The organism is Ruegeria sp. CDSA241, from assembly GCF_059611265.1.
On sequence record NZ_JBXWPF010000023.1, the window covers coordinates 1 to 55127 of the forward strand.

Here is a 55127-nt window from a genome sequence, read left to right on the forward strand (position 1 = left end):
CAGCCCGCAAAATCAACCAACTTCCCACCCAACTCAACATGCAAACCATGCAAAGGCGTGCGCCTAATATCCGTCATAAATAAATCCTTTCCCAAGCCAGTTTTCCGAGGTCATCGAATAGCTTGCAACGATGAATTTGCAGGACAGTCTGATATCACCAAGGTTCCTGTGGACGGTCTTGCGAGTCAACAACAATACCGCCCGGCCAGATTCGGGGGTGAGCGAGAATAATTTCCAAACCGCAACGAACGGCTCTGGCCCCGGACCTAGACCTGTCCTAAGACTTGCCACGCAAGAGGGACCGACATGTCACATATCACACTGGTGCGTCACGGGCAGGCCAATACCACCGCGCGCGACGAAAAGAACTATGACAAGCTCAGCGATCTGGGACATCAGCAGGCCCGCTGGCTGGGGGCGCATCTCCAGGACACACGCAGCCATTTTCCCCGGGTCTATTGCGGCACCCTGATCCGCCACGCCGAGACCACCGCCAGCATGGGGCTCACTGATCCGATCCGCGATCCGCGGCTGAACGAGATCGAGTATTTCACCATCGCGCAGCTGTTCGAGGAACAGCACGGAGTGAAAGTGCCCACTGATCGCGAAGGTTTTGTCGAGCATCTGCCCCGCACCTTTGCCGCCTGGGCCGATGGCGCCATCAAAAACACACCGGAAACCTTCGAGGAATTCGAAACCCGGGTGCGCGACGCGCTGACCGATATCGGAACCGAAGGCGGCCCTGCCATCGTTGTGACCTCGGGCGGGTTGATTTCGATGGTTGTCCGGCAGGCGATGGGGCTGGATATCCCGGCCATGGCGCGGGTGGCTCTTGCCATCATGAACACGTCAATGCACCGTTTATACCCGATAGGTACACAGCTCAGCCCGGTTCTGTTCAATGCCGTTCCGCATCTGGAAGCACCAGACCGGCAGTTTGCACAGACCCACCTGTAACCCCAAACCAGAGGCTTTGTGATGCAACTTTACTATGCCCCTCGCACGATTTCGGTCGCCGTTGCGATTGCACTGGAAGAGGCCGGGCTGGACTATGAGGCGATCCAACTGGACTTTGCCAGTGGAGAGCAAACCAAATCCGCCTACAAGCAGATCAACCCAAAAGGCCGGGTTCCGGCGCTGGTGGTTGACGGTGGGATTTTGACCGAAACCGGGGCACTTTTGGAGTTCATCGCAGCAATGGCTCCGAAGGCCGGGCTGGTGCCTGCGGACCCGATCATGGCCGCCCGGATGCGCGAGGTGATGTATTACCTTGCCTCGACCATGCATGTGAACCACGCCCATAAGCTGCGCGGCGCGCGGTGGGCCGACAAGAAATCCAGCTGGAAGGATATGACGGCAAAAGTCGCGCAGACCATGGCAGCGTCCTGCGACTATATCTGTTCGAACGGTCTGCGTGGACCGTTTGTGCTGGGCGAGGCGTTCTCGCTTGCCGATGCCTATTTGTATGTGGTTTGCAGTTGGTTGGAAGGCGACGGCGTCGACATCGCAGCCTACCCCAAGATCGTCGCCTTTCGTGAGGCGGCAGAAGCGCGCGCTTCGCTGAAAGCCGTACGTGCCGCCGGAATGCTCTGATAAAGGGGACAAAATATGACGCATCTATGGGTCCGGGCCGAACAGCGCCCGAACGAAGAACGGGTCGGGCTGACCCCTGAAGGCGCTTTGGCGCTGATCGCTGCTGGCATCCGCGTAACGGTCGAGGAAAGCCATGTTCGCGCCATCCCCATCGACGGTTACAAGGCTGCTGGCTGCGAGATCGCGCCCGAGAACTCCTGGCCAGATGCACCCAAGGACGCGATCATCTTTGGCCTCAAGGAACTGCCCGAGGATGGCACGCCCCTGCCCCACCTCCACATCATGTTCGGCCATGCCTATAAGGGTCAGCATTCCGGCCGGGCGCTGCTAGAACGGTTCAAGGCCGGGGGCGGAACGCTGTATGATCTGGAATATCTTGTCGACGAAAACGGCCGCCGAGTCGCCGCCTTTGGCTATTGGGCCGGCTATGCCGGGGCTGCGGTGACACTCAAGACTTGGGCCGCGCAGCAGCGGGGCGCGGAATGCCCTCCGGTTGGTGTCTATCCCAGCAAGGACGCGTTGAATTCCGAGCTTCTGGCTGAACTAGATGCCATCGAGGCCAATAGACCAAGGGCCATCGTCATCGGTGCTCTTGGCCGCGTGGGCACCGGCGCCAGCGACCTTTGCACGGCGATGGGTGTCAGTGTCACCAAGTGGGACATGGCCGAAACCGCCAGCGGTGGGCCGTTCCCTGAAATCCTGGACCACGACCTGTTCCTGAACTGTATCTTCGCGCGCCCAGGTACGCCGATTTTTGTCCCACATGAGGCACTGGCCGCTGACCGCAAGCTGACCGCCATCGGCGATGTCGCCTGTGACCCCGACAGCGATTATAACCCTGTTCCGGTTTATGACCGAGCAACAACTTGGGAGGCACCTGCCCTGCGCGTGGCGACCAATCCGGTTCTTGATGTAGTTGCAATCGACAATCTGCCGTCGATGCTACCGGTCGAAAGCTCGGAAGATTATGCAGCACAGCTTCTGCCTTCTCTGCTGACCCTGACCGATCTGGACAGCGGCGTCTGGGGCCGGGCCCGCGATACTTTCGACAACCATGTCTAGGAGTAGCCACGCATGGAACACCTGATCGGAGGCGCGGCTGCGGTGCTGGGCACTGTATGTTGGCTTCCTCAAACCCTAAAGACCTGGCGCTCCCGCGAGACCAAGGATCTGTCTATGCCGGCGAACCTGTTGATTCTGGCCACGCTGAGCCTGTGGCTGATTTACGGAGTGATGATTGCGGCATGGCCGCTGATATTGGGTAATGTGATCTCGATCCTGCTTGTCAGCGCGATCGTGATTGCAAAACTGAGGTTTGGCTGAACAGCCGTAAAGGAGTTTTCACATGACGATTCACTGGTGTGGCACCGGCCTGTCGGCCATTCCCGGCTTACGCCGCCTGATCGAAGGCGGGCACAAGGTCACGGTCTGGAACCGGACAATCGAAAAGGCCAAGGCCGAAGTTGGTGACCTGACCAGCGATATCCGCGTTTTTGACATCGACGCCTTGGCGGCGGTGCTGGAACAGGGCGATGTCATCGTTTCGATGTTGCCCGGCGACTGGCACGTGCCCTTGGCCGAGCTTGCAATCGCGAAACAGGCGAATTTCGTCTCATCCTCCTATATCGCCCCCGAGATGCGCGCGTTGGACGAGGCGGCCCGCGAAGCCGGGGTGGCGCTGGTCAACGAGGGCGGGCTGGACCCGGGCATCGATCACCTGATGGCTCATGCACTGATCGACGACTATCGCGCTTCGGACGCGTTCGACCCGCAGAACCACCTGAGTTTCATCTCTTATTGCGGTGGCATCCCCAAGCATCCGAACCCGTTCCGGTACAAGTTCAGCTGGTCACCGCTGGGTGTGCTCAAGGCGTTGCGTTCACCATCGAAATCAATTCGCAATTATGCTCCGCTGGACGTGGCGCGCCCATGGGATGCGATTACCAGCTATATCGCCCCCCTGCCCACACCCGAAAGCTTTGAGGTCTATCCGAACCGCGACTCGATCCCGTTCATGGCGCAGTACCATTTCGAGGATCACTGGCCGGTCAAGGAATTCGTCCGCGGTACGCTGCGTCTGAATGGCTGGGCCGATGCGTGGTCGGGTGTGTTTGCCGAAATCGAAACCCTGTCCGGCCCCGAAGGCGATGCACGCCTGAAGGAGATGTCGGACCAGTTCTGGGCCGACAACGCCTATGACGAGGGCGAGCCGGACCGTGTGGTTCTGTGTGTGGGCCTGAAGGCGGAAAAAGACGGCGTTCCGGTCTGGCACAAAACCTATGTGATGGATGCCTGGGGTGACGACCGCGGCACGGCAATGGCGCGGCTGGTCTCGGTCCCCGTTTCACTGGCTGTCGAAGCCGTCTTGAACCGCGCTATTCCGGCAGGCGTTCATGCGGCCCCCAATGATCCGAAACTGGTGCAGGGCTGGATGGCTGAAATCGACCGGCTGGCGCAGCACCTCGCGATCATTGACCATTCCAACTGAGATGACCGTCACGCCAATCAGGTGGCGTGACGGCAATAAAACTGGTGCCTACATCAGATCATTTTCCACGTCCTCGGCCGATACCCCTAGCGCATCCAGACCATTTTCCAGATGATCTGACATGTGCGGCGTTCCGATCAGGTAATCAGCACAGGGGGTTGAGGCTTCGGCCCTTGCGGTGGCGATGGCTTCGACCAGATCCTCGGCGAAGAAGCTTTCACGCCCGATCCACATGATAGCCACCAGTTCGGCCTGTTCGTCCTCGCTCATGTGATCAATGAACGCGCGCAACTCGCCCTCGGCCCGATTCAGCTCGCGCCCCATCAGCGCAACCTGAGCAACTTTTCTTGCTGAAATTTCCAACATGACCCGACTCCTGTGTTCGCGGCTTTCGAATGAAACAACCACTAGGCAGAGCCCGAGTCTTTGATCTTGAACAAACGCGTTAGCGCAGGCGCACACGCGAAACCGGCTGATCCGGCACCGGTGCGGTTCTGAACGGGCGAAAGGTGGCTTTTTTCACCCAAAGTTTAAGTGCTTGCCAGATGATCAGCGCAAAGGTCCGCCGCGCACCAAATGGGCGGCGCAGCAGCGACCACAGGATCACCCGGTTGGTCAGCGGACGGCGTGTCCCGGTCAGGGTGGCGATCAATCCGCCCTCGGGGCGGGTATACTCGATCCAAACGCCAACACGTTCGGGGCGATAGTCGAAACGGAAGGTATAGCTGCCCTCGATCTTCTGGAAGGGCGAAACATGCAGCAGCTTGTCAGCCACCATCCTGTCTGTCACTTCGATGGGCGCAAAACCGGGCTTGTGGCACAGATAGCTGTGGCGCGTGCCATAGGTGTTGGTCACCTCGGCCACCACCGCATTAAGCACATCCTGTCCATCAAAACAGAACCAGAAGCTGACCGGGTTGAACACATGCCCCAGAACCCGAGGCTGCGTCAGCAACATCAGGCGCGCCGGTTGCGCCACCTGCAACTGATCAAACCGCGCGCGCAGCCAGGCGGCACCGTCGCCCTGGCCCGGCTCACCCCCGTGATCCTGCGACCGCCAGTTGGCAAGATTGGCCCGGTTCACCGAAAATAGCGCCGGAGTGGTCAGATCGCGTTCAGGGTTCAGAAGAATGTAGTCGACCGAATAGCGGAAGGCGTTTTCGATCGCCCCCTTGCGCCCGTGAAAGGTATGGCCCGCAACATGATCAACGGTCTGTGTCATTCGATATGGTCCGACCCGCTTGTAACCGCCCGGAGGGGCGTGGTTTTCTGAAGGTTTCTGTTACTTAGAATACGGCATCCAGCCAGGATTGGATCAAAAATATCGCTTCAGAGTGATCCGGCTTGGGACACCAACCGTATTGTGGTTATGTTTACCGAGATAGACACCGTGACCTTGGACGAGCCGGCGGCTACACCCGCCGTCCTCAAGCCTTGGCGCACAAGAAAACGCATCAAGGGTAGACAGGTGAACGGAACACAAAGCAGTTGCGACACCAGGATTGAGTGGGTGGACCATGTCAGGCGCATTCGGGATGCGCAGGATCAGGCGGCTTTTGCCGAGCTGTTCCAGCATTTTGCGCCGCGGATCAAGGCGTTCCTGATGAAGTCAGGCTCGGACGCGACCATGTCCGAGGAATGTGCGCAAGAGGTGATGGCGACCTTGTGGCACAAGGCCCATCTGTTCGATCCGACCCGGGCAACGGTGGCCACATGGGTGTTCACCATCGCACGGAACAAACGCATCGACGCCCTGCGCAAGCAACGGCGCCCCGAACCGGAAGAACTGGGCTGGGGCCCCGAGTCCGAACCTGATCAGGACGACGTGATCGTCTTGCAACAAGAAACCGCGCAGCTGCGCACTGCCTTGAAGGCGTTGCCTGACGCGCAAAGAGACTTGATCGAAAAGGCCTATTTCGGAGACCTGAGTCACCGGGAAATTGCGTCTCAGACTGGATTGCCTCTGGGAACGATCAAATCAAGAATTAGGCTGGCGCTGGATCGCCTGCGCCACGCAATGAACTGAGACAGAGACGATGAGCAAACAGATTAAGCATCACCTGACGGAAGATCTGCTGATGGCATATGCCGCCGGCAGCCTGCCCGAAGCGTTCGATCTGATGGTCGCGACCCATCTGTCGCTGTGTGACCATTGCCGCGCGCAGGCTGAAAGCTTTGATGCGGTTGGCGGACAGATACTGGACGCGCTGCCCTATCCTGCCCAAATGAACGACAGCGCGCTGGCTGCGACGATGGCGCTGATCGCCCAAGGCGTACCGACCCCCAAGCCCGTGAACAAGGGCTGCGCCGTGCTACCTGCCCCCCTGCAGGACTACGTCGGCGGCACTGTCAATGACATCCGATGGCGGCCCATCGGAATGGGCGTCAGACAAGCTATCTTGCCGACGAGCGGCGACGCTTCGGCACGTCTGCTGTTCATTCCAGCCGGAACCGCAGTTCCGGATCACAGCCATAACGGTATGGAATTGACCATGGTTCTGCAGGGTGCTTTCTCGGATGAGGTTGATCACTTTGCACGCGGCGATGTTGAGATTGCCGATGAAGATCTGCATCACACCCCGACCGCAGACATTACCGCAGATTGCATCTGTCTGGCCGTTACCGACGCGCCGCTAAAATTCACCAAGCTCATGCCCCGCTTGTTCCAGCCCTTCCTGCGTATCTGATCTCTGGGACTGACGCGATGCGCTGGCCAAATCCGGCCAATGTCGCATCGAACGGCTTATCAGATTTCGTGCCGCGCCAGCGGTACAACGCCCGGCGTGTCGTCAGGTGCGATCTCTTCGAAATCGAAATTGTCCAGTCGCTGCGCCCGGCGCCCGGCCTTTTCAGCGCTGATCTTGATTTCCGAGATATCCTTGGCCGCCTGCCCGAAATGACGGTCCAAATTGGAAACCCGATCGCCCAGGCGATCTACATCCTTGTGCAGCAGACCCAGCTCTTTGCGGATAGCACCCGCCTGTTCCCGCATCCTTGCGTCCTTCAGGATCGCGCGCATCGTGTTCAGCGTTGCCATGCAGGTGGTGGGCGAGACGATCCAAACGCGTTTGGTAAAGCTCTCCTGCACCAATTCGGGAAACTTGGCGTGCAACTCGGCATAAACCGCTTCGGAAGGTAGGAACATCAACGCGCCATCGGCGGTTTCCCCGTCCAGAATGTACTTCTCGGAGATGTCGTTGATATGCTTGCGCACAGTTGTTCGGAACATCTGCACCGCCGCTTTCAGCTCCGTATCATTGGTCGACCCGATCAGCGCCTCATACGCTTCCAACGGGAATTTGCTGTCGATCACAATGGGGCCTGGTGGGTTGGGCAGGTGGATCAGGCAATCCGCCCTACGCCCGTTCGACAAGGTCGCCTGCAGCTTGAAACTGTCCGAGGGCAATGCCTTGGAGACGATATCGTTCAACTGAATCTCTCCGAACGCACCGCGCGTCTGTTTGTTCGACAGAATATCCTGAAGCGACAGCACATCGCCCGACAGTTTGGTGATGTTATCCTGCGCCTTGTCGATGGCCGCCAAACGCTCCTGCAACTGGGTCAGTGACGTCGCCGTCTGTTTCGACGAGCCGTGAAGCGATTCCTTCATCCGCTCCTGCATCTCGGCCAGCGCACGTGCGGATTTCATCGCATTATCTGCCAGCCGATCGTTCATCTGCTGCTGCACCGAAGACAGGCGCGATTCAACCGTCTGGATCACCTGCACCTGCGCATTGGCCTGCGTGTCCGAGACATGCTGCAGCCCGCCGCGCAGCTGCTCTTGCCCCTGCCCCAACTGCTGCACATGCTGGCCCAGATGGGCCATTTGCCGTGACAGAGGCTCGGCCATCCTGGCTGACCGGTTGGCCGCTCGCAAAGACAGGAACAGCAGCAACAGGATCAATGCCACCACCCCGCCAACGATCAGAATCACGGGGTCGTTCAATGCAAATTGGGTTCCTGCAATCTCGATCATGTTGCCTCGGGTGTTCTTGTTTTATTCTTCATAGCCCGCGCACCCCGCGGGATCAACTGCGTCCGAACAATCGTTCGATATCGGCCAGTTTCAGTTCCACATAAGTTGGCCGCCCATGGTTGCACTGGCCGGAATGGGGTGTCGCCTCCATCTCGCGCAGCAGGGCGTTCATCTCTTCGGCCCGCATTCGGCGGCCCGAGCGGATCGAACCATGACAGGCGACACGGCTGAGGATCGCCTCAATCTGCGCCTGCACCATCTGGCTTTCCCCCTGATCGGACAGCTCATCCAGAATATCCAGAATCATTGCGCGGGCGTTGACCTCACCCAGAATGGCCGGGGTTTCACGCACGGCAACCGCACCTCCGCCGAAGGGCTCGAGCGTCAGGCCAAAGCGCGAAAGGTCATCTGCCACCGCCATAAGTCGCGCGCAGTCGCCTTCAGACAACTCCACGATCTCGGGGATCAGCAGCGCCTGCGCAGCCACGCCGTTCGCCGCCATCTGGGCTTTCAGCTTTTCATAGACCAACCGCTCATGCGCGGCGTGCTGATCGACGATCACCATGCCATCAGCGGTCTGGGCGATGATGTAGTTTTCATGCACCTGCCCGCGCGCGGCCCCCAAAGGCAGGTCTTCGGTCGGCGCCTCGGAAGCGGGTTCCGCGATCGGCTCAACCACGCTGCCGCTGTAATCGCGGGTCAGTTCAGCAAAGCCCGGTGCCTGCGCCTGATAGGCCATCTGGCGCGCGGCGGGTGAAGGGCGATCCATCTGGTAGACCCGCGCCGGAATGGGTTGCGGTGATTCAGGCCGCATCGCGCCGAGGGTCGCGTTCGCTACGGTTGAAGACGCCCGATGCCCGGCCTCTGCCAGCGCGTGCCGCAGAGCCGAGACAATCAGCCCGCGCGCCACGCCAGGGTCGCGGAACCGCACTTCGGATTTGGCAGGGTGCACGTTCACATCCACCAGCGTCGGATCACAGTCGATGAACAGAGCCGCCGCCGGATGCCGATCACGGCTGAGAAAGTCGAAATAGGCCGCCCGCAATGCACCGGTCAGCATCTTGTCACGCACAGGCCGTCCATTGACGAACAGGTACTGCGCCACCGCTGCACCCCGAGAATAGGTCGGCAGAGCGGCATAGCCATACAGCCGGATACCCTCACGCGTGGCGTCAATTTGCAACGCGTTCTCGGCAAACTCGCGCCCGATCACGCGGGCCAGTCGGGCATGCAACGCGTCAAACAGATCACCATTCTCACGGTCAGCCCGGAAGGTCACGCGCCCCTCGCCGCCGCCCGAGACATCGCGCAGGGTAAAGGTGACCGAGGGCTCGGCCATGGCCAGACGTTTGACCGTATCGGCGATGGCCTGCGTCTCGGCGCGGTCGGTACGCATGAATTTCAAACGCGCAGGCGTGGCAAAGAACAGATCGCGCAACTCGACCACGGTACCCGCGCGCAGAGCCGCGGGTTTCACCGCGGACATTGTGCCACCAGCGACCTGAATCTGCGCCGCATCCGCCCCCGGAACACGACTGGTTATGGTCAAACGCCCGACCGCGCCCAGCGACGGCAACGCCTCACCGCGAAAGCCGAAAGTATGAATGTTCAGCAGATCCGACCCGTCGATTTTCGAGGTTGCGTGGCGGGACAAAGCCAACGGCAAGTCCGCCGCCGCAATACCACAGCCGTCATCGGTGACGCGAATCAGCGTCTTGCCCCCATCGGCGATCTCTATCGCAACCCGCGTGGCACCTGCATCAATGGCGTTCTCGATCAATTCCTTGACCGCAGAGGCCGGTCGCTCGACCACTTCGCCGGCTGCGATCCGGTTGATTGCAGCATCGTCCAACTGCCGAATTACCGGTCGAAACTCGTTGATATTGGGGTTTGCCTGCTCCATACCCCTAGACCTAGCACATGCGCACACGATTCTGCCACTGCTATGGTATTCAGATTTTGTGCAAGAGGGGGGCGTTCGGACAATCGCGCCGTGTCGGCCCGCAAGGCGACGACCTTGATCACGATTGCCCGAACAAGCCGGGGTGAGTGGTGGTCAGTTGCTTAACAATACAACAACCTTAGCACGATCTGCAGATTAAGGCTCATTAACTCTGGTCGTGCTGTTCGCGTTGGCAAAGTTCAGCCGAAATACGGCATCAGCCAACAGCAGGAATATGCCGGATCAAACAGTGCCTGGAGCACCCGCGCGGGTCCGGCAGGGGCCGAAAACAGCCGCAAGCGCCAGAATCACACCAGATACCGTTGCGATCATTCCGGCGGCACTCACGGCATCGCGGGCACCCAGCCATAATGGGCCATAACCCGCCAGAACATAGCCCATCACCGCCGAAACCAAGGCAAATACAACGCTCCATGCGATTTGAGATTCCAATCGGTTGGTCATCAACCGCGCCGCAGCGGGGGGGCAGATGAACATGGCAATCACGATGATCGAGCCAACCGCGTCGAAGGATGCGACGGCAGCTATCGCCGCTGTGATCACCAGCGCAAACCCCAAAGGACCGGTCCGAATACCAACCGTGCTGGCAAAACCTTCGTCAAAGGTCGAAATCTTCAATGGTCGCCAGAATATCCAGGTAAACAGGGAAACCCCCGCAAGCGTCAGCGCGATACGCGGCAATTCCGGGGGCAACCCCGCAAGCGCGGCCGGGTTCCACAGCGAGACCCATCCCGTTGCGTCCAGCCAGATCAGACTTTCGAGATTGCCATACAGCGCGTGTTCCACATCCAGATGCACGGTCGAGGTGTCCGTCTGCTCCAACAAAAGAACACCCGCCGCAAATAGGGTAGTAAAGACCACGCCCATTGCCGCACCGGGTTCGATCTGACCCAGCCTGCGGATCGCTTCGATCATCACAACGGCAACCACGGCAGCACCCGCCGCGCCCAGCATCATCGGCCAGGTCGAGATCGCGCCGGTCAGCAGAAAGGCCACCACGATGCCCGGCAACACTACATGGCTGATGGCATCCCCGATCAGCGCCTGTTTGCGCAGAACCAGAAAGTTCCCCGGAAGGGCGCAGGCGATGGCCGCAAATGTCCCGATCAGCAGCGGTGTCAGTGACAGGGGAACGAATTCTTCGCCGCTCATGTTGCTACCCCCTGCGGGCCACCGATCTGCCGGTCGATTTCGGTAATCTGGTCGCGTGTCAGCACTGTTTCGATATCGCGCAGCCCATCATACAACGCCGCTGTTGCTTCGTGGGCCTGGTCCGTGCGAACGACCTCCCACCGCTTTTCGTCGCGCAGGGCTTTGGCGGCGCGGGCCTTGCCAGCCTCGGTTGCCACGCCGTCGGGGCGGGCCAACCCGGCCCGGCGTAACAAACGCAGGGTCAGCGGCTCATAGATTTTCTGCCCTTGTGCCAACGCGAGCAAGCCCTGCCGGATATGAACCCGACGCTGGAATTGCAGGTGCCGCAACACCGCCGCCAGAACACCGCGAACCGGCGCCAACAGCAACGACAGGACAAACACGGCAAAACTGACAAGAACGATAAGCGGACCCGTCGGCAGATTGGGAGCCGCCGCCGACAGCGCCGCACCGATATAACCCGAGACGCCCCCGATCAGACCCGCCAGCAACACTACTCTTTCGGACCGCTCAGTCCAAAACCGGGCTGTCACCGGCGGAATGATCAAAAGCGCAACGATCAGGATCAACCCGACAACTTTCAGGCCAACCACTGTGACGGCCATAACCAGACCCATCATTGCAAGGTCGATGCGATGCACCGGCAGGCCCCTGGCTGCGGCAAATTCAGGATCAAAGGCAACGATCGTCATTGGACGGCGGATAATCATGACAAGCGCCAGCGTTGCCGCGCCTCCGATCGCAATGATCATCGCATCTGTCCAAAGCATTCCTGCGGTCGAGCCCAGCAGAAACCCTTCGAGCCCCGCCTGTCGGCCCACACCCATGGTCTGGATCACCGTCAGCAGCACAATGCCGAAACCAAAGAATACAGATAGGACCGCTCCGATCGCGGCATCCTCGGCCAGCCGCGTGTGCCGCGTCAGCCAGTTCATACACAAAAGGCCGATCCAAGCGGATATTGCCGACCCGACGAGCAGGCCGATCAGGTTTCTGCCGTCCCCACCGAGGGCCACAAGCACCATAAAGGCCAGACACACACCCGGCAATGTCGCATGGCTGATCGCATCGCTGACCAGTGCACGTTTGCGCAAGAACAGAAATGTGCCGGTCACCCCGGCGGAAATGCCCAGCAGGCTTGCGCCGATTGCGACAAGCGTGGCGTTATAGCCAAGCTGAAGGGTCAGAGCATCCCAATGCATGACTCACCCCAGCGCGCGTGAGATCTGGTCGATCTGCGCCGTAGCCAGACGGCCGCCATAGGCAGATTGCAATGTCTTGGCCGTAAAAGCCTCGGCCACGGGCCCCTCGGCGACTTTGCGCGTGTTGATCAGGAAAACATGGTCGAAATAGTCGGTGACGGTCGCCAGGTCATGATGCACCGCAACCACGGTCTTGCCCGCCTCTTTCAGCGATTTCAGGACCGAAATGATGGCCTTTTCCGTTGCCGCATCAACCCCGGCAAAAGGTTCGTCCAGCAGATACAGATCGGCGGCCTGGGCCAAGGCGCGCGCCAAAAAAACCCTCTGCTGCTGGCCGCCTGACAACTGGCCGATCTGCCGGTCGGCAAAGTCACGCATCCCTACACGGTGCAGACAATCCATCGCCCGCGCCTTATGCCGGGCGCGCACCCGTCCCAACAGCCCCAGTTCGCGCGACAAGCCCATCAGAACCACGTCAATCACGCGCGTCGGGAAATCCCAGTCCACGCTGGCCCGTTGCGGTACATATGCGATCCGGGACCGCTGCCGGTCCAGCCGATCACCATACACTGTCACCTGCCCGGACAGGGGTGACACAATCCCCAACGCAGCCTTCAATAGTGTCGATTTGCCTGCACCGTTCGGCCCGATGATCGCCGTCATTGCACCCGGCTGCACGGTCATATCAACCGAGAAAACCGCCGGCTTCTGCCCGTACGAGACGGTCAGGCCACGAATGGCCAGCGGGCTTTTTCCAATGTCGTTTTCCGGAAGGGGGATGCCCTGATGTGCCGCCAGTTCCAGCATCTCTTAAAACCCCGCCGACAGATTGCCGCTCATGCCAGTTTTGGGAATATCAGCCCCCAGAGCGCCTGCGATTACTGTGATATTGTGATCCAGCATCCCGATGTAGGTACCCTCATAGGTGCCGGGCTCGCCCATCGCGTCCGAATAAAGCTGTCCACCGACTTCGACCTGATGTCCCCTGGCCGCTGCGCCCTCGATCAGCGCACGCATCGACCGATCCGAGACCGAGCTTTCCACGAAAACTGCCGTCAGTTGCCGGTCAACCAGCGTATCGACCAATTCGCTAATCCGGTTCAGTCCCGCCTCGGATTGGGTTGAAATACCCTGAATTCCAAGCACATCGTACCCGTATTCAGCACCGAAATACCCAAAGGCATCATGTGCCGTCACCAGAACACGGTTGTTTTCCGGGACCGCTGCAAGCACTTGCTTGCCATAAGTCTCCAGTTCCGCGATCTGCGCAAGAAAGGCCTCTGCGTTTTCCGCAAAGGTGTCCGCGGCCTCGGGGCGCGCTTGTGTCAGGGCTTTTTGCACCTCGACCACGACATCGCGCCACAGGGCCGGGCTCATCCAAAGATGGGGATCGTATTTGTCAGCATAATTGTCATGCGCGTGCAGCTTTGACTTATCAACGCCTTCGGCTACCGCAACGACCATGCGTTTACGCCCTAGGTCATGGAAGAACTCTTCCATCTGCGCCTCAAGATACAGACCATGCCACAGGATCAGATCGGACCTGGTCATAGCGACGATATCACTGCGGGTCTGACGATAGGCATGCGGGTCGACGCCGGGGCCCATAAGGCCCTTCACCTCGACCTGATCACCTCCGACCTGACGGGCGGCATCGGCAATCATACCGGTCGTGGCCACCACTTTCAGCGGCGCATCGGCCCAGGCCGAGAATGGGAATACAGCGGCGAATGCCAGCGCTGCAAGGAAACTACGACGAATCATATCAGACCCCGGAAATGGTATCTTGCTAAGATGAATATGAGAACCGCTCGCAACTAAGTCAATGCTATTGAGAATTATTCGCAAGAAAACGCCTATTTTGTCCATTTGGTCAAAAAATTTACCCTTCCAATGCCGGATGGCCTTCCATTTGCATCTTACCCGTGCGAATTTGATACAAACCTCCCAAAGGATGTGAAAATGGAAACGCAGAGCTCAGAAAGCCCCGTGCGCACCGCGCATCTGCCGCAAGTGACCGAGCCCCGGAACCCTGGAATGGAGCTTGATCTGGATTGGGTGCGGGCCGTACAGGTCAACACCTCGGCCGTTGAGCGCCGCGCAGCCACCCTGCCGGGTCGGCGCTCGGTGAAAAAGGACTACCAGGCGGCGTGGCTGCTCAAGGCGATCACCCTGATCGACCTGACCACCCTATCGGGAGACGATACCGTCGGCCGTGTCCGGCGCCTGTGCGCCAAAGCGCGGCAACCCGTGGCTTCTGCAACACTTCAGGCGTTGGACATGCCACCGATCACCACCGGCGCGGTCTGTGTCTATCACGACATGATCGAAACCGCTGTGGATGCGCTGAAGGGCACCGGGATTCCGGTGGCCGCCGTATCGACCGGATTCCCTGCAGGCTTGTCCCCGTTCCACCTGCGCGTGGCCGAGATCGAAGAAAGCGTCAAAGCCGGAGCCGAGGAAATCGACATCGTAATCTCTCGGCGTCATGTGCTGTCGGGCGACTGGCAGGCCTTGTATGACGAGATGAAAGCCTTCCGCGTGGCTTGTGGCGACGCGCATGTCAAAGCCATCCTTGCAACCGGCGAACTGGGCAGCCTACGCAACGTGGCGCGCGCCTCGCTGGTCTGCATGATGGCGGGGGCGGATTTCATCAAGACTTCGACCGGTAAGGAAAGCGTCAACGCCACGCTGCCCGTGTCGCTGGTGATGATCCGGGCGATCCGCGATTACTATGACCGCACCGGGTATCGTGTCGGATATAAACCCGCAGGCGGGATTTCCAAAGCCAAGGACGCACTAGTTTACCTGTCGCTGATCAAGGATGAGTTGGGCGACCGTTGGCTGGAGCCGGACCTGTTTCGCTTTGGCGCGTCGTCGCTGTTGGGCGATATCGAACGACAGCTAGAACATTTCGTAACGGGTGCTTATTCCGCCGGTTACAGGCACTCGATGGGCTGAGGACGAAAACAATGACAGTCAAAGAGATTTTCGAGACCATGGATTACGGCCCTGCCCCCGAAAGCTCAGCCGAAGCGCTGGCCTGGCTGGTCGATCAGGGTGACAAATTTGGTCACTATATCGACGGGGCCTTCACCAAACCGGGCAAGGGGTTCGACAGCCGCAACCCGGCGACCGGAGAGGTTTTGGCCAAGCTGACCCAGGCCAAGCAAGCCGATGTCGACGCCGCCGTATCCGCCGCCCGCAAGGCGCAGCCAAAATGGGAGAAGATGGGCGGTGCGGGTCGTGCGCGCTACCTCTATGCCGTCGCGCGCCTGCTGCAGAAGCACTCGCGTCTGTTTGCAGTGCTGGAAAGCTTGGATAACGGCAAGCCGATCCGTGAATCGCGCGACATCGACATCCCTCTGGTACAGCGCCATTTTTACTACCACGCCGGCATGGCGCAGTTGATGGAAAGCGAACTACCCAACGCCGAAGCGCTGGGAGTGTGTGGACAAATCGTTCCTTGGAACTTCCCGCTGCTGATGCTGGCTTGGAAGATTGCTCCGGCGCTGGCCATGGGTAACACGGTCGTTCTGAAACCTGCCGAATATACCTCTCTGACCGCGCTGCTGTTTGCCGATATCTGCTCACAGGCCGGGCTGCCCAAGGGTGTGGTCAACATCGTCACGGGCGATGGCGCGGTGGGTGAGATGATCGTGGCCTCGGAGGTGGACAAGATCGCCTTTACCGGCTCAACCGCAGTGGGTCGGCGCATCCGTGAGGCGACCGCCGGTTCGGGTAAGGCGCTGACTTTGGAGCTGGGCGGCAAGTCCGCCTATATCGTCTTTGACGACGCCGATATCGATTCCGCCATCGAAGGGCTGGTCGACGCGATCTGGTTCAATCAGGGTCAGGTTTGTTGCGCGGGTTCGCGTCTGCTGGTTCAGGAAGGCATCGCCGATCGGTTCCACGAGAAACTGCGCGCCCGAATGGACACTCTGCGCATCGGTGATCCGTTGGACAAATGCATCGACGTGGGTGCTGTGGTCGACCCGGTCCAGTTGCAGACCATCAAGAGCATGGTCGACAACAACACCGCGGGTCACGTTTATCAGGCGGCTGGCGCGCTGCCCGAAAATGGCTGTTTCTACCCGCCAACGCTGATCTCGGGCCTCGAAACCTCCGATCAGCTGATGCAGGAGGAAATTTTCGGTCCGGTGCTGGTGTCCTCGACCTTCCGTACACCGGAAGAGGCGGTTGAGCTGGCCAACAACACCCGTTACGGGCTGGCGGCGACGGTATGGACCGAGAACGTGAACCTTGCACTGGATATCGCACCGAAGCTGGTCGCGGGCGTTGTCTGGGTGAATGCTACCAATCTGTTCGATGCCGCAGCCGGGTTCGGCGGTGTGCGCGAAAGCGGCTTTGGCCGCGAAGGTGGCTGGGAAGGTCTGACCGCCTACACCAAGCCCAAAGGCAAAGGCAAACCATTGGCCAAGGCCGAGGCCGCGATGGGCGAAGGTGCCCCGGTCGATCCGATTGACCGTACTGCCAAAATGTATGTCGGCGGCAAACAGGCCCGTCCTGACAGCGGATATTCGAAACCCGTCTGGGGCAAGCCTGGCCTGCTGGGCCATGTGGGTCTGGCCAACCGCAAAGACGTCCGCAACGCGGTCGAGGCCGCAGCGGGGGCCAAGGGTTGGTCAAAGACCACCGGCCATCTACGGGCACAGATCTTGTATTACATCGGCGAAAACCTCTCGGCCCGCGCGGGTGAATTCGCTGCGCGCCTTGATGCCATGACCGGCAGGAAAGACGGCGCGAAAGAGGTCGAAGCCTCGATTCAGCGCCTGTTCACCGCCGCTGCCTGGGCCGACAAGTATGACGGCCAGGTGCACGGCGTTCCGATCCGGGGCGTGGCCATTGCCATGAAAGAACCTGTCGGCGTGATCGGCGCGCTCTGTGCTGACGAGGCGCCGCTGCTGGGTCTGGTCTCGGCCATGGCGCCTGCGATTGCGATGGGCAACCGGGTGGTTCTTGCGGCAAGCGAGCCTTACCCGCTGGCGGCGACGGATTTCTACCAAATCCTCGAAACCTCGGACGTGCCCGCTGGCGTGGTCAACATCCTGACTGGCAGCCACACGGAACTGGCGAAGCCGCTGGCTTCGCATCTGAATGTGGATGCAGTTTGGTCATTCTCGTCTACCGATCTGTCGGCCGAGATCGAGCGGGCTTCGGCCGGGAACCTGAAACGGAGTTGGGTGAATAACGCCATGGCAACCGAATGGCACGAGGATCAGACTCGCCGTTTCTTGCAGGCTGCGACCGAGGTTAAAAACATCTGGGTGCCCTACGGCGAGTAGGGACCCAGCCCTGGAGAACCCAGGGGTGCAAACAGTTTGTTCGGGTACAGATGGCGCGCTGCTGCATAGAGTGATCATTGAATGAACATAACGATGATTAACATGTGACATTGTTCATATACAGCGCCGCCACTATCCCTCAGCTTGGACCCAGTCTTAACAAGGTTGGATCGGTCCATGCTGAGTTTTCCATACGAGTTTCCTGAACTGGTACAGGTCGCCACGATGATCGGCGTCTTTGGCGCGGGCCTCTACATCACCGGCTATTTTCTGCTGCAGATGGGGATCATCCGGGGCAACGGCAGCCTCTACCCCCTGCTTGTGATCGCCGCAGCCGGATGTGTTCTGTTCAGCATGTCGGAAGAATTCAACCTCGCGGGCTCGATCATTCAGCTGGCCTATATCTCGATCTCGATCCTGGGCCTGCTGCGCGGGTTTCTGTCCCGGCATTTGCTTCGGTTTTCAGATGACGAACGTCAGTTCATCGCCCTGCACCTTGAATCGCTGAAACCCCACCAAGCCCGGAAACTGTTGAACACCGCCGCCGTCAAGACCTATGAAAACGGTGACATCCTGATCGAAGAAGGCAAGACAACCGACTTTTTGGGCTTTGTCTTAAAGGGGCGGACCACGATCCTGAAAAACGGCCGGGTCATCAACCAATGTGGAGAAGATGAGATTTTGGGAGAGCTGACCTTTGGCCTTGGGCTGCCTGCCACAGCCACGGTAATAGCCACCGAACCCACCAAATGCCTGGTTTTCGACAATATCAGCCTGATGCGCTTGCTGCGGCGGAGCCGCCATATCGACGATGCATTGAAAGCAGCGCATTTCCGACATACACGGCAAAAGCTGTTGAACAGCAACAGGCACACGCTGCAGGCCCAGAGAAGACCTGCAGCGGCCTAAGGGTCAGCCGTCCAGACCTTCGGGTTTGCCAACGATGGTAAAGTGCAAACCATCTGGATCCAGCAGTTCGGACGCCACCCGGTTCACATCCTCAAGCGTCACTGCATTTACCTTGTCATTGCGTGTGGCGATATAGTCGATAGGCAAATCCTCCATCTGCATACCCACCATGATCCCGGCGATCTGGCTGTTGCCATCAAAGCGCAGCGGATAGGCACCGGTCAGATAGGTCTTGGCGTCGTCCAACTCCTTCTGAGTGACCCCTTCGGATGCGGCGCGCGCCCATTCGTTGCGGATCACATCAACGGCTTCGGCAATACGGTCATTGGCAGAGGACACCGACCCAAGATACACAGAGGCCAGATCCTTTGGCACCAGATAGGTCGCCACACCATAGGTCAGACCGCGTTTTTCGCGCACTTCCTGCATCAGGCGGCTTTCGAAACCCCCGCCGCCAAGAATGTGGTTCAACAGATAGGCGGAAAAGAAATCCGGGTCGTCGCGGTCGATCCCGGCATGGCCGAACAGAGCCACCGATTGCGGCGTATCGAACTCGATCACGCTCACTCCGCCAGTGATTGTCACATCGGCCCGCTTAGGGATCGGTTTGCCGGTATCCGGCAGATCAAGCAAGAGCTCGTCCAGCACCGCGCCCAGTTCCTCTGGGGTGACATCGCCGACCGCGCCTACATACAGACGATCCTTGGTAAACACGTTCTCATATGCCGTGACCACATCATCGCGGGTCAAGGCGCTGACACTCTCGATCGTGCCCTTGCCTTCGGAACCGTAGGGGTGATCGCCATAGGCCATTTCCGCGAAGCTGCGCCCGGCAATGTCACTGGGGCTGGTCTGATCTGACCGCAGACCCGACAGAACCTGAGCGCGAACACGGTCTACAGCATCCTGATCGAAACGCGGTTCGTGAATCGTGGTCCGCAACAGGTCAATCACCTCATCCCTGTTTTCGGTCAGAAACTGTGCCGAGATCGACACTGAATCGTCTGAGGCGCTATACCCGAACGACGAGGCCAGAGATTCCAGCTCGCGCGCATAGGTGCGGGCATCCATTTCGCCAGCGCCTTCTTCTATCAGGCCGCTCATCAGATACACCGCGCCGCGCTTTGTCGGGTCGTCCAGCGACGTGCCACCGCGGAACCGCAGCTCCAGGGCGGTGAAGGGGATCGAGTGATCCTCGACCAGCCATGCGGTGATGCCACCCGGCGAGGTGACCTCTTCAATCTCGATCTCGGCCCATGCAGGAACTGCGATGACCAAAGCTATCAGAGTTACAAATATCCGCTTCATTGCGTTACCTCATCGTCTCGCATCAGCCAGCCCGTGACCGAGGTTTCAGGCTGCAGCACTTCGCGCGCGGCGGCGATGATCTGATCACCGGTCACCGCCTGCAGGACATCAGGCCAAGCCTGTACATCTTCGACCGTCAGCCCGCTGGCCAGGGCACGGCCATAGCGATTGCCGATCCCGTCCACATTGTCTCGCGCATAGGTCTGCGCGGCGCGCAGCTGCATCTTGATCCGATCCAGATCCTCTTCGTTCACACCTTCGGCGATGAAATCGGTCACGGCCTGATCCATCGCATCCTCGGCCTCTTGCAGCGACACGCCTTCGGCCGGAACAACCAGCAGATCAAATGTGGTATCGTCAAGCGACACGCCTCGGTAGAACGCACCGGTATAGACGACCTTTTGCTGCTCGAACTGCAGTTTTTCATTCAGGTACGACGTCGTGCTGCCCCCCAGTAATTCAGCCAGAAGGAACAGGGCGGCGGCTTTTTCCTGTGCACCTGCGTCCCGTTCGGGTGCTAGATAGCTGCGCTGAACATAGGGCTGCGATACGCGCGCATCCTTAAAGGTCAGACGGCGTTCAGCGGTTTGTGGCGGCTCCTGTGATCGCACCCGTTCGGGCAGGTCCGGGTTTGCCGGGATTACCCCGTAATATTGCTCGGCCAGGGATTTGACCTCGTCTGGCTCAACATCGCCGGTCACCACCAGGATGGCGTTATTTGGCGAATAGTGGATCTGATAGAAGGACAGTGCATCGTCCAGGTCCAGCGTTTCCATCTCATGTTTCCAACCGATAACGGGGACACCATAGCGGTGGTTGAGGTATTGCGCCGCGCTGACCTGTTCACCGAACAGGGCGCGCGGGTTGTTTTCGGTACGCTGGTTACGTTCTTCCAGGATCACGTCGCGCTCGGTGGCGATGTCATCATCGGACAGGCGGATATTGCGCATCCTGTCTGACTCCATCCGCATCATCAGCTCAAGCCGGTCGGCAGCAACACGCTGAAAATAGGCGGTGTAATCATACGAGGTGAACGCGTTGTCATTGCCGCCATTGGCCGCGACGGTGGCAGAAAACTCGCCCGCCTCCAGCGTGTCGGTGGCCTTGAACAACAGGTGTTCCAGAAAATGCGCCACACCGGACGAACCAACCGGCTCATCCGCCGATCCGGCGCGATACCAGACCATGTGCTGCACGACTGGGGCGCGGTGATCCTCGATCACGACAACGTCCATACCGTTATCCAGCGTAAAGGTGGTGACCGCCTCGTGCCCATCTTCGGCAAAAACCGGGGTGGCGGCGATCAGAGCAGCCGACAGTGCCAGAGCCCGAACCATGGGGCATCCTCCGTTTCGTTTCTGGTGTTCAAACTACGGTGGTGCCGCCCGGGTTCAACCCCGATGACGGAAAGTTAAGAATTATTCATTGACCGGCGGCGCCGATGGCGTTTCGATCCCAGCGTTCCGCGCAGCCTGGGTTTGCTTGTTCGGGTCGATAGCCCAGCGACGGTAAACCTGCGAATATCGATCTACGTTGAACAGCCGCAAACGGGTCCAGCGCCCCTGACGCTTGCGGAAATCCGCATCTTCTTGGTTGACGACCTGCCGTGTGTTTGACGGAACGCCATATCGGCTGGAGGCCGTGACAAGCGCGCCATCAGAGGCAGGCACAGCGGTATTTGGATTCGAAGCAGCCGGATTCCCGCCCAGCGCGGCAATAGCATCCCCTGTGGGATTGGCATCGGTCAGGTTGGTGCCACCCGGTGTCGGTGCGGGCAAAGAGTTGTAGTTCTCGGGCTGGGTCAGAGGTTTGACCGGCAGAATCGCAAACTCGTCCGGGCCCGGGCCCGGCGGCTCGAGGTGGCGCAGACCGATATCCGAACATCCCGCAACCGCAAGACTCATAGTCACAACAAATATGGAACGCGGCAACCGCATGAAAGTCTCCAGCCTGTTTCAGGCGCTTTTATCGTATTTCCAAACCCGCGTCACGAGGGCTTTTTCCTATCAAACAGCACCAACCCGAACGCACCTGCGAATATGAATACATCGGCCATATTGAACACATAGGGGTTGTCGAAACCACAGCAGGACATGTTCAGAAAATCCAGCACATATCCGTACAACACGCGGTCCACCACATTGCCAATCGCACCGCCGATCAGCAGGCCGCCACAGACCAACATGAGCTTTGAGGGGGCCGTGCGCTTCAACCAAATCAACACGCCCACTGAAATCACCAGTGAAACTCCGATCAGAGCCCAGCGCGCGGCGTCGCCATTGCCCTGAAACAGGCCGAAATTGATGCCGCGATTCTCGCCATATCTGAACACCAGAAAGGGCGGCAGAACGCTGATCGGCCCTTCGGCCACGCGCATCACATGAACGACCAGGTACTTGCTGATCTGGTCGATCAGAAACGCGGTCAGCGCCGCCCAGAGGAGCAATCGGGCACGCATCAGTGACGGAAATGCCGCATGCCGGTAAAGACCATGGCCAGACCGGCCTCATCCGCGGCGGCGATCACGTCGTCATCGCGCATCGAGCCGCCCGGTTGGATCACACAAGTGGCGCCTGCCTCTGCGGCCTCCATCAAACCGTCGGGGAAGGGGAAGAACGCGTCTGACGCCACCGCCGAGCCGATGGTCAGCGGTTGGGCCAAGCCCAGCACATCGGCCATACGTTCGGCCTTTTTGGCCGCGATCAGGGCGGAATCCACACGGCTCATCTGACCCGCGCCGACACCCACGGTCGCGCCGTCCTTCACATAGACGATGGCGTTGGATTTGACGTGTTTGGCGACTTTCCAGGCAAACAGCAAGTCGCGCATCTGTTCCTCGGATGGGGCCTTCTTGGTGACAACCTTCAGGTCATCCAGGCCGACGAAACCGTTATCCTTGTCTTGCACCAACAGACCGCCCGCGACCTGACGCACGGTTTTGCCACCTGCGGTCACATCCGGCAGGCCTTCGGTCGTTAGCAGACGCAGGTTTTTCTTGGCGGCAAAGATCGCCTTGGCCTCATCCGATGCGCCCGGCGCGATCACGACCTCGGTGAAGATGCCGGTGATTTCCTGCGCGGTTTCAGCGTCCAGCGGCTGGTTCAGCGCCACGATCCCGCCAAAGGCCGAAGTGCGGTCACAGTCAAACGCGGCCTTATAGGCCTCTAACAGAGTGCCGCCGGTCGCAACGCCACACGGGTTGGCATGTTTGATGATGGCACAGGCCGCACCCTTGACGGGATCGAATTCCGCAACCAGCTCAAACGCCGCATCAGTGTCGTTGATGTTGTTATAGCTCAGTTCCTTGCCCTGATGCTGAAGGGCGGTCGCCACACCGGGTCGGTTGGTACCGTCGGTATAAAATGCAGCGGTCTGATGGCTGTTCTCGCCATAGCGCAGTGTCTGTTTCAACTCGCCCGCAAAAGCGCGGCGCTTGGGGGCCTCAAGCTGCAGCGCATCGGCCATCCAGTTCGACACGGCGGTATCGTAAGCAGCGGTGCGGGCATAGGCCTTTTGGGCCAACCACTGACGGAAACCATATGAGGTCTTGCCATAATTCTCGTCCAGCTGATCCAACAGCGACGAGTAATCCTCGACATCGACCACGACATTGACAAACGCGTGGTTCTTGGAGGCGGCACGGATCATCGCCGGGCCGCCGATGTCGATATTCTCGATACATTCGTCATAGCCAGCGCCTTTAGCCACGGTCGCCTCGAACGGATAGAGGTTCACTACCAGCAGGTCGATCGCGTCGATGCCGTGTTCGTTCATCGCGGCGACATGGGTGTCATTGTCACGCAAGGCCAGCAAGCCGCCATGCACCATCGGGTGCAGCGTCTTGACCCGGCCATCCATCATCTCGGGGAAACCGGTGATCTCGCTGACATCCTTCACCTCCAACCCCGCATCGCGCAACGCTTTTGCTGTGCCGCCGGTCGACAACAACTCGACCCCGCGGTCGGCCAGCGCCTTACCCAGCTCGATCAGCCCGGTCTTGTCGGATACGGAAAGCAACGCGCGGCGCACGGGGTGAAGATCGGTCATGGGTCCAAAGGTCCTTTTGGCGTCAGTCAAACTCGGGCTCGTCCCGGTGCAAGTCGCGCACGGCAAAGGCTGTATCCTGCGCCTTGCTCAACGTCCACCGGATGCGCGTCGCATACTCCATTGCGCGGCCAGATAGAACGATCTGTTTTGTCGCGCGTGGCTTCAAACGGCCTTTTTCAAGGTAAACACTTGGCTCGATTGACAATTTCCCCACACCATCATGGCGGAACACCCAAATCTCACCGCTTTTGAGCGCCATGGACACCGCCGCACCGCCCAAATCTATCGCCGCATCCACGTCCGGATGCAGATGGAACCGTATGTCAAAGCCGATACCAGTCAGGCTCGACGCATCCAGCGCCTTGTCAAATTGCCGCTTGGCCCTGTCACTTGTGGTAAGCAGAATATCTTCGCCGGTCAGCTCCCGCCCGTCAAAGCGCAGCTCGAACGTTCGGGCATGGGTCAGGCCGAACACTTTGGTATAGCCATCATGCCCGGCCATGAACCGGGTTCCCTCGAACGCGTCTTCGAACTCGACCGGAACATCCTTTGGCGCGTCGACCAGCCCTTCACGTTCCGTACCAGGAACAGCTGAGGTCAGACGCGCACTTGAAAAGCCGTCAAGACAAAGTGTCGAATGCGACGGCGTGGCGCGCCCGGCCCGACGCCATTCCAACCCAAAGGTTTCCCCAGACCCACAATTCACAATCAGAGGTCGGCGGCCCGAGGTCAGCTCGAACGCCAAGGTCGACGCATGTGCGTTATATGACGCATCCCCTTTGGGCGGCGAACTGGCGTCAATTATCACACTGGTCCGTGCCGCATAGAGACGGGCAAATCCCATGGACAGGCCGTTCTCGCTCTGCGGTCTGACGCCGCTTTGCGCCAGAGCCTGATCCAGACGACCCTCGACCCCGCGCCCGCCCCCGTGGAAACGGGCCAGTGCACCATCCGAATGACGCAGATTACGCATGGTCGGGGCCATCCGTTTAATCGCATTCGCCTGCGCCCCAGGTGTACCCCGCCCCAAATCGCTAAGTGCTGCCGATGTCCAGGCGAGCAGCGTGAAGACTTCCAGCAGCTCCTCGGGGTTGCGCGTGGAGATACCACCTTTTTGATCTATCTGACTGTCACATTCCCGCGCCAGAGCGCGCAGGGCGGGCTCTACCATCTGCTCAAGCCCTTCCAAAGCCAAACCAGCCTGCACCAGACCGGCTAGCGCCTCGAACCGGGGCAGGCCAGGCGTCGCAGCATGCCAGCGTTTCGACAGGAACCAGGCCTGCTGAGATAGCGAACTGAAAAAGACCTTGCTTTGTTGCTCATCCACACCGCGCAGCAAAAAGATCGCGTGATTGATCCACCGCATCACTCGCCGACCTGTCAGATCAGGTGCCCAACCGGGCCCGTGCCCGCGCCCATGTGCTTCGATCCAGCCCCAGACCCAGCGTTGCGCCTTTTCGCGCGCCCGGATGTCGCCAACAGCCGCCAGATCATCCAGCCAGGCAAAACCGTGGCGTTCATCGTCGAATCCGGTGCTGGGCGCAGTGACATCCCATAAGCCTGTATCCTGCGCCTCTACCAGATAGCCCGAGAACAGCAGGTTCCCAGCCACCAACTGACGCCCGCGCGCAAATGATCCAACCGTGCGTGGTTCCGGATCGCCCACAAATCCGGTAACGGCCTTGCGCCGCTGACTGAGCCGCGCATAAAGCCGGTTCTGATATCGCGACCATCGGTTTGCCATGGTGTCCGAATTTGACATGACGCTCGTTACTCTGCCCCTTGCGCTCTGCTGGCGCCTGAGACCCAACGATAGACCGGAGCAATCGTCAAGTCATCGAAAAGCGTGCCTTCAGGTCGATTTCGTCAGGCAGGCGATATAGAAGCCGTCCATGCCGCCTGTCCCCGGCCAATAGTCAGGCCGCAGACGCAAACCGCCCTCTTCGGTGATCCAGCCGGCTTCGACCCCCGCGACCTGCAAAGCGGCCCGGTCCGCTTGCATATCAGGATACATTTGTAGCGCCTCTTCAACCTGCACCTCGCCCTCATCGGGCAGTAACGAGCAGGTGCAGTACACCAACCGCCCGCCCGGTTTCAGAAGGGTCCAGGCATGGGCAAGCATCTGCGTTTGCAGCTCGATCAGCGCGCCGAATTCCGACCCGTCCTTGGCAAAGGGCAGATCTGGATGGCGGCGGATCGTGCCGGTGGCGGAACAGGGCGCATCCAGAAGGATGGCGTCATACTGGCCTTGATATTCAAGCGCGTCAGCCGCGATGACCGTAGCCATCAGGCCCGTCCGCGTCAGGTTCTCGCGGACTCGTTCCAGCCGCGATTCCGAGATATCCAGCGCAGTCACATCGGCCCCCGCAGCCGCCAACTGCAACGACTTGCCACCGGGCGCAGCGCAAAGGTCCAGAATTTTCTCTCCGGCCTTAGGCGCCAGAACTCGGACAGGCAGTGCGGCGGCGGCATCCTGAACCCACCAGTCACCGCGATCATATCCCGGCAGAGCGGACACCTGCCCCGCATCCCGAACCCGCATCGAACCGGTCGGAAGCATCTCACCCGGCGCTGTTGCCCCGGGCTTGACCGAAAGATCCAGCGGCGCGCCCTCGAAATGCGCCAGCTCCATGCCGGTCACGGCCTCGGCACCCCAGGCCATGATCAATGGATCGCGCAGCCACTCGGGTAGGCGCGGCACGCGCATTTTCGGCCAAGCCTCTGGCCCTTCCGCCGCCACCTTGCGCAGAACCGCGTTCACCAACCCCTTGAGCCGCCCATGCTTGCGCGAGCGACCGACAATCTCAACCATGGAATTTACGACGCCATGCGCTGCCTCGCCATGGCACAGCTCAACCGCTCCCAGACGCAGGGCATTATGCACGGTCAGGGCGGGAGTGCGGTTCAGGTGATTGTCCAACAGACGGTCGGCGCGTTCGAGCCCACGCAGCGTTTGCAACGCCAGCCGCTGTGCCCGCGCCCGGTCTTCTGGTGCCAATCGCTCCAACGCACCTGCAGCCAGGCATTCTGACATCAGCCGCCCCTCACCCAAGATCTGATCCAGAAGGTAGATTGCGCTGCGTCGCGCGGCCGTTGCGTTATCGGACATTGAATCGCCTTTGATGTGACCCTCGTCCGCATTGCCAAGGGCGGACGGGGGCGTATATCAAGCCAATGCACTGAAAGGAACCCGATGTCATGAATGACGAGCCCAAAGACCTGCCGCCTGCCGCACAACGCGCGCTGGCTGAGGCGGAGGACCGCCGCCGCAAGGCCGAAGCCGACGCAAAAGCGCAACCCAAAGAGCTGGGCGGACGCGACGGCCCCGATCCTGCACGTTATGGCGATTGGGAAAAGAAAGGCATCGCGATAGATTTCTGATCAATCCCCGCGCAGTGCCTGCAGAAAATCCGCGATGAGCGCCCGTTGCTTATTGGATTTCGCACGCTCTTCGGGCCAGGTCAGCCAATAGCCATCTTTTGCGTTCAATTCGGGCAAATCCAGTCGACGCAACCGCCCCGCTCGCAAGTCCGATTGCGCCAAGGGCATGGATCCCAACACAACGCCCAAACCCTGCCGAGCCGCCGAAATCGCATGTTCCATCGAATCGAAGCTCATTTTCGAGGTTGGCAGGTCGGTCTGAGTGGTGTTTTTCGCCCAATCACGCCAGCCGGGCCTTTCACCGCGCAGATCAATCAAGGGCGCGGACCAATCCACACCCGGCGCTGCCATCGGCACCAGCACTTCGGCGGCAATCAGTTCGGCATCTCGCCCGGGCCACGCCCCACGCCCATAGCGGATTTGAAGCCAAGTCCTCTCTTCATCCAGCGAAGACCGTCGCGCCACAGAATCTGTCAGCACCCGAACTTTGGGGCGCAGGTCGTGAAAACGTGCAAGAGCGGGTATGACGAGGGCTTTGATATGGGAAGACAGGCCAGCCACCCGCAATTCGCGCGGGGATTTTCCGAAAAGGTCTTCGGTATTGCGCTCGAGCGCCTGCAAGCTGTCCTGAACCAGCGGCAGATAGCTTTCGCCCTCGACGGTCAGCGATACACCGCGCGCCTCGCGCACAAACAGCGTGCGGCCCAACCAGGCCTCAAGGTTGCCGATGCGCTGACTGACGGCAGCCTGTGTTAGCCCGAACTCGCGCGCCGCTGCCGAGAATCCACCCAACCGCCCCGCCGCTTCGAATACGCGCAACCAGTCCAGCGGGGGCAAGCCGATCTTCTTTTTATCCATAAGTTTTTCCAGGCCTCAGCAGCAACAAGGATTAATTGTCGTAATGCCATAGGGGGCGTATATCCTCAAGCAAAGCCCCGCGCGAACAGGAGAAACCCCATGCTGCGCTCTGCCACCCATACTCCGTCAATCGTCACCGTGGAATTCGATACAGGCCCAAGTGCCCGCTTTCACGCCATCTGGCTACGCGACAACGCGCTTGATCCTGACACACGGGCACCGGGCAACGGACAGCGCCTGATCACCATTGGCGATATCCCCGCCGATACCATGGTCAGCGCTGCCTCAGTGGCCAACGGCGACCTCACCGTCACATTTCAACCCGAAAACAAGACTGTCACTTTCCCCGCCGATTGGCTGGCTGCGCATAGCTATGACCAAGAGGACAGCCGCAACTTTGGCCGCACCGCGCCCGGGATCACCACCTGGGAGCAAGGGCTCGACGCGCCCAGCGCCGACTGGAGCGACGTCCACGCCAAACCCGCAGCCAAGCGTGGCTGGCTGGCAATGGTCGCCGAATACGGGTTTGCCAAACTGACCAGTGGCCCGACCGAACCGGAATCCCTGTTGAAGGTGGCTGATCTGTTCGGATACGTCCGTCAGACCAACTATGGCCCCTATTTCGAGGTTCGAACCGAAGTGAACCCGACCAACCTGGCCTTTACAGGGCTTGGCCTTCAGGCGCACACGGACAACCCCTATCGCGACCCGGTACCGACATTGCAGATCCTGTACTGCCTGGAAAACAGCGCCGAGGGTGGCGATTCCATTGTTGTGGACGGGTTCCGGGCGGCGGAAAAACTGCGCGATCAGGACCCCGATGGATTTGCCCTGTTGGCAGGTTTCCCGGCGCGGTTCGAATACAAGGGCTCGGACGGGGTCTGCCTGCGGTCGCGCCGCCCAATGATTGAGCTATCGCCCGACGGCGAGTTGATCGGTATCCGCTTTAACAACCGCTCGTCGGCTCCGTTTGTGGACATCCCCTTCGATCTGATGGAGGCCTATTACGCCGCCTATCGCCAGTTGGGTGAGATAATCGACGATCCGGCCATGGGCGTGTCGTTCAAGCTGGAGCCGGGCGAAAGCTTCATCGTTGACAACACCCGCGTCCTGCACGCGCGTCTGGGCTATTCCGGCGCCGGGTCGCGGTGGTTGCAAGGCTGCTACGCCGACAAGGACGGTTTACTGTCAACCCTGGCGGCGATGGAACTGGCGACACTGGAGGCGGCGGAATGAAACCTGATTTCTCGACCCTGACCCCCGACAATATCGTGGCCTTCATCGGGGATATCTTTGACCGCCGCGGCGGCGAGGAATATCTGGGCGAACCCGTCACCATGGCAGAACACATGCTGCAGGGCGCGACCATTGCCGAACAGAACGGCATGCCCGAAGAGATCATCGTAGGGGCATTGCTGCATGATATCGGTCATTTCACATCCGAATTCGGCACGTACCACCCCGACGACACCGAAGACCGCCATCACGAAGATGCAGGCGCCGAGGTGCTGGAACAGTTCTTTCCGTCAGTTATCACCGATTGCTGCCGCTATCACGTGGCGGCCAAACGGTATCTTTGCGCTACCAAGCCCGAATATTTCAACCGCCTGTCCACGGCTTCGGTTCATACACTGGAACTGCAAGGCGGGCCGATGAGTGCCAGAGAAGTTGCCGAATTCGAGCAGAACCCGAACCTGAAAGAGATCATTCAGGTGCGTTATCTGGACGAAGCAGGTAAACGTGCAGACATGGAAACCCCCGATTTCAACCATTTTGCGCCGATGGTGCAGCGAATGGTCGAAAAATATCAGGAGCTCACATGAACGCCCCAGAATACATTTTTGAGGCCAACACCAAACCATCCCTGCCTTGGCACGAGGTCCCCTTGATCCGTGCTACAGACAAGTCGGTCAAGGGCTATGGCTGTCTGGTCGACGACCCCGAAGAATTCGAAATTGAAATCGTCCGTTGGCCACAGCAAGGCTGGCGGCCCATCGACGAAGGCACCGGCGATGAAGCCGGTTGGGTCGAAGGCACATTTCATGGTGAGTGGAAAGGGGACGTCCTTTACGGCGAGAACGAAGCGGTCAACGGCCACTATGTCCTCGGCTGGTCCACTGATCCGCAACAGGCCAACGCCAACCGGCAAACTGCTCCGCGCGATCAGGTTCTGCTTTGGCACATGAACTATCACCCCGATGGCGGACAGATGTTCTGGCCGATCGACAACAAGCCTTTCATCATCCCTGCCGCATTGCCGGGCGACAATCTGACACCGGAAAAGGTGGTGGCCTTCTGGTGTGATGGGTCACGCGGGCTGTATATCCATCCTGGCATCTGGCACGAGGGGATATTCCCGGTCGAGGACAATCAGCGTTTTCTGGATCGGCAGGGCAAGGTTCACGCGCGGGTCAGTGCGGATATCGGCAAAGAATTCGGCGTCTATCTCGCCTGCCCTTTGCGCGCAGATAAGATCCGAGAGTTGTAGTCGGTCTGTCGGCTCCCGGGCGGTGTCAAAGCCCCAGAACGTCCACCATGTCATATTGGCCAGGCGCTTTACCCTGCCCCCAAAGTGCGGCTTTCAGGGCGCCGCGCGCGAAAATGGCGCGGTCAGTGGCCAGGTGGCGCAGCACGATGCGTTCGCCCGGTGCCGCGAATAGCACGTCATGCTCACCCACGATGTCGCCGCCGCGAATGGCATGGAACCCGATATCGCCCCGTTTGCGCGCGCCGGTCATACCATCGCGGCCCCGATCGGACACCTCAGCCAGATCTACACCACGCCCTTCCGCAGCAGCCTCGCCCAGCATCAGCGCGGTGCCCGAGGGCGCATCGACCTTGTGGTGGTGATGCCCTTCGATCACCTCAATATCGAAATCTTCATCCAACGCGGCAGCGACCTTTTTGGTCAGCTGTACCAGCAGGTTCACACCCAGGCTCATATTTCCCGCCCGCACGATCACCGCATGACGTGAGGCCGGCTCCAGAGCGGCAATCTGCTCGTCACTCATCCCGGTAGTGCCGATCACATGCACACAGCGCGCCTGCGCCGCCAACGCGGCGAATTCCAGCGTCGCCTCGGGTGCGGTGAAATCAATCACGGCCTGCGCCTGGGCAAAGGCCTCCAGCGGATCGTCGGTCACCGTGACGCCCAGCGCTGCACCGCCCATGGCCACGCCCACATCCTGCCCAACCCAATCATGACCCGTGCGCTCGACCACGCCGACCAGACGCGCCTGATCGCTGTCGGTCACGGTCCTGATCAACATCTGACCCATACGGCCCGAAGCCCCTGTGATGACGATCCCCGGAATATGGGTCATTGCGCTGGTCCTTTTGCATTGATTGGCTCAAAGCCTCCTACCCGGTTCGCACCCGCTTGGCAAAGCCCCGCTTTGCGCTTAGATCGGGGATATGGCTAAGAACAAATTCCACGATGGCCCCGGCCCGTCCCAACGACAGCTGCGTGTCGGCGAACTGATCCGCCGCACCCTGTCCGAGGTTCTGGCGCGCGGAGATGTCCACGATCCCGACCTGAATCGCATGTCAATCACTGTGGGTGAGGTGCGCACCTCGCCCGATCTGAAGATCGCCACCGCCTTTGTGCTGCCCCTGGGCGGCAAAGGGCAGGAGGATGTGATCGAATTGCTGGCCCGCAACAAGCACGAGCTGCGGCGCATGGTTGGTAAAAAGGTCGGGCTGAAATTCTCCCCCGATCTGCGATTCCGGCTGGATGACACATTCGACCGTTTGGATGACACCCGCCGCATGTTCGATCAGGACGCGGTGCGCCGCGATCTCGACGAGTGATCCGGGCATTTGTCACTTTGGGCGCTTTCCTGTGGACGGCGCAAGCCGGGGCAGTAACATGCGAAAAGGTCACGCATAGTGACAAACGCTACACTGTCTGCGAGGTGGATGCAGCGAATGAGGACATGCGCTTGTTCCTCAACGACGAGAATGGCGACCTGCTAGGGCATTTCTCGGCGGTGAATGAGGCGCTGGAGCCCGATGGCAAGCGTCTGGCCTTTGCGATGAACGCAGGCATGTATCACGACGACCGCTCTCCCGTTGGCCATTATGTCGAAGACGGGCAGGAGCAGATGCGTGTAATCCCGAACCCCGGCCCCGGAAATTTCGGCCTTCTGCCCAACGGGGTGTTCTGCATCCGCGAGGGCCGCGCCGACGTGTTCGAGACGCTGGACTTTATAGATCAAGCCCCGGATTGCCGGTTTGCCAGCCAATCCGGCCCGATGCTGGTGATCGACGGGGAACTGCACCCTCGATTCCTGTCCGATTCGACGTCGGTTTATGTTCGCAATGGTGTGGGTACCAGCGATGATGGCGCCCGCGCACTGTTTGCCATTTCCGAGGATTACGTCACCTTCCACGAATTCGGCAGCCTGTTTCGCGAGGTATTGGAAACCCCGAATGCGCTGTTCTTTGATGGCAATATCTCACGTATGTATGACCGGGTGAATAATCGATCCGATGTCGGGTTTTCACTGGGGCCGATTGTTGGTGTGGTCGAAGACACGCCCTGAAATTGACAGGGCCCGACCGATCCGCTAACTCGCGCGCCTCGGCAAAGAACAAGGTGCAGAATGGGACGCAAACGCAAGGGTCGCGACATTTCCGGTTGGCTGGTAGTGGACAAGCCCGCAGGCATGACCTCGACCGCCGTGGTCAACAAAGTGCGTTGGGCGATGGACGCGAAAAAAGCGGGCCATGCGGGCACGCTGGACCCCGAGGCTACCGGAGTTCTGGCCGTGGCTTTGGGTGAGGCGACCAAGACCGTTCCCTATATCACCGACGCACTCAAGGCCTATACCTTCACCGTGCGACTGGGTCAGGCCACCAATACCGATGACGCCGAGGGCGAGGTAATCGCAAGCAGCGATGCGCGCCCTTCGGATGATGACATCAAAGAGTCCCTCGCGCCCTTTATCGGTGAAATCATGCAAGTCCCGCCGAAATTCTCGGCGGTGAAGATCGACGGGCAGCGTGCCTATAAGCTGGCCCGCGATGGCGAGGATGTGGAACTGGCTGCGCGTCCCCTGTGGGTCGAAGAGCTGGTTCTAGTCGACCGCCCCGACGACGACCACGTCATGCTGGAAATGACTTGCGGCAAGGGCGGTTATGTCCGATCGATCGCCCGCGATCTGGGGGCTGCGCTGGGGTGCTACGGCCATGTCCGCGAACTGCGCCGTATCTGGTCCGGCCCGTTCGAGACCAAAGACGGGCTGAGCATTGAACAGATCGACGAGATGGCCAAAACCACCGCGCTGGATGATTTCCTGCACCCGCTGGAAACTGGCCTATCGGACCTGCCCGAACTGAAATGCACCCCCGAAGGTGCGACCCGTCTGCGTAACGGCAACCCTGGTATGGTTCTGGCGTCCGATGTGGAATACGGGGATGAGGCCTGGGCCTCGCTGGATGGTCAGGCGGTGGCGGTCGGCATCTATAAATCCGGCGAATTGCATCCCAGCCGGGTGTTCGTCACGTAATCTGCGTGCTAGTCGAAACCCATGATCACGCGCACACATACCAAGGGCGACGCGCCCTCGACCGCTGTTTATTCAGATTGCGAGAGATACCGCTATAGCCTGACGCGCATCTGGGATCCGGCCGGGCGCAAGGCGCTGTTTGTGATGCTGAATCCGTCCACGGCGACCGAGGTGCAGAACGATCCGACGGTGGAACGCTGCGAACGCCGGGCGCGCGCACTGGGGTTCGGCGCGTTTCAGGTCACCAATATCTTTGCATGGCGCGATACTGATCCACGCAAGATGCGGGCCGCTGCCGATCCGGTGGGGCCAGAGAATGACATGGCCATTCTGAATGGCGTGGACTGGGCCGATCAGGTCATCGCTGCCTGGGGCACCCATGGCGCTCATTTGGATCGAGGCACCGCCGTCGAAACGCTGCTGCGCGGCACCGGTCAGCCGATGTACCACCTTGGGCTTACCAAGGAGGGCCATCCCAAGCATCCGCTCTATATCGCTTACACCCAAAACCCCGAACCCTGGTGACAAAGGGTTAACCACAAGCTCAGCTAGGCTTTGACCAAAGCCCTGATCGCATGGGACATTTCACCCTCGAAGCAATGCGTTCAAGGAGGTTGTCATGTTTCTGATCGGATTGCTTAGTCTGGCGGCTGTCGGCGGGGTGGCCTATGCCATCGGCGATGTCTTTGACATAGATGAAGATCCCGGTGAGGACGATGTCGTCGACGACCAGCCTCCTGCGGTCGAAACTGGCGAATTCCTTGACGTCGGTGAGAATGTCGAGGAACCCGAAGCGCCCGAGATTTCGACCGGGACGATCATATCCGAAATCGAGGGCGACATGATCATCGCTGGTACCGAGGATCTGGACATCCTGACCGGCCAGGACGGCGACGATCAGATCAATGGATATGCGGGGGATGACACGATTTATGGTGGCGAAGGCGATGACACCCTGCATGGGGGAGGAGGCGCTGATACGATCTTTGGCGGCGCTGGCCAGGATGTCCTTCACGGAGAGGCGGGCGACGATCAAATCTCGGGCGATGAGGGGGATGATGCACTTTACGGGCATTTCGGCGCAGATCACCTGGACGGCGGGATGGGCGAGGATGAGCTGTATGGCGGGCAGGATGACGACATTCTGATCGGCGGTGAGGGCGATGACGCACTGCATGGCGGGTTTGGTGATGACCGGTTGAGCGGTGGCGAAGGCGAGGACGTGCTGTTCGGCGGTGATGGCGACGATATTCTGGACGGTCAGGATGGAGAGGACACCAACGCGCTGGATTTCCTGAACGGTGGCGCCGGGGATGATACGATCCTTGCCGAAGGCGGTGATATCGTAACCGGGGGCGAAGGTGACGATGACATCGTGGTTTCGCCCGAATCGGATGATGACGCCGTCACCGTCATGGATTTTCAGCCCGGTCAAGACAAGCTGCTGATCTCATGGGAAGGTCAGGAAAACCCGGACATTCAGATCAAGACAGACACCGAAGACGAGAACCTGACCCATGTAATTGTCGACGGGCAGAACGTGGTGCAGCTGATCGGGGCAGACGGAGTCAGCGCCGATGACATTCAACTGATATCCTCAGGCGATCTGGCGCAGCTCTGCGCGCTGGGCTGAATTTCCAGAATCCCTTTGCCATTGACCGCAAATGCGCCTATACGCGCGCATCCGTGTCGGAATCGATGCGGTTTTCTCCATGGGCCTGCGCTGGACGACATCCCGGCCTGTGCCATCAACCCTAACCTTTTCAAAGGAGACCCCGATGTCGATTACTGCCGCTGAAAAAGATCGCGTCATGAAAGAATTCGCAACCAAGGACGGCGATACCGGTTCGCCAGAAGTCCAGGTTGCCATCCTGACCTCGCGTATCACCACCCTGACCGAGCACTTCAAGACCCACAAGAAAGACAACCACGGTCGCCGTGGTCTTCTGAAGATGGTTGCCCAGCGCCGTAAGCTGCTGGACTATCTGAAAGGCAAAGAAGAAGCACGGTACCAGGACCTGATCAAAAAGCTGGGCATCCGCCGCTAAGCGCGCGCTGCTGTTTTTGATACAGACGCTGAAAAGCCTATAGATCATGATACGCTCGCCATTCGGCGGGCGTATTTGGTTTTGGGGTTCTCTCCGACCTTGAAGCAAAGCCTTTCGCTGCCTTCTCGATGACCGATCACGACAACATCTCGGACGATGGAAACTTTTTTCGCGCCGTGTGATCCACTTCACCGACAAGCTGCTCAAATCGCTGCAGTCTAGGAACTGTAGTGAGTAGGCGCTTATTTTTTTTCGAGCGTTAGGTTTTTCATAGTCCTCCCTTTTCAAGGCGCGCCCACAATGGGCGCGCCCGTTTTTATTGGGAGCCACGGTTCCGCCTGCTTGCACGATAGAATCGCCCCTAAAGACGGCCGCTTTTTGCCTTCAGGACCGTTGAATTTGCCCGTGATGAACAGGTGTCAAATTGTGACGTTGCGTCGCAGATTCTGAGCGCTGGTTTAGAAAGTTGACGTAAACGTAAGCAACGTCGTGTTTTTTTATCAGAGAGTCAAAAAATGACGCGAAAGGCCAATATCTTCCCCCTTTGCACAGGATCGGTCGGTTCCTAAATGCCGCCTGTCGCTGCGGGTACACACTCACGGCAAACGGTCTTTGAGCCCTCCCACCCTCGTGGTTCGGACTGGCCCGCAGCGACAGTGTCCGACGACTATTTTACTGGAGTTTAACAATGCCTCTAAAATCAGTTTTGAACCGCGTTTTTGCAGCTAACCTTTCCCAGGCTCCTAAATCAGAAAAAAAGTCAACAACAGTCTCTGGCACAGATGGCATCGTAAAAAAAATGTCCGAGGTGGAAACTGCCGCAATCCTCCGCGGCATATTGAAAGAAGAAGAATTGGGGTCTCCCCAACCGCGTAGCAAAGAAGATTCGTTGCAATAGGCCCAGACCCGCTTTGATCCCGGATATATGAAATCCGCTTTCTGCACGATCATAATAGAATGGATCATCTTCTTTAAGCTGGAGACGGGGCCAATACGGTCCGATCTCACCTGTAGTCAGTGGCTCCACCAAAATCGTTTGCCACACATGTCCTCCCCAAATTTTACCTGACTCAGACTGTATTCGGACACATCTGCACCGATCAGGGCCAAACCCTTATCCAACAGGGTGCATTTGGCGACTGGTCAATCAGGGTTTCAACATGTTATTCACCCAAATGGTTGACTGAAGCAGAATAAGGTTGTAATTCATCCAAATGGTTGAACGAGAGAGTCGATATGACCTCAATGCAATATTGAAGGCCGCGTCCGACCCGACCCGCCGCGCTATTCTGACGATGCTTGCGCAGCAGGGACCATTGCGGGTGACGGACATTGCGCGGCAATTCGATATGAGCCTCAACTCGGTCTCCAAGCACATCAAGGTGCTGGAAAACGCCGAGCTGGTGCAGCGCCGGACCGAATGGCGCGAACATCTGATCGAGGTTCAGATGGCTCCTTTATCAGCCGTTGATTCTTGGTTTGCCGGGTTGCGTTCGATTTGGGCGCTTCGGCTGGACGCCTTGGAAACTGCTTTGGAGGACCCAGAAGATGACGGACCTGTCACTTGAAATAACGCGCGCCATTCCACATCCACCCGAAAAGGTGTTTGATGCCTGGCTCAACCCCGAGATGCTGGCAAAATTCATGCTGCCGGCACCGGGCATGACCGTGCCCGAAGCGCATTCCGACGCCAAGGTCGGCGGCAGGTTCAAAATCATCATGCGCGCGCCCGAGGCTGGCGATCTGCCGCATGAGGGCGAATACAAGGTCATCGACCGCCCCAACCGTCTGCAATTCACCTGGAATTCGCCCTACAGCCAAGACGATTCCACGGTCACACTGGATTTCACACCCACCGAAAAGGGCACCGAGCTGCGGCTGCACCACATCCGCTTTCCCTCGCAGGAAAGCCGGGACAATCACGAGGGCGGCTGGACCGCTATCCTTGCAGCGCTGGAGACGGCACTATGATCAACTGGCTGGCTCTCGGTGCAGGGGTGGTCGCTGCCTTTTTGTTGGGCTGGCTGGTCTACGGCCCTATGGGCTTTCAGAAACGCTGGGCAGAAGGCACCCGCATCGACCCGACGCCGCCCGAAACCCCGCCACTGGGCGCGATGGCCACACAGATCGTGTTCCTGATCCTGCTGGCTGCGGTAATCGCGGTGACCGAGACTACCAATAGCCTGGGCGTCGCCCTGCTTGCAATCCTTGCGGTGGCGGCGCAGACAGCCTCGGTCGGGACATGGGCGCAAAAAAGCGGCTTCGCCATTGCGGTCGACACCGGCTATGCGCTGGGCTGTGGTATCGTCATGATCCTGGCCCACGCGATCCTGTAGGATCGCCGCGTCTGCCCGATCCTCGATGGATCGGGCATGCGCCCTTTATACCCTTACCCTTCCTCGGAACTCCTGCCTTTCCAAAGCCCCCAAACTGCTGTATGGGCGGTCCATCTGAGACGTTGTGCTCTGACCCCGGCACTCGAATGGAAGATAAAGTGGGGTCGGCGGCAATGGGGCCGCCACGCAAACGGGAGACCCGCAGGGGCGGGAGTGCTCCCTTCTAGGATACGCAAATGTTTGATGTAACAAAGAAATCAATTCAGTGGGGCGAAGAGACGCTGACACTGGAAACCGGCAAGGTTGCCCGTCAGGCGGACGGCAGTGTGATTGCCACGCTGGGCGAGACCAGCGTGATGGCAAACGTGACCTTTGCGCGGAAGCAAAAACCCGGTCAGGACTTTTTCCCGCTGACCGTCCACTACCAAGAGAAATATTATGCCGCCGGTAAAGTTCCGGGTGGCTTTTTCAAGCGCGAGGCGCGCCCGACTGAAAAAGAGACGCTGACCGCGCGTCTGATCGACCGGCCGATCCGCCCGCTGTTTGTTGACGGCTTCAAAAACGAAGTTCTGGTGATGTGCACCGTGCTGAGCCACGATCTGGTCAACGACCCTGACATGGTGGCGATGATCGCAGCCTCTGCCGCGCTGACCATTTCCGGCGCACCGTTCAGAGGCCCGATTGCTGGTTGCCGCGTTGGTTTCGAGGATGGCGAATACATTCTGAACCCGACTGTGGACGACATGCAGGACCTGCGTCTGAACCCTGAACAGCGTCTGGATCTGGTTGTTGCCGGCACCAAAGACGCCGTGATGATGGTTGAATCGGAAGCCTACGAGCTGTCCGAGGCCGAGATGTTGGGTGCGGTCAAATTCGCACATGAGCAGATTCAGCCGGTGATCGACCTGATCATTTCACTGGCCGAAGACGCGGCAAAAGAGCCGTTTGATTTCCAAGCGCCCGATTATTCTGAGCTGTCTGCTGCCGTTAAGGCCGCAGGTGAAGAGCAGATGCGCGCCGCCTTCGCAATCACCGACAAGCAAGAGCGCACTGCCGCTGTTTCCGCTGCCCGCGATGCGATCAAGGAAGCCCTGACTGAGGAACAGCTGGAAGACGCGAACCTTGGCTCGGCGATGAAAAAGCTGGAAGCAGGCATCCTGCGCGGCGACGTCGTCAAAGGCGGCAAGCGGATCGACGGTCGTTCGACCACCGATATCCGTTCGATCGTTGCAGAAACCTCGATGCTGCCGCGGACACACGGCTCGGCCCTGTTCACCCGTGGTGAAACACAGGCGCTAGCTGTAACCACGCTGGGCACCGGTGATGATGAGCAGTTCATCGACGCCCTGCACGGCAACTTCAAATCGAACTTCCTGCTGCATTACAACTTCCCTCCTTATTCGGTTGGTGAAGCGGGTCGCGTGGGCCCTCCGGGACGTCGTGAGATTGGTCACGGCAAACTGGCATGGCGCGCGTTGCAGGCGGTTCTGCCTGCGGCAACCGACTTCCCCTACACGATCCGCATCGTGTCCGAGATCACCGAATCCAACGGATCAAGCTCGATGGCTTCTGTTTGCGGCGGTTCGCTGTCGATGATGGATGCGGGCGTTCCGCTGAAAGCACCGGTTGCCGGTGTTGCCATGGGTCTGATCCTGGAAGATGACGGCGATTACGCGATCCTGTCGGACATTCTGGGTGACGAAGACCACCTGGGCGACATGGACTTCAAGGTTGCGGGTACCGAAAACGGCATCACCTCTCTGCAGATGGACATCAAGGTTGCGGGTATCACGCCCGAGATCATGGAGAAAGCCCTGGCGCAAGCCAAGGACGGCCGGATGCACATCCTGGGCGAGATGGGCAAAGCCCTGTCCGAGACCAATGATTTCTCGGTCCACGCACCGCGCATCGAGACCATGAACATCCCCACCGACAAGATCCGTGAAGTGATCGGTTCCGGCGGCAAAGTCATCCGCGAAATCGTCGAAGTCTCGGGTGCCAAGGTCGACATCAACGACGATGGCGTGATCAAGATCGCCTCGCCCGATGGGGAATCGATCAAGAAGGCCTATGAGATGATCCATTCGATCGTTGCCGAACCCGAAGAAGGCCAGATCTACACCGGTAAAGTGGTCAAGATCGTCGACTTTGGTGCTTTCGTGAACTTCTTTGGCAAGCGCGACGGTCTGGTCCATGTGTCCCAGATCGAAAACCGTCGCCTGAACCATCCGTCGGATGTTCTGAAGGAAGGCCAGGAAGTGAAGGTCAAGCTGCTGGGCTTTGACGACCGCGGCAAGGTGCGCCTGTCGATGAAAATCGTCGATCAGGAAACCGGCGAAGAGATCGCACCTGAGAAGAAAGAAAAGAAAGAGGAAGGCGCAGAATAATCTGCTCGCCCCTCTGATTTCTCGAAAGACCCCGGCTTTGTCCGGGGTCTTTTTTTGTTCTGTCAGCATAAACCTTGGACCAATTCCGCCCAATTCAACCGAAATCCAATCGCACCACCGGCCAGGTGAACCCACGTCTCCTACATCGACGCAACAAATCTAGGAGATGCGAAATGGAGACTTTCAAAATGCTGACTCTGACCGGACTGATCGCGACCGCCCCGGTGCTGGCTTTTGCCAACGTGACAGTCGGGGACAAGCTGGGCACCACCGAGACCGATATCCGCACCACTCTCGAGGCGCAGGGATACCAGATCGAAGAGATCGAATTCGAAGATGGCGAGATCGAGGTTGAACTCGTCAAGGATGGCGTGGAAACTGAACTGGTCCTGAACAAGACCGATGGCGTTGTCACCGCGATCGAGCTTGAAGAGGACGACGACTGACCAGACAATCTTAAAGGAGCGCTATGAAGATTTCACAGACGTCTTTACTCTGGCTCCTTCTGGTGGTGCAGGCTGTCTGCGCCACCTTTTTCCTAACCGATGCAGCGCTCGATTGGTTTGGTGGCGAAACTGCCGGGTTTCGGCATTTGCACCAGTTCGAATTGTTCCTGTCCCTGGCTCTGATCGGTGGTTTGGTGGCGACAATCACCCTGATCCGGGCTCAGAGCTTGCGCGTGCAGGACATGCAGCGTCAACTGGGCGTGGCGCAGGGCGCGTTTTCGCAGGTCATCGAAAATCAATTCACGCAGTGGCAGCTCAGCAATGCGGAACGCGATGTCGCAATATTGTCCATCAAGGGTTTGTCGATCGCAGAAATCGCCGAGCTGAGACAGACGAAAGAAGGGACTATCAAGGCACAAAGCGCTGCGATTTACCGCAAGGCGGGTGTCTCAGGGCGGCTCCAACTGCTCAGCTTTTTTGTCGAAGAGCTTTTGTCCGAACCCCTGGTCAACACGTCCTCGTCGTCAGAACCCGCCGACCAGGGCCAGGCTTGATCCACGGTTGCTCTTTCCCCGCCTGACGCGGTGTTCTATGCACGGGGTATGCGATCCTTTGTCATCCATATGTCCTCGAGCACCGCGCGCCGTCCCAATGCTGATCAGCTCTGCGCGGCCCTGCCCAATGCTGAACTGTTTGAGGCCGTAAATGGCCGCGACCCTGACCAGATTTCCGGTGTCGAACTGCATTCCGGAAATATGCACCGCCCGCATTACCCATTCCCCTTGCGACCCGCAGAAATCGGCGTGTTCGAAAGCCATCGACGCATCTGGCGCAAGCTGGTCGAGGACGATATCGACCTGGCCATCATCTCCGAGGATGACCTGCGCATAGATCGGGCGCGAATGGAACAGGCGCTTGGGTTGCTGGCCTCAATCGCCACCCCCGATCACTATATCCGCATCCCCGTAAAACAGCGCGAAGTACCGGCACAGGTCCTGGCAGAACAAGACGGCCTGCGGCTGATCCTACCCAAGGTGATCGGCCTGCAATGCGTATGTCAGATGGTGGGGAAAAACGCCGCCGAACGCCTTTTGGCGACCACCGACCAAATCGACCGCCCTGTCGATACCTTCTTGCAGATGCACTGGCTGACAGACCAGCCGGTTCACGCCTTGCAAGGCAGCGGAAATCAGGAAGTGGCCCAGGAAATCGGCGGCTCGACCATTCAGACAAAACCGCCCCTGTCAGACAAATTAACCCGAGAGTTCAAGCGCGCAGCCTACCGCGCCAAGCTGCACCTGCACCCGCAGCGCCCGCCTGCTTCATCTGGCTGAAAATACCTTCCGGGGGGAATCGCGCCGCGAGGCGCGATGGGGGGCAGACAGCCCCCCTGACCTTGGTCGTCTTACGACGGCGCCTTGGTCTTGCGCAGATAGGGGAAGATGGTCTCGAACTCGCCAAACTTTGCTTTGGCGTCGTCGTTTGAGACAGCAGGCGGAATGATTACGTCTTCGCCAGGCACCCAGTTCGCCGGGGTAGCCACGCCTTTCGACGACATCTGCAACCCGTCCAGTGCACGCAAAATCTCGGCAAAGTTACGTCCCACAGTCATAGGATAGGTCATCGAAAGCTTCAGTTGCTTGTCCGGCCCGATGATAAAAACCGACCGCACGGTCGCGCTGTCGGCCGGGGTACGCCCGTCCGGCAAATAGGCCTCGGCGGGCAGCATGTCGAAGGCCTTTGAAACGGCCAGACCATCATCGGCAATGATTGGAAAACCGGGACGCGCGTTGCCATAGGCCTCGATATCCTTTTTCCACTTCTTGTGGTCTTCGACGCCGTCAACCGAAACGCCCAGGACCTTGGTGTTGCGCGCGGCCCACTCATCGCTTAGCTGCGCGACGGCCGAAAACTCGGTGGTGCAGACAGGAGTGAAATCCTTTGGGTGCGAGAACAGAATGGCCCAGCTATCCCCAATCCAGTCGTGGAACTGAATGGTGCCCTGATCCGTTTCTGCAGTGAAATTGGGGACTGTGTCGTTGATGCGCAAACCCATGAAGCATCTCCTTTGCTAATTACAAAACCGAGTCGGTTGTCCAGAACCTAATCACTTTGCGCCGATGTTAAACAGTCAGCAAGTCACTTTAGCCCTAGGCCAGACCTCAAAATTCCATTTGATCAAATCGCGCTTGCCGGTTTCCTGAAGGCCTGACACAGTGGCGCCGAACCAAGAATCCCCGTCGCATGGTCAGGAGGATGCACCATGATCGAGAAACGCAATTTTTACATCAACGGTCAGTGGGTTGCCCCATCGGTTACGCATGATTTTCAGGTCATCAACCCCTCGACCGAAGAACCATGTGCCGTGATTTCGCTGGGCGATCAGGCCGATACGGACGCGGCTGTTGCAGCGGCCAAGGCGGCGTTGCCCGGCTGGATGGAAACCCCGGCGGAAACCCGCATCGCGATGGTCGAAAAGCTGATCGCGCTTTATGCCGAACGGTCCGAGGATCTTGCCCAGGCAATGTCGTTAGAGATGGGCGCCCCGATCGACATGGCGCGTAGCCAGCAAGTCGGAGCAGGCAGTTGGCACCTGGCAAATTTCATCCGCGCCGCCAAAGCGTTTCCTTTCGAGCGGCCGCTGGGCGATCACGCTCCCAACGACCAGATCATCTATGAGGCCGTCGGTGTCGCCGCCCTGATCACACCGTGGAATTGGCCAATGAACCAGGTCACGCTGAAGGTCGGTGCGGCTGCGATTGCGGGCTGCACAATGGTTCTGAAACCCTCGGAGCAAAGCCCGCTGAACGCGATGATCTTTGCTGAGCTGATGGATGAGGCCGGATTCCCGCCCGGTGTCTTCAACCTTGTCAACGGTGACGGGGTTGGCGTCGGATCTCAGCTGTCCACGCACCCCGATGTGGATATGGTCAGCTTTACTGGATCCACCCGCGCGGGCACGGCGATTTCCAAAGCCGCAGCCGATACACTGAAGAAGGTGCATTTGGAACTGGGCGGCAAGGGTGCAAATGTGGTCTTTGCCGATGCGGATGAAAAGGCCGTCAAACGTGGCGTGCTGCACATGATGAACAACACCGGTCAAAGCTGTAACGCCCCTAGCCGGATGCTGGTTCAGCGTCCCATCTATGACGCGGCGGTGGAAACCGCAGCTGAGGTTGCCAAAGGTGTCACCGTTGGCCCGGCGATGGAAGAAGGCCGCCATATCGGCCCGGTTGTGAACGAGCTGCAATGGGGCAAGATTCAGGACCTGATCCAAAAGGGTATCGACGAAGGCGCGCGCCTTGTCGCTGGTGGCACTGGCAGGCCCGAAGGGCTGAACAAGGGCTATTACGTGCGGCCCACGGTCTTTGCCGACGTCAACAACCAGATGACCGTCGCCCGCGAAGAGATCTTTGGACCGGTTCTGACCATGATCCCCTTCGATACCGAGGAAGAGGCCATCGAAATCGCCAATGACACACCTTATGGGCTGACCAACTATGTCCAGACGCAGGATAACGTCCGTGCCAACCGCATGGCCCGCGCTCTGCGGTCGGGTATGGTCGAGATGAATGGCAAATCCCGCAGCGCGGGTTCCCCGTTCGGCGGCATGAAACAATCCGGCAACGGGCGCGAAGGCGGCGTCTGGGGGCTGGAGGATTTCCTTGAGGTCAAGGCCGTCGGCGGCTGGGCTGCCGAGTAACCCACCTGCCGTCTAACCTGTTTTCGGGGCCCGCGCGCTATCTGCGCCGGGCCCTTTAGACTCTGAATCCGGCTCGAGGTGTATCACAAAAACCGATCCGGGGAACTGATCGGTCAAAGCGTCTTCGATATCGTCACAGATATCATGGGCCGTCGCCACGCTCATGCCACCGTCAACGACCAGATGGAACTCGACAAAGATCATGCTGGCGGATCGACGGCCCCGCAGGTCGTGATATTCCAGCGCCCGGCCCAGATTCGCATCGATGATGCTCCGCACCTCATCCAGTTCGGGATCAGTAAGGGACACGTCCATCAGACCGTCAATCGACTTGCGAATGACCTTCCATCCCTCCCACAGAATGTTCAGGGCGACCAGAATGGCCAGGATCGGGTCCAGGATCAGCCAGCCGGTGGCAAGGGCCAAAACCAATCCGATGACAACGCCCACCGAGGTGAACACATCGGTAAAGATATGCTTTGCGCTGGCCTCAAGCGCCGGAGAGGCGTACTGCCGCCCGACCCGCAGCAACATATAGGCCCAGGCACCGTTCAAAGCGGTTGCCAGCACATTGATTGCCACCCCGGTCAGCGGGGCCTGGTCCAGATGCGACGATGACAGCGCGGCAACGGCCTCTCGCAGGATTAGAAGCGCCGCCAGCACGATCAGCACACCTTCGACAACAGCAGACAGGTATTCGGCTTTCTTGTGCCCAAAGGGGTGATTATCGTCAGGAGGTTTGCCGCCGATCGAAACCGCAAAGAACGCCAGCAAGGCCGCGACCACATTGACCACGGATTCCATCGCATCGGACAACAAGGCGACCGAGCCCGTCAGCCACCAGGCCAACAGTTTCAAGGCCAGAACCGCGATGGAAATCGGGATCGACCACAGGGCAAATTTCTGGATCATCGCTTTGGTGTCCTGCAACCTCAGCAAAGGTTTATCACTTTGTTCGACGATCCGCATGGCTTTTTCTGATCAGAAATCAAGCGTCTGCTTGTGCCGCCTCATAGGCCAGCATGGCGCGTTTCACCGGCAGGCCCCAATGATACCCACCCAGCCCCCCGGATTTTCGCAGCGCGCGGTGGCAAGGGATCAGCCAACTGACCGGGTTTCGACCCACGGCCGTCCCGACGGCGCGCACAGCTTGCGGTGATCCCACCCGTTGCGCGATCTCGGAATAGGTTGTGACCTGGCCCGAAGGGATATGCATCAGCGCTTCCCACACTTTGATCTGCAGGGGCGAGCCAATCAAATACAGAGGCGTTGGTTCCAATCGGTCGCTCACCGCGCCAAATGCACTGAGCGCCCAGGGCCGCAGGCGCATCGGGTCCTCGACGAAATTGGCATTGGGCCAACGCGACAGCATATCCGCCATGGCATTTTCTTCGCCGGTTTCGGCCCCAAAGGCCATCCCGCAGATGCCCTTTTCGGTGCCCATCACCAAAGCCGGACCAAAAGGACATTCAAACCATCCCCAATAGATGGTCAAACCGGCACCCCTGCGGGCGTATTCGCCGGGGCTCATGGATTCCCATTTCAGGAACAGATCATGCAGGCGACCGCTGCCGGACAGGCCCACATTCAGGGCGGTTTCCAGTGTCGTGAACCGCTCGCGCAGCAACGCCTTGGCATGGCCCAGCGTCAGATATTGCTGATACCGCTTGGGCGATACCCCGGTCCAACGTGAGAACAGGCGCTGGAAATGCGCCGGGCTCATATCCATCTGCTGTGCCAGTTCATCAAGACTCAGGGCCTCTCCGCCCTGATCAATCAAGTCAATCGCCCGGCGCATGACATTATAATGATAGCCGCTTTCTGGGGTCTGGACATTCATGGTCGCACTCCTTCGATAGACAGAAGATGGCCTGTTACCGATCAGAGTGCGACCCGATTCTTGCGCTATCCGCGGGCTTAGACCTGCGGGATAACGGTATAAGGTGCCGCCTCTTCCGGGGGTGCAACCTTTTCCATGACGTTGATGCTGACATGCGGCCAGCGGATCAGACCGGGTTTCCCGTCAAAGCGTGGGAAGAAATCCAGACCGACATTCTGCAGATACATCATCAGCAGCTTGGGTTCACCGCCAATTCCCGGCTCGTCCAGTTCCATGATCCAAAAGATCGAATCCATCACCGCCGCGTTGGCTTGTTTGACAACAAACGGAATGTTGACGATCCCGGCATCCTCAAGCGCGGTGTTGAACGGCAATATCGTGGTTTTTTTCACATTGTTCGGTATTCCAGCTGCCAGCAACAGATGCGGGTGCACAGGATCGAAGCCTGGGAACCCCGGGGCGGTCACAACGCCGTTGAACGGATTATCGTGATAATGTTTGTAGGGCGAAAGATATCCGCTGTTCAGGTCCTTTGTGGCCCCTTCGGGCAGCCCGTCGACCACCGGAATCGTTGGCGGTCCATCGATCTCGCTCGCTTCTCCAAGACCTAACAACGAGTCGCCATGTGGCACCGTTCCCAAACGTGCAACGTTCAGATTGTTTGTGGTCAGATTGGTCATATGCAGGAACAGACCGGGCTCGTGATGGATGGCCAGATCGGCAGGTCCCGCCAGTCCGCTGTCTGGGCGATCTTCAGCCGAGAGCTGCGCGATGGACTGCTGATAGTCCAGCGTGACGACAAACTGATCGGTGTTAATGGTCGGGTCTCCTGAGGCCGGGTTCGGACGCTCAATCCCGCGGTTTGGAACCGCTTTGTCAACGGTCGTGAATTGAAGCGTTTCCTCGAATTGATTAACCAGCAGACGGTAGTTGAGACGGCTGCCAGGCTCGGTCGCAAACGGAAGCGCGATCATGTTCCAGCCACGTCCGCGCGTGCTGTCGCCGTTCTTCCAAACTCCGGGCAGTAATTTCAGGGGGCCGAGGTCTTCGTCACCTTGATGGGCCAGCTCAACAGACCGATAACGGGACTGCAGTTTTGCGGCAAGATCTGGGTTCGCCATGGATCAACCTTTCAATAATTAAATAAAATATCCGCCAATGCGGGAAAAATGCGCTGAAATAAAAATAGGCTGCGCATCGCGAGAATAACACGAATCAGGCTTACCCTACGTAATCCAAAACCCACAGCTATCCGCTAAGCAGATTCTTGCTTGTGTGGTTACCCGAGCCATCGGCTTGCCCTGCGCCGCAATACGTGCATACGTCGCCGCATGGCCAAGCAACTTGATTACCACACTATCCGAGAGATTTTTACCCGCTTTCAGCAGGCTGACCCGGAACCTGAGGGTGAGCTAGAGCATGTGAATGTCTATACTCTGGTCGTAGCGGTGGCGCTGTCTGCACAGGCCACCGATGTCGGCGTCAACAAGGCTACGCGCGCCCTTTTCAAAACCGCTGACACCCCGCAAAAGATGCTGGATCTGGGCGAAGATGGCCTGATCGAGCATATCAAAACCATCGGTCTATTCCGCCAAAAGGCAAAGAACGTTATCAAGCTCAGCCGTATTCTGGTCGAAGAGTATGACGGCGAAGTTCCCAATTCCCGCGCCGCGTTGCAATCGCTGCCGGGCGTCGGGCGTAAGACCGCCAATGTGGTGTTGAACATGTGGTGGCGCTATCCGGCGCAGGCCGTGGATACGCATATTTTTCGTGTCGGAAACCGAACAGGCATCTGCCCGGGAAAACATGTGGATGCGGTTGAACGCGCAATCGAAGATAACATCCCGACCGACTTCCAACTGCACGCACATCACTGGCTTATCTTGCATGGCCGGTATCACTGCAAAGCACGCAAACCTATGTGCGGAACCTGTATCATCCGCGATCTCTGCCAATTCGAGGACAAGAACCTATGAAAACCTACCAGCTCACCGGTATTGGAAACGCCGTTGTGGACGTGATCTCTCAGGCCGATGACAGTTTTCTGGAACTGATGGGCATCGAGAAGGGCATCATGCAGCTGATAGAACAGGAGCGGGGTGAACTTCTTTACGCCGCTATGGAAGGCCGCGTGCAAACGCCGGGCGGATCCGTTGCGAACACGATTGCCGGTGCCGGCGCACTGGGACTAAGCGCAGCCTTTATCGGACGCGTACATGATGATGCGTTGGGACGATTCTACGCAGAGGCGATGCACGAGGACGGTGTGGATTTCGTGAACCCGCCCGTACCGGGTGGAGAGCTTCCGACCTCGCGCTCGATGATTTTTGTCTCACCCGACGGTGAACGGTCGATGAACACCTATCTGGGGATTTCCTCGGAGCTTTCCTCGGCGGATGTGTCAGCCGGGGTCGCGGGTAACAGCCAGATCATGTTCCTTGAAGGCTATTTGTTCGACAAGGAAAAAGGCAAAGCTGCGTTCCTTCAGGCCGCACGGGATTGCCACAAGGGCGGCGGCAAGGCCGGGATCGCCATTTCTGACCCGTTCTGCGTTGAACGGCACCGGGTCGATTTCCTGCTGCTGATCGAAAATGAACTGGATTTTGTGATCGGCAACGAGGCCGAGATCAAATCCCTGTTCGAAACCGACGATCTTGAGGATGCACTGGCGAAAACCGCCGATATCTGCCCTCTGGTGGTCTGCACCCGGTCAGGCGACGGGGTAACTGTGCTGAATGAAGGTCAGCGCTTTGACATTCCGGTGGAAAAAATCGTTCCCGTCGACGCCACCGGCGCAGGCGACCAATTCGCAGCCGGGTTCCTGTTTGGCATGGCCACCGGGCGCGACTATGAGACCTGCGCCAAGATGGGCAATGTCTGCGCCCGAGAGGTGATCAGCCATATCGGCCCGCGCCCCAAGGCGGATATGATCGATTTGCTCAAGCAGGGCGGCTTGCATTAATCGGATCAGGACTGGCCTATAGTTTGTGGGAGGGGCAGAGCCCCTCCCCTCACGGTTATCTCTGCACGAACAGGGCGATCCAGACGCCTACGAACATGAATATGCCACCAAGATTGACCCAAGTGTGCCAAATCGCATAGCGGAAAGGCAGTGTCTTGCGGGCATAAAAGACTGTGCCGATCACGTAGCTTGCCGCCCCGGCCAGAATGCACCACAGGACTGAAACGGGGACATCTTTCAGATCGGGTATGGCGCACAGCCCCAGCGCGCCCAGACCCAGATAGGATGCTGTTGACCATCGGGACTTGACCGTCTTGTTGGCGATCTTGTTCCAGATGGCCACCACAGTCAGCCCCCAGCACAACCAGAGCAAAGTCATGGTCCAGCCGGTACCGGCCAGCAGGAAAAAGGGTGTGAAGGTGCCGCAGATACTGGAATAGATTGCGGCATGGTCTATGCGTCGCAGCAGCTGCCGACGCTGGTGCCAGCGGGAAAAGTGATAAAAACACGAGGCCAGATTAGAGCCCAACGCACAGGCTACATAAACCAGAACCGCAAGAATAAGCCCGCTGTCGAGCATCAGGTACGATTTGCGGATCAGCGCTCCGCCAGCGGTCAAAATCAACGCCAGACCGATAAGATGCACGACCAGATCGGCGCGGCGGTGGCATGGGTCCGGACTGGGATAGGTCTGTGGGATCATGTCAGTTCAGGTGATCCGAAAACGCTGCAACCACGCGTTCATACACGTCGCGTTTGAACGGCACGATTTCGGCAACCAGCTGGTCCGGTTCCTGCCATTTCCAGCGGGTGAATTCGGGATGCTCAGTCTGAATGTTGATCTGATCGTCGCGGCCAGAGAACCGCATCAGATACCATTTCTGCTCTTGACCCCGATACCGACCTTTCCAGATCTTCGGCACGATGTCATGCGGCAGATCATAGGGCAACCACCCCTCGGTCTCGGCGATGATCTCGACCAGATCTGCCGTGACGCCGGTTTCTTCCCACAGCTCGCGCAGCGCCGCATCGCGCGGGTCTTCACCCTGGTCCACACCACCCTGAGGCATCTGCCAGGCGTCCTTGTGGCGGTCGTTGCGCTGGCCGACGAATATCTTACCCTCGGCATTCATCAACATCAGCCCGACGCAGGGGCGGTAGGGCAGTTTGGCAATCTCTTCGGGGGTCATACGCGGCCTCGTGAACATGCTTTGGAGCGTCTGTAACAAGCAGCGGGCCCAAGGCAAAGGGTATGACGTTAGGTTTCGCGTGACAAAGATGACGCGAAGGTCAATCTGGCAGCCAAATTCTATAAGGGAGAGTTCTGGATGACTGCATACCCAAACATGCTGGCCCCGCTGGATCTGGGCTTTACCACGCTGAAGAACCGCGTGCTGATGGGCTCGATGCATACCGGGCTTGAGGAGACCGGCGATTGGAATCGGGTGGCCGAGTTCTATGCCGACCGCGCGCGCGGTGGCGTGGCGCTGATGGTGACTGGTGGGATCGGACCAAATCTTGAAGGTTCGGTACTGCCGGGGGCATCAATGATGACCAACGACAAAGAAGTGGCAAACCACTCCATCGTCACCCAACGGGTGCATGAGGCCGGTGGCAAGATCGCGATGCAGATCCTGCATGCGGGGCGCTATGCCTATGGGCCGAAATGTGTCGCACCCAGCCCTGTGAAATCTCCGATCTCTCCGTTCCCGCCGACCGAACTGGACGAAGAGGGTATCGAGAAACAGATCAGCGATATCGTGAACGCCGCGGTCCTGGCCCAGAAAGCGGGCTATGACGGGGTCGAGATAATGGGGTCCGAAGGGTATTTCCTCAACCAGTTTCTGGTGACTCACACCAACAAGCGCGAGGACCGTTGGGGTGGCTCTTACGAGAACCGGATGCGCTTGCCGATCGAAGTTGTCCGCCGCACGCGCGAGGCCGTCGGCACGGAATTCATCATCATCTACCGCTTGTCGATGATTGACCTGGTTCCCAACGGATCTACTCATGATGAGGTTGTGGAACTGGCGCAGCGGATCGAACAGGCCGGCGCCACGATCATCAACACCGGCATCGGCTGGCACGAGGCGCGGATTCCCACCATTGCCACCAGCGTTCCGCGCGCGGCCTTTGCTTGGGTGACCAAAAAGCTGATGGGCAAGGTCTCGATCCCGGTCATCACGTCGAACCGGATTAACACGCCGGAAGTCGCCGAAGAAGTTCTTGCCACGGGGTGCGCCGACATGGTTTCGCTGGCCCGCCCGATGCTGGCAGATGCGGATTTCGTCAACAAAGCCATCGCTGCTGAGGCGGCGACGATTGCACCCTGCATCGCTTGCAACCAGGCCTGTCTGGATCACACATTCCAGGGCAAACTGACCTCGTGCCTGGTAAACCCGCGCGCTTGTCACGAAACCGAACTGGTGATCACACAGGCCGACAGCGTCAAGAAAATCGCCATCGTAGGGGCGGGCCCGGCAGGCCTGTCCACCGCAATGACCGCCGCGCAGCGTGGCCATGACGTGACCATTTTTGACCGTGCCCGTGAGATCGGCGGCCAGTTGAACATGGCCAAGCAGGTTCCGGGCAAAGAGGAATTCTGGGGTCTGGTCGACTGGTACCGCGCCATGATTGCCGATTTGGGCGTTAAGGTCGAGCTTGAGCGTGAAGTGGGCGCCGATGATCTGGCCGGCTATGACGAGGTGGTAATTGCCACCGGTGTCGTTCCGCGTGATCCGAAAATCCCTGGTCAGGACCGAGACAATGTCGTCGATTATATCGACGTCCTGCGCCACAAGACCCCGGTAGGCCAATCAGTGGCCGTGATCGGAGCAGGTGGGATCGGCTTTGACGTGTCCGAATTCCTGCTGGAAGAAGGCCACAGCATCACCACCGACTTGCCTGCCTGGATGAAGGAATGGGGCGTTACCGACCCGGCCGAGCATCGCTCGGGGCTGGCGCCTGAAGGGCCACAACCTGCCGCCCCCGCGCGCCAGGTGACTTTGCTGCAGCGCAAGGCGCAAGCCCATGGCAAAGGGTTGGGCAAGACCACCGGCTGGATTCATCGCGCAACGCTGAAGATGAAAAACGTCAATTTCGTCGGTGGCGTGAATTATGAGCGGATCGACGATGACGGGCTGCATGTGAGTTTCGGCGAAGCACGCGAGAACCCGACAGTAATTGCGGTGGATACGATTGTTCTGTGCTCGGGCCAGATCTCGGACCGCAGCCTGGCCGATACGTTGATCGAACGTGGCATCACCCCACATGTGATCGGCGGCGCGGATGTTGCAGCCGAATTGGACGCCAAACGGGCCATCAATCAGGGCACGCGGCTGGCAACCACTTTCTGATATGCCTTGGCCCGGTCCAGAACCGGGCCAATCACTCTGCTGGTACTGGGGTCAGTCGGCCAGCGCCAGCTTTGCACCCAATGCCCCAAAGGCGCCGGCGAAACAGCGCCTGACCCAAGCCATGACAGTGGGCCGCTGGATCACATAGTCGCGTGCCACCGCCGCGAAAGCGCCATAGCCAACAAAGACGACAAAGGTCATGACCATGAAGGACAAGGCCAACTTGATCAGCTCTGCTTCGGCGGCACCTGTACCGGCGGGAATGAATTGCGGCAGAAAGGCCAGAAAGAACAAAGATAGCTTGGGGTTCAACACATTGATCAAGGTGCCTGTGAGTGCAATCTTCACATACCCTTTTGCGGGTTTCTGGCTCTGTACATCCAATGCTCCGCCTTGCCGGACGATCCCCCAGGCCATGTAAAACAGATACAGCACCCCAAGGTATTTTAGCACCAGAAAGGCCAGCGCGCTGGTATGCAGCAGGGCCGCAAGACCGACGATACTGGCCAGCGCAGCAGGTACGATCCCTATGGTACAGCCAATCGCCGCCGCAAAACTGGCCCAAAAGCCACGCCCCAACCCAACCGCAAGCGTATAGATCGCGCCGGTGCCCGGTAAAAGCACAACGATCAGAGACGTCAGTAGGAACTCTGTCGACATCCTGGCCCTCCCTTTCCTAGCACGCAGGATTTCCGGTTCGAAAGGAAAAGTAAACGCCATACATCACTGTGGCCCGGCGACATTCCTGAAAGCCCACCGGATACTAACAGCAGAAGTCTCTTATCGCTTATTCAACGGTTATCGTAATCACCTCGGACACGATGGGCGTGGAATGCGGTACATGACCTGCATCGCCCAGCACTAGCTGAAGCGTATGTTCGCCTGCAGCCATTTCCAGCGTCACCTCGGTCTGACCGCCGCCAAAATGGATATGATTGTCATCCGCGGGCAGACCATAAGACAACTCATCCGCACCGTCCTCTCCCTGCCCCAAAGGCGGTCGGTCGATCAGCAGATGATGATGCCCGGTGTTTTCCTTTTCAGTACCCGCCGGCGCGACCCCCATGCCGCTGAGGCCAAAGACCACGGTGACCGGAGATTGGACAACGTCGCCGTCAGACAATTTCACAAAATAGACCTGCGCTTCGGGGTTTGATGGTGTTTCACCCCCGGCCAGAGCAAATGTCGCCGACAGGCAGGTTGCGGCAATAGCTAAAACAGCTTTCATAATCTTCTCCGTTGTCACAAATTTGCCATCCTCATGGTAGCATGTTTCGGCCCGAAATCGAGGATACCCGTTGTCAAAAGGCTTGTGGCCCATATGGAAACCACTGTTTCAGAGTTTCCCCAGCGCAAACGATCCGATTCAAATCCCTGATATTATCCCATGTCCGCCCTGTTTCCGCCCAGATTTGACGTAAAGATCAGTTAAAGAACCTACACCTGGGGAACAAGAATGGACCGACTGACCGAAATGGAAGCCTTCGCCAACGTGGTGGACCAAGGCGGTTTCACCGACGCGGCCAAGAAAATGGGCATCTCAAAATCGGCTGTGTCCAAGCACGTTTCCAGCCTGGAAGCACGCCTGGGCGCAAGACTTCTGAACCGCACGACGCGCCGCGTGTCACCAACCGAAATCGGGCTGGCCTATTATGACCGGGCCCGCCGCGTTCTGAATGACGCGGGCGAGGCTGATGCGCTGGTCACCTCGATGCAATCTGCCCCCTCTGGTCTGCTGCGGATCAGTGTGGCGACAGATTTCGGCGTGAATCACCTATCTCCGGTTCTGTCGGGATTTCTAGCTGCCTATCCCGACATCACGGTGAATATGGTGCTGAACAATCGCTATGTTGAGCTGATCTCGGAAGGGTTCGACGTTGCCGTGCGGATTGGTGAGCTGGAAGACAGCACATTGCGCGCCCGCAAGCTGACCGAAACCGTCAAGCGGATGGTCGCCGCGCCCACCTATATCGAGAAATTCGGGCGTCCGCAAAAGATCGACGACCTGAACGAACACAAGCTGTTACATTATTCCAGCCAGTCTTCGGGCAATGTGTGGAAACTGACCGCACCTTCGGGTGAAAAACGTCAGGTTCGCACCGCCGGGTGGCTCAGCGTGAATGATGGGCAATCCTTGTTGAACGCTGCGGTCTCAGGGCTTGGGATCGCGCATCTGCCCAGCTATCTCTATTCCGACGCGCTGAAGTCGGGCGAAGTTGTCGACGCAATGCCGTCGCTGCCCGATGAAGTGCAAGGCGTTTATGCCGTCTACCCGCCCGGTCGCTTTACGCAGCCCAAGGTGCGGGCATTCATTGATTTCCTCGTCGATGCCTTCAACGAAAAAGGCCCGATGGAC

At 58.9% G+C, this 55127-nt stretch carries 58 protein-coding genes (1 of these 58 running past the window's edge); 33 read left to right on the plus strand and 25 right to left on the minus strand.

Translation table 11 applies throughout. The annotated features are described in order from the left end of the window. The first annotated feature begins 306 nt into the window (after positions 1 to 306). The 5 genes from AC2FJV_RS17835 to AC2FJV_RS17855 are packed head-to-tail and all read left to right on the plus strand — an operon-like array spanning position 307 to position 4081. Positions 307 to 957, plus strand: a complete 651-nt coding sequence (locus AC2FJV_RS17835; protein ID WP_142640087.1) for a histidine phosphatase family protein — start codon at positions 307 to 309, stop codon at positions 955 to 957. 21 nt (positions 958 to 978) lie between these two features. Beyond that, entirely contained in the window at positions 979 to 1593 is a 615-nt protein-coding gene (locus AC2FJV_RS17840; RefSeq protein WP_142640085.1) for a glutathione S-transferase family protein, read from the plus strand. A gap of 15 nt (positions 1594 to 1608) precedes the next feature. Then, positions 1609 to 2655, plus strand: a complete 1047-nt coding sequence (locus AC2FJV_RS17845; RefSeq protein ID WP_496690447.1) for a saccharopine dehydrogenase — start codon at positions 1609 to 1611, stop codon at positions 2653 to 2655. Between the two features lie 12 nt (positions 2656 to 2667). Next, on the plus strand, positions 2668 to 2916 hold the full coding sequence (locus AC2FJV_RS17850) for a SemiSWEET family sugar transporter (protein WP_142640081.1): 249 nt from the start codon (positions 2668 to 2670) through the stop codon (positions 2914 to 2916). A gap of 22 nt (positions 2917 to 2938) precedes the next feature. Next, positions 2939 to 4081 (plus strand): saccharopine dehydrogenase family protein, encoded by a 1143-nt coding sequence (locus AC2FJV_RS17855; protein ID WP_496690446.1) that lies wholly within the window; start codon positions 2939 to 2941, stop codon positions 4079 to 4081. A 48-nt stretch (positions 4082 to 4129) separates the two neighbouring features. Here AC2FJV_RS17855 and AC2FJV_RS17860 read toward each other — a convergent pair whose 3' ends face one another. Both AC2FJV_RS17860 and AC2FJV_RS17865 read right to left on the minus strand, forming a co-directional pair. Next, a complete protein-coding gene (locus AC2FJV_RS17860; RefSeq protein ID WP_142640076.1) occupies positions 4130 to 4447 on the minus strand; it encodes a DUF3775 domain-containing protein in 318 nt (105 codons plus the stop codon). Positions 4448 to 4526: 79 nt separating this feature from the next. Beyond that, entirely contained in the window at positions 4527 to 5303 is a 777-nt protein-coding gene (locus AC2FJV_RS17865) for a DUF1365 domain-containing protein (RefSeq protein WP_142640074.1), read from the minus strand. A 147-nt stretch (positions 5304 to 5450) separates the two neighbouring features. On the opposite strand from AC2FJV_RS17865, the gene AC2FJV_RS17870 reads away from it, so the two are divergent. Beyond that, a complete protein-coding gene (locus tag AC2FJV_RS17870) occupies positions 5451 to 6107 on the plus strand; it encodes a sigma-70 family RNA polymerase sigma factor (RefSeq protein WP_142640072.1) in 657 nt (218 codons plus the stop codon). Between the two features lie 10 nt (positions 6108 to 6117). Then, a complete protein-coding gene (locus tag AC2FJV_RS17875) occupies positions 6118 to 6768 on the plus strand; it encodes a ChrR family anti-sigma-E factor (RefSeq protein ID WP_281973765.1) in 651 nt (216 codons plus the stop codon). Positions 6769 to 6827: 59 nt separating this feature from the next. Here AC2FJV_RS17875 and AC2FJV_RS17880 read toward each other — a convergent pair whose 3' ends face one another. The 6 genes from AC2FJV_RS17880 to AC2FJV_RS17905 all read right to left on the minus strand — a co-directional run bounded on the left by AC2FJV_RS17880 (position 6828) and on the right by AC2FJV_RS17905 (position 14138). Further along, on the minus strand, positions 6828 to 8057 hold the full coding sequence (locus AC2FJV_RS17880; RefSeq protein ID WP_496690444.1) for a DNA recombination protein RmuC: 1230 nt from the start codon (positions 8055 to 8057) through the stop codon (positions 6828 to 6830). A gap of 52 nt (positions 8058 to 8109) precedes the next feature. Further along, positions 8110 to 9960: a DNA mismatch repair endonuclease MutL gene (gene mutL, locus AC2FJV_RS17885; protein ID WP_496714209.1), complete on the minus strand. Its 1851-nt coding sequence runs from the start codon at positions 9958 to 9960 to the stop codon at positions 8110 to 8112. Between the two features lie 282 nt (positions 9961 to 10242). Beyond that, entirely contained in the window at positions 10243 to 11172 is a 930-nt protein-coding gene (locus AC2FJV_RS17890) for a metal ABC transporter permease (protein WP_496714211.1), read from the minus strand. Beyond that, the gene (locus AC2FJV_RS17895; RefSeq protein WP_142640062.1) at positions 11169 to 12374 is read right to left on the minus strand and encodes a metal ABC transporter permease; all 1206 of its coding nucleotides are present in this window, start codon (positions 12372 to 12374) and stop codon (positions 11169 to 11171) included. The genes AC2FJV_RS17890 and AC2FJV_RS17895 overlap by 4 nt, the downstream gene beginning before the upstream one ends. Positions 12375 to 12377: 3 nt before the next feature. After that, positions 12378 to 13181, minus strand: coding sequence for a metal ABC transporter ATP-binding protein (locus tag AC2FJV_RS17900; RefSeq protein WP_281996044.1), 804 nt, complete (start codon positions 13179 to 13181; stop codon positions 12378 to 12380). Between the two features lie 3 nt (positions 13182 to 13184). After that, positions 13185 to 14138 carry a metal ABC transporter solute-binding protein, Zn/Mn family gene (locus tag AC2FJV_RS17905; protein WP_142640058.1) on the minus strand — a complete coding sequence of 318 codons (954 nt, stop codon included), beginning with the start codon at positions 14136 to 14138 and terminating at the stop codon, positions 13185 to 13187. A gap of 198 nt (positions 14139 to 14336) precedes the next feature. Here AC2FJV_RS17905 and deoC point away from each other — a divergent pair, with 198 nt between their 5' ends. From deoC to AC2FJV_RS17920, 3 genes are all read left to right on the plus strand, one after another. Further along, positions 14337 to 15335: a deoxyribose-phosphate aldolase gene (deoC, locus tag AC2FJV_RS17910; RefSeq protein ID WP_281973768.1), complete on the plus strand. Its 999-nt coding sequence runs from the start codon at positions 14337 to 14339 to the stop codon at positions 15333 to 15335. An 11-nt stretch (positions 15336 to 15346) separates the two neighbouring features. Beyond that, positions 15347 to 17680: an aldehyde dehydrogenase family protein gene (locus tag AC2FJV_RS17915; RefSeq protein ID WP_496714213.1), complete on the plus strand. Its 2334-nt coding sequence runs from the start codon at positions 15347 to 15349 to the stop codon at positions 17678 to 17680. Positions 17681 to 17857: 177 nt separating this feature from the next. After that, positions 17858 to 18589: a Crp/Fnr family transcriptional regulator gene (locus tag AC2FJV_RS17920; RefSeq protein ID WP_496714214.1), complete on the plus strand. Its 732-nt coding sequence runs from the start codon at positions 17858 to 17860 to the stop codon at positions 18587 to 18589. A 3-nt stretch (positions 18590 to 18592) separates the two neighbouring features. On the opposite strand, the gene AC2FJV_RS17925 is transcribed toward AC2FJV_RS17920, so the two are convergent. The 7 genes from AC2FJV_RS17925 to AC2FJV_RS17955 form a co-directional block, all read right to left on the minus strand. Continuing rightward, a complete protein-coding gene (locus tag AC2FJV_RS17925; RefSeq protein ID WP_496714216.1) occupies positions 18593 to 19897 on the minus strand; it encodes a M16 family metallopeptidase in 1305 nt (434 codons plus the stop codon). Then, positions 19894 to 21234, minus strand: coding sequence for a M16 family metallopeptidase (locus tag AC2FJV_RS17930; protein WP_282027878.1), 1341 nt, complete (start codon positions 21232 to 21234; stop codon positions 19894 to 19896). Before AC2FJV_RS17930 ends, AC2FJV_RS17925 begins: the two co-directional genes overlap by 4 nt. A gap of 81 nt (positions 21235 to 21315) precedes the next feature. Beyond that, positions 21316 to 21834, minus strand: coding sequence for a DUF3035 domain-containing protein (locus AC2FJV_RS17935; protein ID WP_271952136.1), 519 nt, complete (start codon positions 21832 to 21834; stop codon positions 21316 to 21318). A gap of 50 nt (positions 21835 to 21884) precedes the next feature. Next, positions 21885 to 22355, minus strand: a complete 471-nt coding sequence (gene lspA / locus AC2FJV_RS17940; protein ID WP_282022380.1) for a signal peptidase II — start codon at positions 22353 to 22355, stop codon at positions 21885 to 21887. Beyond that, positions 22355 to 23944, minus strand: coding sequence for a bifunctional phosphoribosylaminoimidazolecarboxamide formyltransferase/IMP cyclohydrolase (purH, locus tag AC2FJV_RS17945; RefSeq protein ID WP_496690438.1), 1590 nt, complete (start codon positions 23942 to 23944; stop codon positions 22355 to 22357). The genes lspA and purH overlap by 1 nt, the downstream gene beginning before the upstream one ends. A 22-nt stretch (positions 23945 to 23966) precedes the next feature. Continuing rightward, a complete protein-coding gene (locus tag AC2FJV_RS17950; protein WP_496714218.1) occupies positions 23967 to 25706 on the minus strand; it encodes a heparinase II/III family protein in 1740 nt (579 codons plus the stop codon). Between the two features lie 90 nt (positions 25707 to 25796). After that, the gene (locus AC2FJV_RS17955; protein ID WP_496714219.1) at positions 25797 to 27053 is read right to left on the minus strand and encodes an RsmB/NOP family class I SAM-dependent RNA methyltransferase; all 1257 of its coding nucleotides are present in this window, start codon (positions 27051 to 27053) and stop codon (positions 25797 to 25799) included. An 89-nt stretch (positions 27054 to 27142) separates the two neighbouring features. Between AC2FJV_RS17955 and AC2FJV_RS17960 the strand changes: the two genes are divergently transcribed. Next, positions 27143 to 27325 carry a DUF1674 domain-containing protein gene (locus tag AC2FJV_RS17960; protein ID WP_271952127.1) on the plus strand — a complete coding sequence of 61 codons (183 nt, stop codon included), beginning with the start codon at positions 27143 to 27145 and terminating at the stop codon, positions 27323 to 27325. Here AC2FJV_RS17960 and AC2FJV_RS17965 read toward each other — a convergent pair whose 3' ends face one another. Next, positions 27326 to 28183, minus strand: coding sequence for a LysR family transcriptional regulator (locus AC2FJV_RS17965; protein WP_496690435.1), 858 nt, complete (start codon positions 28181 to 28183; stop codon positions 27326 to 27328). A gap of 99 nt (positions 28184 to 28282) precedes the next feature. Between AC2FJV_RS17965 and tmpA the strand changes: the two genes are divergently transcribed. The 3 genes from tmpA to AC2FJV_RS17980 are packed head-to-tail and all read left to right on the plus strand — an operon-like array spanning position 28283 to position 30671. After that, positions 28283 to 29419 (plus strand): 2-trimethylaminoethylphosphonate dioxygenase, encoded by a 1137-nt coding sequence (gene tmpA / locus AC2FJV_RS17970; protein WP_142640032.1) that lies wholly within the window; start codon positions 28283 to 28285, stop codon positions 29417 to 29419. Next, positions 29416 to 30006, plus strand: coding sequence for a (R)-1-hydroxy-2-trimethylaminoethylphosphonate oxygenase (tmpB, locus tag AC2FJV_RS17975; protein ID WP_142640030.1), 591 nt, complete (start codon positions 29416 to 29418; stop codon positions 30004 to 30006). Before tmpA ends, tmpB begins: the two co-directional genes overlap by 4 nt. Further along, positions 30003 to 30671, plus strand: coding sequence for an ureidoglycolate lyase (locus tag AC2FJV_RS17980; protein WP_281996035.1), 669 nt, complete (start codon positions 30003 to 30005; stop codon positions 30669 to 30671). Before tmpB ends, AC2FJV_RS17980 begins: the two co-directional genes overlap by 4 nt. 25 nt (positions 30672 to 30696) lie before the next feature. On the opposite strand, the gene dapB is transcribed toward AC2FJV_RS17980, so the two are convergent. Next, positions 30697 to 31506: a 4-hydroxy-tetrahydrodipicolinate reductase gene (gene dapB / locus AC2FJV_RS17985; protein ID WP_142640026.1), complete on the minus strand. Its 810-nt coding sequence runs from the start codon at positions 31504 to 31506 to the stop codon at positions 30697 to 30699. A 91-nt stretch (positions 31507 to 31597) separates the two neighbouring features. Between dapB and rbfA the strand changes: the two genes are divergently transcribed. The 14 genes from rbfA (at position 31598) to AC2FJV_RS18055 (ending at position 42244) form a co-directional block, all read left to right on the plus strand. After that, positions 31598 to 31993, plus strand: coding sequence for a 30S ribosome-binding factor RbfA (gene rbfA / locus AC2FJV_RS17990; RefSeq protein WP_142640024.1), 396 nt, complete (start codon positions 31598 to 31600; stop codon positions 31991 to 31993). Beyond that, positions 31990 to 32727, plus strand: a complete 738-nt coding sequence (locus AC2FJV_RS17995; RefSeq protein ID WP_496714223.1) for a phosphodiester glycosidase family protein — start codon at positions 31990 to 31992, stop codon at positions 32725 to 32727. Before rbfA ends, AC2FJV_RS17995 begins: the two co-directional genes overlap by 4 nt. Before the next feature lie 60 nt (positions 32728 to 32787). Then, positions 32788 to 33693 carry a tRNA pseudouridine(55) synthase TruB gene (gene truB / locus AC2FJV_RS18000; RefSeq protein WP_496714227.1) on the plus strand — a complete coding sequence of 302 codons (906 nt, stop codon included), beginning with the start codon at positions 32788 to 32790 and terminating at the stop codon, positions 33691 to 33693. Positions 33694 to 33714: 21 nt separating this feature from the next. Next, positions 33715 to 34218 (plus strand): DUF1643 domain-containing protein, encoded by a 504-nt coding sequence (locus AC2FJV_RS18005; protein ID WP_496714231.1) that lies wholly within the window; start codon positions 33715 to 33717, stop codon positions 34216 to 34218. 94 nt (positions 34219 to 34312) lie between these two features. Then, the gene (locus AC2FJV_RS18010) at positions 34313 to 35326 is read left to right on the plus strand and encodes a calcium-binding protein (protein ID WP_496690431.1); all 1014 of its coding nucleotides are present in this window, start codon (positions 34313 to 34315) and stop codon (positions 35324 to 35326) included. A 145-nt stretch (positions 35327 to 35471) separates the two neighbouring features. Further along, positions 35472 to 35741 (plus strand): 30S ribosomal protein S15, encoded by a 270-nt coding sequence (rpsO, locus tag AC2FJV_RS18015; RefSeq protein WP_142640015.1) that lies wholly within the window; start codon positions 35472 to 35474, stop codon positions 35739 to 35741. A gap of 688 nt (positions 35742 to 36429) precedes the next feature. Next, entirely contained in the window at positions 36430 to 36639 is a 210-nt protein-coding gene (locus AC2FJV_RS18020; protein ID WP_281996033.1) for a hypothetical protein, read from the plus strand. Positions 36640 to 36955: 316 nt separating this feature from the next. Beyond that, the gene (locus tag AC2FJV_RS18025) at positions 36956 to 37309 is read left to right on the plus strand and encodes an ArsR/SmtB family transcription factor (protein ID WP_142640011.1); all 354 of its coding nucleotides are present in this window, start codon (positions 36956 to 36958) and stop codon (positions 37307 to 37309) included. Continuing rightward, positions 37290 to 37712 carry an SRPBCC family protein gene (locus tag AC2FJV_RS18030; RefSeq protein WP_281973782.1) on the plus strand — a complete coding sequence of 141 codons (423 nt, stop codon included), beginning with the start codon at positions 37290 to 37292 and terminating at the stop codon, positions 37710 to 37712. Before AC2FJV_RS18025 ends, AC2FJV_RS18030 begins: the two co-directional genes overlap by 20 nt. Beyond that, complete coding sequence (locus tag AC2FJV_RS18035) at positions 37709 to 38077, plus strand: DUF1761 family protein (RefSeq protein WP_142640007.1); 369 nt, start codon at positions 37709 to 37711, stop codon at positions 38075 to 38077. The genes AC2FJV_RS18030 and AC2FJV_RS18035 overlap by 4 nt, the downstream gene beginning before the upstream one ends. Positions 38078 to 38313: 236 nt before the next feature. Beyond that, positions 38314 to 40464 (plus strand): polyribonucleotide nucleotidyltransferase, encoded by a 2151-nt coding sequence (pnp, locus tag AC2FJV_RS18040; RefSeq protein WP_281973783.1) that lies wholly within the window; start codon positions 38314 to 38316, stop codon positions 40462 to 40464. Between the two features lie 173 nt (positions 40465 to 40637). Beyond that, the gene (locus AC2FJV_RS18045) at positions 40638 to 40910 is read left to right on the plus strand and encodes a PepSY domain-containing protein (RefSeq protein ID WP_142640003.1); all 273 of its coding nucleotides are present in this window, start codon (positions 40638 to 40640) and stop codon (positions 40908 to 40910) included. A 23-nt stretch (positions 40911 to 40933) separates the two neighbouring features. After that, the gene (locus AC2FJV_RS18050) at positions 40934 to 41464 is read left to right on the plus strand and encodes a helix-turn-helix transcriptional regulator (RefSeq protein WP_271952098.1); all 531 of its coding nucleotides are present in this window, start codon (positions 40934 to 40936) and stop codon (positions 41462 to 41464) included. A gap of 48 nt (positions 41465 to 41512) precedes the next feature. After that, a complete protein-coding gene (locus tag AC2FJV_RS18055; RefSeq protein WP_496714232.1) occupies positions 41513 to 42244 on the plus strand; it encodes a glycosyltransferase family 25 protein in 732 nt (243 codons plus the stop codon). 71 nt (positions 42245 to 42315) lie between these two features. Here the strand turns inward: AC2FJV_RS18055 and AC2FJV_RS18060 are convergent, their stop codons facing one another. Further along, positions 42316 to 42966 carry a peroxiredoxin gene (locus AC2FJV_RS18060; RefSeq protein ID WP_281996032.1) on the minus strand — a complete coding sequence of 217 codons (651 nt, stop codon included), beginning with the start codon at positions 42964 to 42966 and terminating at the stop codon, positions 42316 to 42318. A 207-nt stretch (positions 42967 to 43173) separates the two neighbouring features. Between AC2FJV_RS18060 and AC2FJV_RS18065 the strand changes: the two genes are divergently transcribed. Beyond that, the gene (locus AC2FJV_RS18065) at positions 43174 to 44613 is read left to right on the plus strand and encodes an aldehyde dehydrogenase family protein (RefSeq protein WP_142639996.1); all 1440 of its coding nucleotides are present in this window, start codon (positions 43174 to 43176) and stop codon (positions 44611 to 44613) included. Between the two features lie 12 nt (positions 44614 to 44625). Here AC2FJV_RS18065 and AC2FJV_RS18070 read toward each other — a convergent pair whose 3' ends face one another. From AC2FJV_RS18070 to AC2FJV_RS18080, 3 genes are all read right to left on the minus strand, one after another. Next, entirely contained in the window at positions 44626 to 45582 is a 957-nt protein-coding gene (locus tag AC2FJV_RS18070; protein ID WP_496714235.1) for a cation diffusion facilitator family transporter, read from the minus strand. A 19-nt stretch (positions 45583 to 45601) separates the two neighbouring features. Continuing rightward, positions 45602 to 46453, minus strand: coding sequence for a bifunctional helix-turn-helix domain-containing protein/methylated-DNA--[protein]-cysteine S-methyltransferase (locus tag AC2FJV_RS18075; protein WP_496714236.1), 852 nt, complete (start codon positions 46451 to 46453; stop codon positions 45602 to 45604). Positions 46454 to 46530: 77 nt separating this feature from the next. Next, positions 46531 to 47574, minus strand: a complete 1044-nt coding sequence (locus AC2FJV_RS18080) for a heme-binding protein (protein ID WP_142639991.1) — start codon at positions 47572 to 47574, stop codon at positions 46531 to 46533. Positions 47575 to 47784: 210 nt separating this feature from the next. On the opposite strand from AC2FJV_RS18080, the gene nth reads away from it, so the two are divergent. Continuing rightward, positions 47785 to 48429, plus strand: coding sequence for an endonuclease III (nth, locus tag AC2FJV_RS18085; protein WP_271952085.1), 645 nt, complete (start codon positions 47785 to 47787; stop codon positions 48427 to 48429). Continuing rightward, the gene (locus tag AC2FJV_RS18090; protein WP_496714238.1) at positions 48426 to 49415 is read left to right on the plus strand and encodes an adenosine kinase; all 990 of its coding nucleotides are present in this window, start codon (positions 48426 to 48428) and stop codon (positions 49413 to 49415) included. Before nth ends, AC2FJV_RS18090 begins: the two co-directional genes overlap by 4 nt. 55 nt (positions 49416 to 49470) lie before the next feature. Here the strand turns inward: AC2FJV_RS18090 and trhA are convergent, their stop codons facing one another. Next, positions 49471 to 50118 carry a PAQR family membrane homeostasis protein TrhA gene (trhA, locus tag AC2FJV_RS18095; protein WP_281996029.1) on the minus strand — a complete coding sequence of 216 codons (648 nt, stop codon included), beginning with the start codon at positions 50116 to 50118 and terminating at the stop codon, positions 49471 to 49473. Between the two features lies 1 nt (position 50119). Beyond that, on the minus strand, positions 50120 to 50605 hold the full coding sequence (locus tag AC2FJV_RS18100; protein ID WP_496690426.1) for an RNA pyrophosphohydrolase: 486 nt from the start codon (positions 50603 to 50605) through the stop codon (positions 50120 to 50122). Positions 50606 to 50743: 138 nt separating this feature from the next. Here AC2FJV_RS18100 and AC2FJV_RS18105 point away from each other — a divergent pair, with 138 nt between their 5' ends. Further along, on the plus strand, positions 50744 to 52771 hold the full coding sequence (locus AC2FJV_RS18105; protein WP_496694603.1) for an FAD-dependent oxidoreductase: 2028 nt from the start codon (positions 50744 to 50746) through the stop codon (positions 52769 to 52771). Between the two features lie 51 nt (positions 52772 to 52822). Here AC2FJV_RS18105 and AC2FJV_RS18110 read toward each other — a convergent pair whose 3' ends face one another. Together AC2FJV_RS18110 and AC2FJV_RS18115 are read right to left on the minus strand one after the other, a co-directional pair. Beyond that, positions 52823 to 53431 (minus strand): LysE family translocator, encoded by a 609-nt coding sequence (locus AC2FJV_RS18110; protein ID WP_496694604.1) that lies wholly within the window; start codon positions 53429 to 53431, stop codon positions 52823 to 52825. Positions 53432 to 53558: 127 nt separating this feature from the next. After that, a complete protein-coding gene (locus AC2FJV_RS18115; protein WP_281973795.1) occupies positions 53559 to 53999 on the minus strand; it encodes a DUF4399 domain-containing protein in 441 nt (146 codons plus the stop codon). Between the two features lie 228 nt (positions 54000 to 54227). On the opposite strand from AC2FJV_RS18115, the gene AC2FJV_RS18120 reads away from it, so the two are divergent. Continuing rightward, positions 54228 to 55127 carry the 5' portion of a LysR family transcriptional regulator gene (locus AC2FJV_RS18120; protein ID WP_142639975.1) on the plus strand. It continues 6 nt past the right edge of the window, so only the first 900 of its 906 coding nucleotides appear in the window; it begins with the start codon at positions 54228 to 54230; its stop codon lies off the right edge, out of view.

What these genes read in the sequence shown, in the direction of transcription:
- AC2FJV_RS17835 (WP_142640087.1), top strand. Translation starts at nt 307, where the DNA reads ATGTCACATATCACACTGGTGCGTCACGGGCAGGCCAATACCACCGCG.
- AC2FJV_RS17840 (WP_142640085.1), top strand. Translation starts at nt 979, where the DNA reads ATGCAACTTTACTATGCCCCTCGCACGATTTCGGTCGCCGTTGCGATT.
- AC2FJV_RS17845 (WP_496690447.1), top strand. Translation starts at nt 1,609, where the DNA reads ATGACGCATCTATGGGTCCGGGCCGAACAGCGCCCGAACGAAGAACGG.
- AC2FJV_RS17850 (WP_142640081.1), top strand. Translation starts at nt 2,668, where the DNA reads ATGGAACACCTGATCGGAGGCGCGGCTGCGGTGCTGGGCACTGTATGT.
- AC2FJV_RS17855 (WP_496690446.1), top strand. Translation starts at nt 2,939, where the DNA reads ATGACGATTCACTGGTGTGGCACCGGCCTGTCGGCCATTCCCGGCTTA.
- AC2FJV_RS17860 (WP_142640076.1), bottom strand. Translation starts at nt 4,447, where the DNA reads ATGTTGGAAATTTCAGCAAGAAAAGTTGCTCAGGTTGCGCTGATGGGG.
- AC2FJV_RS17865 (WP_142640074.1), bottom strand. Translation starts at nt 5,303, where the DNA reads ATGACACAGACCGTTGATCATGTTGCGGGCCATACCTTTCACGGGCGC.
- AC2FJV_RS17870 (WP_142640072.1), top strand. Translation starts at nt 5,451, where the DNA reads ATGTTTACCGAGATAGACACCGTGACCTTGGACGAGCCGGCGGCTACA.
- AC2FJV_RS17875 (WP_281973765.1), top strand. Translation starts at nt 6,118, where the DNA reads ATGAGCAAACAGATTAAGCATCACCTGACGGAAGATCTGCTGATGGCA.
- AC2FJV_RS17880 (WP_496690444.1), bottom strand. Translation starts at nt 8,057, where the DNA reads ATGATCGAGATTGCAGGAACCCAATTTGCATTGAACGACCCCGTGATT.
- mutL (WP_496714209.1), bottom strand. Translation starts at nt 9,960, where the DNA reads ATGGAGCAGGCAAACCCCAATATCAACGAGTTTCGACCGGTAATTCGG.
- AC2FJV_RS17890 (WP_496714211.1), bottom strand. Translation starts at nt 11,172, where the DNA reads ATGAGCGGCGAAGAATTCGTTCCCCTGTCACTGACACCGCTGCTGATC.
- AC2FJV_RS17895 (WP_142640062.1), bottom strand. Translation starts at nt 12,374, where the DNA reads ATGCATTGGGATGCTCTGACCCTTCAGCTTGGCTATAACGCCACGCTT.
- AC2FJV_RS17900 (WP_281996044.1), bottom strand. Translation starts at nt 13,181, where the DNA reads ATGCTGGAACTGGCGGCACATCAGGGCATCCCCCTTCCGGAAAACGAC.
- AC2FJV_RS17905 (WP_142640058.1), bottom strand. Translation starts at nt 14,138, where the DNA reads ATGATTCGTCGTAGTTTCCTTGCAGCGCTGGCATTCGCCGCTGTATTC.
- deoC (WP_281973768.1), top strand. Translation starts at nt 14,337, where the DNA reads ATGGAAACGCAGAGCTCAGAAAGCCCCGTGCGCACCGCGCATCTGCCG.
- AC2FJV_RS17915 (WP_496714213.1), top strand. Translation starts at nt 15,347, where the DNA reads ATGACAGTCAAAGAGATTTTCGAGACCATGGATTACGGCCCTGCCCCC.
- AC2FJV_RS17920 (WP_496714214.1), top strand. Translation starts at nt 17,858, where the DNA reads ATGCTGAGTTTTCCATACGAGTTTCCTGAACTGGTACAGGTCGCCACG.
- AC2FJV_RS17925 (WP_496714216.1), bottom strand. Translation starts at nt 19,897, where the DNA reads ATGAAGCGGATATTTGTAACTCTGATAGCTTTGGTCATCGCAGTTCCT.
- AC2FJV_RS17930 (WP_282027878.1), bottom strand. Translation starts at nt 21,234, where the DNA reads ATGGTTCGGGCTCTGGCACTGTCGGCTGCTCTGATCGCCGCCACCCCG.
- AC2FJV_RS17935 (WP_271952136.1), bottom strand. Translation starts at nt 21,834, where the DNA reads ATGCGGTTGCCGCGTTCCATATTTGTTGTGACTATGAGTCTTGCGGTT.
- lspA (WP_282022380.1), bottom strand. Translation starts at nt 22,355, where the DNA reads ATGCGTGCCCGATTGCTCCTCTGGGCGGCGCTGACCGCGTTTCTGATC.
- purH (WP_496690438.1), bottom strand. Translation starts at nt 23,944, where the DNA reads ATGACCGATCTTCACCCCGTGCGCCGCGCGTTGCTTTCCGTATCCGAC.
- AC2FJV_RS17950 (WP_496714218.1), bottom strand. Translation starts at nt 25,706, where the DNA reads ATGTCAAATTCGGACACCATGGCAAACCGATGGTCGCGATATCAGAAC.
- AC2FJV_RS17955 (WP_496714219.1), bottom strand. Translation starts at nt 27,053, where the DNA reads ATGTCCGATAACGCAACGGCCGCGCGACGCAGCGCAATCTACCTTCTG.
- AC2FJV_RS17960 (WP_271952127.1), top strand. Translation starts at nt 27,143, where the DNA reads ATGAATGACGAGCCCAAAGACCTGCCGCCTGCCGCACAACGCGCGCTG.
- AC2FJV_RS17965 (WP_496690435.1), bottom strand. Translation starts at nt 28,183, where the DNA reads ATGGATAAAAAGAAGATCGGCTTGCCCCCGCTGGACTGGTTGCGCGTA.
- tmpA (WP_142640032.1), top strand. Translation starts at nt 28,283, where the DNA reads ATGCTGCGCTCTGCCACCCATACTCCGTCAATCGTCACCGTGGAATTC.
- tmpB (WP_142640030.1), top strand. Translation starts at nt 29,416, where the DNA reads ATGAAACCTGATTTCTCGACCCTGACCCCCGACAATATCGTGGCCTTC.
- AC2FJV_RS17980 (WP_281996035.1), top strand. Translation starts at nt 30,003, where the DNA reads ATGAACGCCCCAGAATACATTTTTGAGGCCAACACCAAACCATCCCTG.
- dapB (WP_142640026.1), bottom strand. Translation starts at nt 31,506, where the DNA reads ATGACCCATATTCCGGGGATCGTCATCACAGGGGCTTCGGGCCGTATG.
- rbfA (WP_142640024.1), top strand. Translation starts at nt 31,598, where the DNA reads ATGGCTAAGAACAAATTCCACGATGGCCCCGGCCCGTCCCAACGACAG.
- truB (WP_496714227.1), top strand. Translation starts at nt 32,788, where the DNA reads ATGGGACGCAAACGCAAGGGTCGCGACATTTCCGGTTGGCTGGTAGTG.
- AC2FJV_RS18005 (WP_496714231.1), top strand. Translation starts at nt 33,715, where the DNA reads ATGATCACGCGCACACATACCAAGGGCGACGCGCCCTCGACCGCTGTT.
- AC2FJV_RS18010 (WP_496690431.1), top strand. Translation starts at nt 34,313, where the DNA reads ATGTTTCTGATCGGATTGCTTAGTCTGGCGGCTGTCGGCGGGGTGGCC.
- rpsO (WP_142640015.1), top strand. Translation starts at nt 35,472, where the DNA reads ATGTCGATTACTGCCGCTGAAAAAGATCGCGTCATGAAAGAATTCGCA.
- AC2FJV_RS18020 (WP_281996033.1), top strand. Translation starts at nt 36,430, where the DNA reads ATGCCTCTAAAATCAGTTTTGAACCGCGTTTTTGCAGCTAACCTTTCC.
- AC2FJV_RS18025 (WP_142640011.1), top strand. Translation starts at nt 36,956, where the DNA reads ATGGTTGAACGAGAGAGTCGATATGACCTCAATGCAATATTGAAGGCC.
- AC2FJV_RS18030 (WP_281973782.1), top strand. Translation starts at nt 37,290, where the DNA reads ATGACGGACCTGTCACTTGAAATAACGCGCGCCATTCCACATCCACCC.
- AC2FJV_RS18035 (WP_142640007.1), top strand. Translation starts at nt 37,709, where the DNA reads ATGATCAACTGGCTGGCTCTCGGTGCAGGGGTGGTCGCTGCCTTTTTG.
- pnp (WP_281973783.1), top strand. Translation starts at nt 38,314, where the DNA reads ATGTTTGATGTAACAAAGAAATCAATTCAGTGGGGCGAAGAGACGCTG.
- AC2FJV_RS18045 (WP_142640003.1), top strand. Translation starts at nt 40,638, where the DNA reads ATGGAGACTTTCAAAATGCTGACTCTGACCGGACTGATCGCGACCGCC.
- AC2FJV_RS18050 (WP_271952098.1), top strand. Translation starts at nt 40,934, where the DNA reads ATGAAGATTTCACAGACGTCTTTACTCTGGCTCCTTCTGGTGGTGCAG.
- AC2FJV_RS18055 (WP_496714232.1), top strand. Translation starts at nt 41,513, where the DNA reads ATGCGATCCTTTGTCATCCATATGTCCTCGAGCACCGCGCGCCGTCCC.
- AC2FJV_RS18060 (WP_281996032.1), bottom strand. Translation starts at nt 42,966, where the DNA reads ATGGGTTTGCGCATCAACGACACAGTCCCCAATTTCACTGCAGAAACG.
- AC2FJV_RS18065 (WP_142639996.1), top strand. Translation starts at nt 43,174, where the DNA reads ATGATCGAGAAACGCAATTTTTACATCAACGGTCAGTGGGTTGCCCCA.
- AC2FJV_RS18070 (WP_496714235.1), bottom strand. Translation starts at nt 45,582, where the DNA reads ATGCGGATCGTCGAACAAAGTGATAAACCTTTGCTGAGGTTGCAGGAC.
- AC2FJV_RS18075 (WP_496714236.1), bottom strand. Translation starts at nt 46,453, where the DNA reads ATGAATGTCCAGACCCCAGAAAGCGGCTATCATTATAATGTCATGCGC.
- AC2FJV_RS18080 (WP_142639991.1), bottom strand. Translation starts at nt 47,574, where the DNA reads ATGGCGAACCCAGATCTTGCCGCAAAACTGCAGTCCCGTTATCGGTCT.
- nth (WP_271952085.1), top strand. Translation starts at nt 47,785, where the DNA reads ATGGCCAAGCAACTTGATTACCACACTATCCGAGAGATTTTTACCCGC.
- AC2FJV_RS18090 (WP_496714238.1), top strand. Translation starts at nt 48,426, where the DNA reads ATGAAAACCTACCAGCTCACCGGTATTGGAAACGCCGTTGTGGACGTG.
- trhA (WP_281996029.1), bottom strand. Translation starts at nt 50,118, where the DNA reads ATGATCCCACAGACCTATCCCAGTCCGGACCCATGCCACCGCCGCGCC.
- AC2FJV_RS18100 (WP_496690426.1), bottom strand. Translation starts at nt 50,605, where the DNA reads ATGACCCCCGAAGAGATTGCCAAACTGCCCTACCGCCCCTGCGTCGGG.
- AC2FJV_RS18105 (WP_496694603.1), top strand. Translation starts at nt 50,744, where the DNA reads ATGACTGCATACCCAAACATGCTGGCCCCGCTGGATCTGGGCTTTACC.
- AC2FJV_RS18110 (WP_496694604.1), bottom strand. Translation starts at nt 53,431, where the DNA reads ATGTCGACAGAGTTCCTACTGACGTCTCTGATCGTTGTGCTTTTACCG.
- AC2FJV_RS18115 (WP_281973795.1), bottom strand. Translation starts at nt 53,999, where the DNA reads ATGAAAGCTGTTTTAGCTATTGCCGCAACCTGCCTGTCGGCGACATTT.